The 57,671-nt window shown below is 49.3% G+C and carries 59 protein-coding genes and 4 tRNA genes (1 of these 63 running past the window's edge); 26 read left to right on the top strand and 37 right to left on the bottom strand.

The features are described from left to right. A protein-coding gene (locus TK45_RS02200; protein ID WP_131256989.1) for a hypothetical protein crosses the window boundary here: on the top strand, positions 1-82 show its final stretch. It extends 476 nt beyond the left edge of the window; only the last 82 of its 558 coding nucleotides appear in the window; the start codon falls outside the window, past its left edge; the stop codon is at positions 80-82. 188 nt (positions 83-270) lie between these two features. On the opposite strand, the gene TK45_RS02195 is transcribed toward TK45_RS02200, so the two are convergent. From TK45_RS02195 to TK45_RS02185, 3 genes are all read right to left on the bottom strand, one after another. Continuing rightward, positions 271-867, bottom strand: coding sequence for a hypothetical protein (locus tag TK45_RS02195; protein ID WP_131256988.1), 597 nt, complete (start codon positions 865-867; stop codon positions 271-273). Positions 868-933: 66 nt separating this feature from the next. Beyond that, on the bottom strand, positions 934-1,770 hold the full coding sequence (locus TK45_RS02190; RefSeq protein ID WP_131256987.1) for an SGNH/GDSL hydrolase family protein: 837 nt from the start codon (positions 1,768-1,770) through the stop codon (positions 934-936). Positions 1,771-1,859: 89 nt separating this feature from the next. Continuing rightward, a complete protein-coding gene (locus tag TK45_RS02185; RefSeq protein WP_254426518.1) occupies positions 1,860-2,672 on the bottom strand; it encodes a DUF2797 domain-containing protein in 813 nt (270 codons plus the stop codon). Positions 2,673-2,866: 194 nt separating this feature from the next. Between TK45_RS02185 and cdd the strand changes: the two genes are divergently transcribed. Continuing rightward, positions 2,867-3,262, top strand: a complete 396-nt coding sequence (cdd, locus tag TK45_RS02180) for a cytidine deaminase (RefSeq protein ID WP_217350798.1) — start codon at positions 2,867-2,869, stop codon at positions 3,260-3,262. Here the strand turns inward: cdd and TK45_RS02175 are convergent. Further along, positions 3,252-4,157 carry a TIGR00730 family Rossman fold protein gene (locus TK45_RS02175; protein WP_254426517.1) on the bottom strand — a complete coding sequence of 302 codons (906 nt, stop codon included), beginning with the start codon at positions 4,155-4,157 and terminating at the stop codon, positions 3,252-3,254. The two genes, cdd and TK45_RS02175, sit on opposite strands and share 11 nt — an antisense overlap. After that, positions 4,135-5,772, bottom strand: coding sequence for a Na/Pi cotransporter family protein (locus TK45_RS02170; RefSeq protein WP_131256984.1), 1,638 nt, complete (start codon positions 5,770-5,772; stop codon positions 4,135-4,137). The genes TK45_RS02175 and TK45_RS02170 overlap by 23 nt, the downstream gene beginning before the upstream one ends. Positions 5,773-5,899: 127 nt before the next feature. Here TK45_RS02170 and TK45_RS02165 point away from each other — a divergent pair, with 127 nt between their 5' ends. Together TK45_RS02165 and TK45_RS02160 are read left to right on the top strand one after the other, a co-directional pair. Then, complete coding sequence (locus TK45_RS02165; RefSeq protein WP_131256983.1) at positions 5,900-6,595, top strand: SOS response-associated peptidase family protein; 696 nt, start codon at positions 5,900-5,902, stop codon at positions 6,593-6,595. Between the two features lie 71 nt (positions 6,596-6,666). Then, on the top strand, positions 6,667-8,253 hold the full coding sequence (locus tag TK45_RS02160) for a cation:proton antiporter family protein (RefSeq protein ID WP_131256982.1): 1,587 nt from the start codon (positions 6,667-6,669) through the stop codon (positions 8,251-8,253). Positions 8,254-8,259: 6 nt separating this feature from the next. Here TK45_RS02160 and TK45_RS02155 read toward each other — a convergent pair whose 3' ends face one another. Next, on the bottom strand, positions 8,260-8,652 hold the full coding sequence (locus TK45_RS02155; RefSeq protein ID WP_131256981.1) for a hypothetical protein: 393 nt from the start codon (positions 8,650-8,652) through the stop codon (positions 8,260-8,262). Positions 8,653-8,937: 285 nt separating this feature from the next. Here TK45_RS02155 and ccoN point away from each other — a divergent pair, with 285 nt between their 5' ends. The 10 genes from ccoN to uspE all read left to right on the top strand — a co-directional run bounded on the left by ccoN (position 8,938) and on the right by uspE (position 17,663). Beyond that, positions 8,938-10,365: a cytochrome-c oxidase, cbb3-type subunit I gene (gene ccoN / locus TK45_RS02150; RefSeq protein ID WP_131256980.1), complete on the top strand. Its 1,428-nt coding sequence runs from the start codon at positions 8,938-8,940 to the stop codon at positions 10,363-10,365. Positions 10,366-10,376: 11 nt separating this feature from the next. Then, entirely contained in the window at positions 10,377-10,982 is a 606-nt protein-coding gene (gene ccoO, locus TK45_RS02145) for a cytochrome-c oxidase, cbb3-type subunit II (RefSeq protein ID WP_131256979.1), read from the top strand. A gap of 5 nt (positions 10,983-10,987) precedes the next feature. Then, complete coding sequence (locus TK45_RS02140) at positions 10,988-11,176, top strand: cbb3-type cytochrome c oxidase subunit 3 (protein WP_131256978.1); 189 nt, start codon at positions 10,988-10,990, stop codon at positions 11,174-11,176. Next, positions 11,169-12,137 carry a cytochrome-c oxidase, cbb3-type subunit III gene (ccoP, locus tag TK45_RS02135; protein ID WP_131256977.1) on the top strand — a complete coding sequence of 323 codons (969 nt, stop codon included), beginning with the start codon at positions 11,169-11,171 and terminating at the stop codon, positions 12,135-12,137. The genes TK45_RS02140 and ccoP overlap by 8 nt, the downstream gene beginning before the upstream one ends. Before the next feature lie 62 nt (positions 12,138-12,199). Then, positions 12,200-12,685 carry a FixH family protein gene (locus TK45_RS02130; RefSeq protein ID WP_131256976.1) on the top strand — a complete coding sequence of 162 codons (486 nt, stop codon included), beginning with the start codon at positions 12,200-12,202 and terminating at the stop codon, positions 12,683-12,685. Next, a complete protein-coding gene (locus TK45_RS02125; RefSeq protein ID WP_131256975.1) occupies positions 12,685-15,045 on the top strand; it encodes a heavy metal translocating P-type ATPase in 2,361 nt (786 codons plus the stop codon). The genes TK45_RS02130 and TK45_RS02125 overlap by 1 nt, the downstream gene beginning before the upstream one ends. Positions 15,046-15,047: 2 nt before the next feature. After that, complete coding sequence (gene ccoS / locus TK45_RS02120) at positions 15,048-15,233, top strand: cbb3-type cytochrome oxidase assembly protein CcoS (RefSeq protein WP_131256974.1); 186 nt, start codon at positions 15,048-15,050, stop codon at positions 15,231-15,233. Next, the gene (locus TK45_RS02115) at positions 15,214-15,885 is read left to right on the top strand and encodes a sulfite exporter TauE/SafE family protein (RefSeq protein ID WP_131256973.1); all 672 of its coding nucleotides are present in this window, start codon (positions 15,214-15,216) and stop codon (positions 15,883-15,885) included. The genes ccoS and TK45_RS02115 overlap by 20 nt, the downstream gene beginning before the upstream one ends. 30 nt (positions 15,886-15,915) lie before the next feature. Continuing rightward, a complete protein-coding gene (gene fnr / locus TK45_RS02110; protein ID WP_131256972.1) occupies positions 15,916-16,635 on the top strand; it encodes a fumarate/nitrate reduction transcriptional regulator Fnr in 720 nt (239 codons plus the stop codon). A gap of 98 nt (positions 16,636-16,733) precedes the next feature. Then, a complete protein-coding gene (gene uspE / locus TK45_RS02105) occupies positions 16,734-17,663 on the top strand; it encodes a universal stress protein UspE (RefSeq protein WP_131256971.1) in 930 nt (309 codons plus the stop codon). A 27-nt stretch (positions 17,664-17,690) separates the two neighbouring features. Here uspE and TK45_RS16190 read toward each other — a convergent pair whose 3' ends face one another. Beyond that, positions 17,691-17,843: a hypothetical protein gene (locus tag TK45_RS16190; protein WP_165490677.1), complete on the bottom strand. Its 153-nt coding sequence runs from the start codon at positions 17,841-17,843 to the stop codon at positions 17,691-17,693. A 140-nt stretch (positions 17,844-17,983) separates the two neighbouring features. On the opposite strand from TK45_RS16190, the gene ttcA reads away from it, so the two are divergent. After that, on the top strand, positions 17,984-18,892 hold the full coding sequence (gene ttcA, locus TK45_RS02100) for a tRNA 2-thiocytidine(32) synthetase TtcA (RefSeq protein ID WP_131256970.1): 909 nt from the start codon (positions 17,984-17,986) through the stop codon (positions 18,890-18,892). On the opposite strand, the gene TK45_RS02095 is transcribed toward ttcA, so the two are convergent. Genes TK45_RS02095 through cobB form a run of 4 tightly spaced genes read right to left on the bottom strand, consistent with a single transcriptional unit; the run spans position 18,889 to position 21,722 of the window. Beyond that, on the bottom strand, positions 18,889-19,530 hold the full coding sequence (locus TK45_RS02095) for a DUF2987 domain-containing protein (protein ID WP_131256969.1): 642 nt from the start codon (positions 19,528-19,530) through the stop codon (positions 18,889-18,891). The genes ttcA and TK45_RS02095 overlap by 4 nt on opposite strands. Next, on the bottom strand, positions 19,527-20,360 hold the full coding sequence (locus TK45_RS02090) for a glucosaminidase domain-containing protein (RefSeq protein ID WP_131256968.1): 834 nt from the start codon (positions 20,358-20,360) through the stop codon (positions 19,527-19,529). Before TK45_RS02090 ends, TK45_RS02095 begins: the two co-directional genes overlap by 4 nt. A gap of 29 nt (positions 20,361-20,389) precedes the next feature. Then, complete coding sequence (locus tag TK45_RS02085) at positions 20,390-21,013, bottom strand: LysE family translocator (RefSeq protein WP_174719764.1); 624 nt, start codon at positions 21,011-21,013, stop codon at positions 20,390-20,392. A gap of 1 nt (position 21,014) precedes the next feature. After that, complete coding sequence (gene cobB, locus TK45_RS02080) at positions 21,015-21,722, bottom strand: Sir2 family NAD+-dependent deacetylase (RefSeq protein WP_131256967.1); 708 nt, start codon at positions 21,720-21,722, stop codon at positions 21,015-21,017. Between the two features lie 157 nt (positions 21,723-21,879). On the opposite strand from cobB, the gene TK45_RS02075 reads away from it, so the two are divergent. Beyond that, a complete protein-coding gene (locus TK45_RS02075) occupies positions 21,880-22,596 on the top strand; it encodes a SapC family protein (protein ID WP_165490676.1) in 717 nt (238 codons plus the stop codon). A 66-nt stretch (positions 22,597-22,662) separates the two neighbouring features. Here TK45_RS02075 and TK45_RS02070 read toward each other — a convergent pair whose 3' ends face one another. Beyond that, positions 22,663-23,394 (bottom strand): RNA methyltransferase, encoded by a 732-nt coding sequence (locus TK45_RS02070; RefSeq protein WP_131256965.1) that lies wholly within the window; start codon positions 23,392-23,394, stop codon positions 22,663-22,665. A 13-nt stretch (positions 23,395-23,407) separates the two neighbouring features. Continuing rightward, entirely contained in the window at positions 23,408-23,731 is a 324-nt protein-coding gene (gene fdxA, locus TK45_RS02065) for a ferredoxin FdxA (RefSeq protein WP_131256964.1), read from the bottom strand. Between the two features lie 160 nt (positions 23,732-23,891). Here fdxA and TK45_RS02060 point away from each other — a divergent pair, with 160 nt between their 5' ends. Continuing rightward, the gene (locus TK45_RS02060; protein ID WP_131256963.1) at positions 23,892-25,508 is read left to right on the top strand and encodes an NAD(P)/FAD-dependent oxidoreductase; all 1,617 of its coding nucleotides are present in this window, start codon (positions 23,892-23,894) and stop codon (positions 25,506-25,508) included. Positions 25,509-25,556: 48 nt separating this feature from the next. Here TK45_RS02060 and ylqF read toward each other — a convergent pair whose 3' ends face one another. Then, positions 25,557-26,555 (bottom strand): ribosome biogenesis GTPase YlqF, encoded by a 999-nt coding sequence (gene ylqF, locus TK45_RS02055; protein ID WP_131256962.1) that lies wholly within the window; start codon positions 26,553-26,555, stop codon positions 25,557-25,559. A gap of 153 nt (positions 26,556-26,708) precedes the next feature. Between ylqF and TK45_RS02050 the strand changes: the two genes are divergently transcribed. Continuing rightward, positions 26,709-27,524 carry an ABC transporter substrate-binding protein gene (locus TK45_RS02050; protein ID WP_131256961.1) on the top strand — a complete coding sequence of 272 codons (816 nt, stop codon included), beginning with the start codon at positions 26,709-26,711 and terminating at the stop codon, positions 27,522-27,524. Positions 27,525-27,600: 76 nt separating this feature from the next. Here TK45_RS02050 and TK45_RS02045 read toward each other — a convergent pair. The 8 genes from TK45_RS02045 to TK45_RS02005 all read right to left on the bottom strand — a co-directional run bounded on the left by TK45_RS02045 (position 27,601) and on the right by TK45_RS02005 (position 32,864). Next, a tRNA-Leu gene (locus TK45_RS02045) sits at positions 27,601-27,687 on the bottom strand. Positions 27,688-27,716: 29 nt separating this feature from the next. Continuing rightward, a tRNA-Cys gene (locus tag TK45_RS02040) sits at positions 27,717-27,790 on the bottom strand. Between the two features lie 229 nt (positions 27,791-28,019). After that, positions 28,020-28,095, bottom strand: a tRNA-Gly gene (locus tag TK45_RS02035). Between the two features lie 158 nt (positions 28,096-28,253). Next, positions 28,254-28,832: a CDP-diacylglycerol--glycerol-3-phosphate 3-phosphatidyltransferase gene (gene pgsA / locus TK45_RS02030; protein ID WP_131256960.1), complete on the bottom strand. Its 579-nt coding sequence runs from the start codon at positions 28,830-28,832 to the stop codon at positions 28,254-28,256. A 12-nt stretch (positions 28,833-28,844) separates the two neighbouring features. Then, entirely contained in the window at positions 28,845-30,671 is a 1,827-nt protein-coding gene (uvrC, locus tag TK45_RS02025; RefSeq protein ID WP_131256959.1) for an excinuclease ABC subunit UvrC, read from the bottom strand. Continuing rightward, positions 30,672-31,316: a UvrY/SirA/GacA family response regulator transcription factor gene (gene uvrY / locus TK45_RS02020; protein ID WP_131256958.1), complete on the bottom strand. Its 645-nt coding sequence runs from the start codon at positions 31,314-31,316 to the stop codon at positions 30,672-30,674. 536 nt (positions 31,317-31,852) lie between these two features. Then, positions 31,853-32,422, bottom strand: a complete 570-nt coding sequence (locus TK45_RS02010; RefSeq protein ID WP_131256956.1) for a hypothetical protein — start codon at positions 32,420-32,422, stop codon at positions 31,853-31,855. A gap of 350 nt (positions 32,423-32,772) precedes the next feature. Beyond that, positions 32,773-32,864: transfer RNA gene (locus TK45_RS02005), tRNA-Ser, on the bottom strand. Positions 32,865-33,092: 228 nt separating this feature from the next. Between TK45_RS02005 and TK45_RS02000 the strand changes: the two genes are divergently transcribed. Genes TK45_RS02000 through TK45_RS01980 form a run of 5 tightly spaced genes read left to right on the top strand, consistent with a single transcriptional unit; the run spans position 33,093 to position 35,172 of the window. After that, entirely contained in the window at positions 33,093-33,758 is a 666-nt protein-coding gene (locus TK45_RS02000) for a Bax inhibitor-1/YccA family protein (RefSeq protein ID WP_131256955.1), read from the top strand. Between the two features lie 38 nt (positions 33,759-33,796). Further along, positions 33,797-34,186, top strand: coding sequence for a sulfurtransferase complex subunit TusD (gene tusD / locus TK45_RS01995; protein ID WP_131256954.1), 390 nt, complete (start codon positions 33,797-33,799; stop codon positions 34,184-34,186). Beyond that, positions 34,186-34,545 (top strand): sulfurtransferase complex subunit TusC, encoded by a 360-nt coding sequence (gene tusC, locus TK45_RS01990; protein WP_131256953.1) that lies wholly within the window; start codon positions 34,186-34,188, stop codon positions 34,543-34,545. The genes tusD and tusC overlap by 1 nt, the downstream gene beginning before the upstream one ends. Further along, positions 34,545-34,829 (top strand): sulfurtransferase complex subunit TusB, encoded by a 285-nt coding sequence (tusB, locus tag TK45_RS01985; protein ID WP_131256952.1) that lies wholly within the window; start codon positions 34,545-34,547, stop codon positions 34,827-34,829. Before tusC ends, tusB begins: the two co-directional genes overlap by 1 nt. 4 nt (positions 34,830-34,833) lie before the next feature. Next, on the top strand, positions 34,834-35,172 hold the full coding sequence (locus TK45_RS01980; protein WP_131256951.1) for a TusE/DsrC/DsvC family sulfur relay protein: 339 nt from the start codon (positions 34,834-34,836) through the stop codon (positions 35,170-35,172). A 39-nt stretch (positions 35,173-35,211) separates the two neighbouring features. Here TK45_RS01980 and serS read toward each other — a convergent pair whose 3' ends face one another. From serS to lrp, 6 genes are all read right to left on the bottom strand, one after another. Next, positions 35,212-36,501 (bottom strand): serine--tRNA ligase, encoded by a 1,290-nt coding sequence (gene serS, locus TK45_RS01975; RefSeq protein WP_131256950.1) that lies wholly within the window; start codon positions 36,499-36,501, stop codon positions 35,212-35,214. A gap of 27 nt (positions 36,502-36,528) precedes the next feature. After that, positions 36,529-36,912, bottom strand: coding sequence for a fluoride efflux transporter CrcB (gene crcB / locus TK45_RS01970; RefSeq protein ID WP_131256949.1), 384 nt, complete (start codon positions 36,910-36,912; stop codon positions 36,529-36,531). Further along, positions 36,902-38,236, bottom strand: a complete 1,335-nt coding sequence (locus TK45_RS01965; RefSeq protein WP_131257055.1) for a replication-associated recombination protein A — start codon at positions 38,234-38,236, stop codon at positions 36,902-36,904. The genes crcB and TK45_RS01965 overlap by 11 nt, the downstream gene beginning before the upstream one ends. Beyond that, positions 38,217-38,834, bottom strand: a complete 618-nt coding sequence (gene lolA / locus TK45_RS01960; protein ID WP_131256948.1) for an outer membrane lipoprotein chaperone LolA — start codon at positions 38,832-38,834, stop codon at positions 38,217-38,219. The genes TK45_RS01965 and lolA overlap by 20 nt, the downstream gene beginning before the upstream one ends. Before the next feature lie 20 nt (positions 38,835-38,854). Beyond that, the gene (locus tag TK45_RS01955) at positions 38,855-41,212 is read right to left on the bottom strand and encodes a DNA translocase FtsK (protein WP_131256947.1); all 2,358 of its coding nucleotides are present in this window, start codon (positions 41,210-41,212) and stop codon (positions 38,855-38,857) included. 87 nt (positions 41,213-41,299) lie between these two features. Beyond that, positions 41,300-41,788 (bottom strand): leucine-responsive transcriptional regulator Lrp, encoded by a 489-nt coding sequence (lrp, locus tag TK45_RS01950; protein ID WP_131256946.1) that lies wholly within the window; start codon positions 41,786-41,788, stop codon positions 41,300-41,302. 133 nt (positions 41,789-41,921) lie between these two features. Between lrp and ald the strand changes: the two genes are divergently transcribed. Beyond that, a complete protein-coding gene (ald, locus tag TK45_RS01945) occupies positions 41,922-43,052 on the top strand; it encodes an alanine dehydrogenase (protein WP_131256945.1) in 1,131 nt (376 codons plus the stop codon). 43 nt (positions 43,053-43,095) lie between these two features. On the opposite strand, the gene TK45_RS01940 is transcribed toward ald, so the two are convergent. The 5 genes from TK45_RS01940 to TK45_RS01920 all read right to left on the bottom strand — a co-directional run bounded on the left by TK45_RS01940 (position 43,096) and on the right by TK45_RS01920 (position 49,645). Next, complete coding sequence (locus TK45_RS01940) at positions 43,096-43,998, bottom strand: DMT family transporter (protein WP_131256944.1); 903 nt, start codon at positions 43,996-43,998, stop codon at positions 43,096-43,098. Between the two features lie 92 nt (positions 43,999-44,090). Further along, a complete protein-coding gene (locus TK45_RS01935) occupies positions 44,091-44,336 on the bottom strand; it encodes an EF-hand domain-containing protein (RefSeq protein ID WP_131256943.1) in 246 nt (81 codons plus the stop codon). A gap of 143 nt (positions 44,337-44,479) precedes the next feature. After that, complete coding sequence (locus tag TK45_RS01930) at positions 44,480-45,475, bottom strand: rhodanese-related sulfurtransferase (protein ID WP_131256942.1); 996 nt, start codon at positions 45,473-45,475, stop codon at positions 44,480-44,482. Positions 45,476-45,593: 118 nt separating this feature from the next. Further along, on the bottom strand, positions 45,594-47,333 hold the full coding sequence (gene dld, locus TK45_RS01925) for a D-lactate dehydrogenase (protein WP_254426516.1): 1,740 nt from the start codon (positions 47,331-47,333) through the stop codon (positions 45,594-45,596). Further along, positions 47,282-49,645, bottom strand: a complete 2,364-nt coding sequence (locus TK45_RS01920; RefSeq protein WP_131256941.1) for a zinc-dependent metalloprotease — start codon at positions 49,643-49,645, stop codon at positions 47,282-47,284. The genes dld and TK45_RS01920 overlap by 52 nt, the downstream gene beginning before the upstream one ends. Before the next feature lie 98 nt (positions 49,646-49,743). Here TK45_RS01920 and TK45_RS01915 point away from each other — a divergent pair, with 98 nt between their 5' ends. Beyond that, positions 49,744-50,487 carry a sulfite exporter TauE/SafE family protein gene (locus TK45_RS01915; protein ID WP_254426515.1) on the top strand — a complete coding sequence of 248 codons (744 nt, stop codon included), beginning with the start codon at positions 49,744-49,746 and terminating at the stop codon, positions 50,485-50,487. 114 nt (positions 50,488-50,601) lie between these two features. Further along, positions 50,602-51,432 carry a hypothetical protein gene (locus TK45_RS01910; protein ID WP_131256940.1) on the top strand — a complete coding sequence of 277 codons (831 nt, stop codon included), beginning with the start codon at positions 50,602-50,604 and terminating at the stop codon, positions 51,430-51,432. Here TK45_RS01910 and TK45_RS01905 read toward each other — a convergent pair. From TK45_RS01905 to TK45_RS16185, 4 genes are all read right to left on the bottom strand, one after another. Further along, complete coding sequence (locus tag TK45_RS01905) at positions 51,421-53,547, bottom strand: tetratricopeptide repeat protein (RefSeq protein ID WP_165490675.1); 2,127 nt, start codon at positions 53,545-53,547, stop codon at positions 51,421-51,423. The two genes, TK45_RS01910 and TK45_RS01905, sit on opposite strands and share 12 nt — an antisense overlap. A gap of 125 nt (positions 53,548-53,672) precedes the next feature. Then, positions 53,673-56,342 (bottom strand): M14 family metallopeptidase, encoded by a 2,670-nt coding sequence (locus TK45_RS01900; RefSeq protein ID WP_254426514.1) that lies wholly within the window; start codon positions 56,340-56,342, stop codon positions 53,673-53,675. A 140-nt stretch (positions 56,343-56,482) separates the two neighbouring features. Beyond that, on the bottom strand, positions 56,483-57,259 hold the full coding sequence (locus tag TK45_RS01895) for a TatD family hydrolase (protein WP_131256938.1): 777 nt from the start codon (positions 57,257-57,259) through the stop codon (positions 56,483-56,485). A gap of 12 nt (positions 57,260-57,271) precedes the next feature. Continuing rightward, positions 57,272-57,671: hypothetical protein (locus tag TK45_RS16185; RefSeq protein ID WP_217350797.1), on the bottom strand; the 400-nt coding region annotated here is incomplete at its 5' end.

Genomic DNA, 57,671 nt, shown 5'->3' with positions numbered 1-57,671 from the left:
TACAGAACCGCTTTCGGCACAGCATATTGATGACAATGCATGTGTGGTAAAAGTGAACTTAGCTACAAATAAAAATTTATAGTTGCGCGACAAAATGACAATGACACGCAGCAAGAGCCATACGATGGCGCTTAGTTCGAGAAAATCTCACGTAGACAGAAAATCTCGTTTTGTTTGACAATCTACACACAACCAACCTCATTACTCATCCCACAACACTTAACTGCGTATAATGTATATTATGTTAAATGATAAATGTATTTGGAAAGACTAGCTTTCCCAGGTTTGCATAAACTCCTCCATCGCGCTTTGCATGTCTGCGTTCTCACGCTTTTTGGCCGGCTGTGTTTTGCAATCATTCCAGCCGGCTTTGTATGCTACTTCCTGCTGCAGTTTGATAAACGTGATTAAGTTGCCCTGTTGCTCGGTGCGTAGTTTTATAAGTTTTGGGAGTTCTTTCTGACTTAATGCAGTTGGCATATTTTGTATCTGCAACTTCGCAGTCTGTAAATCTTCTTCCGGGCTTAACAGGTATTCCAGCACCAAATCGTAGCTGTCTTCATGTAAGCCCGCATGTTCAGCAAATCGTTTTAATTTCGCTAACGTGGCTTGTTCTATTGTGATAAAGGTTTGATGTGACTGGCTGCGCTGTTTGAATTTTCTGAATCTGGCACTCAGCCTTTTTAATCCATGCGGCGTCAAAAACTGACCAAGCTGCGCCATATCGGTTTTACGACAATCACCCGATAATATTGGAAATGCCTGGGTGGGATCAGCAATATCCTGTTGTTTGATTTCGCCGGGTATAAGATACCCATCTATAAATGCACGCCACAGCGCTTTATCTTTGTTATTTGTCTGCGTCATTGTATTGGTATTTAAATATTATTAAAGTGTGACGTGTCACACTTTAATAACTGTTCGATGCCGACGTCAATCCTGCTGTGCTATCCAGTTTTCAATTTGCGGTTTTAGGCACTGTTCTACCAACTTACGGAAACCATCACTGTTGGGATGAATTTCATCATGCCAGTTATCGATGTCATCCTGCCATTGCTGCAGTTCCGGTAAAACGCCCTGCGTATCAAACAAATGAAAATTAGCGTACTGCTGCGTGAGCTCGAGCATCTTGCTGCGAAATTCACCTAGCAAGATTTTCATAATCTTGCGCTGCATGGCAGGCTCAGTAATTCCTTTACCATTCATCGCGGGCCATACCCAGGGTCCAGCAACTTTAACGATGACTGCCAGAGTCGCTTTATTGCGTGGATAGATAAAATCATAGCAATGCGTGGCAACTTTTAAATCAGGATTAGCGCTTTGGCAGTAATCCAACACAATGCGATATTGGTCTACCAACAACTGCATAATTTCGTTACACACACCTTGATTAATATAGGCGTTGGGCTCATTACCACTGGCCGATTTCAACAGGCGTTCGATGTTGGTCTGCCCATCCACTTTTTTCAGTAATATGTCATTGCCGCCGGCACTTAAAATCAATAAATCGAATTTATAATTACGATTACCAATGGCTTTTTTTAACCGGCGCCATTGTGGCCCTTGAATCAGTTCATCCATTAAATCACCGGAATGACTGATATTGCATAAATTGATTTTATCTTTCAGCGCTAAGGCCAATGACCAGCCAAGATTTGACGTGAAAACCGGAATATCTGCCCAGCTATCGCCTTCAAGTAAAATGTTGTAACCCTTGGGGTTTTGCCATTGATTCGTGGTGTAGGCTGGTAATGTGCGGGCGTAGCTCATTGTGCTTCCTTGCTGGAATGTAGATTATTATCAGCCTAGTTGACAACGAGTACGCATGCTGAGAATTTGGGCTCTTTTATGCCAGATTTTTAATCATCCAGTTCGATAGTCAGTTCATAGCCTGAATACTTACGCATATTTATCACGCGGTCGCCATCTAGCAGCCAGTACTGGCCTTTTATACCCAGTAAAGTGCCACTGAACTGTCCGTCTTTGTCCAGATTGATTGACTTGATTTTATCCGGATACTGCAAGACCGGATAAGCAATGTCATGCACGGTGTCTTCTACCATTTGCACCGCCTGCAGGCCTTTCTGCTGTTGCAACGTTGCTAATTCCGGTGCGATTTTGTCCAGCAACTGTTGTTTCAGCGCAATTAAATCCTGACCGTCGGGCTGGCCTTTCAACATTGTGCGCCAGTTAGTTTTATCCGCGATAAACGCTTTACACAGGGTTTCCACCTCGCCGCTGAGTAACCTGTCAGCGACCCGTAACATTACAATCGCCTGACTGGCGCCCTGATCAATCCAGCGACTGGAGATACCCTCGCCCACATGACGGGTAATGCCCACCTTGACGTCCCCGGTATTGGCAATATAAACGAAATGGTCAGTCAGACAGTGTTCTTCACCCCATGCAGGTTCGCGGCACGTTCCCTGAAAATAGTGGCAAAGTTCTGGTTTTATGATGCAAGAATCACATTGCGCTAAAGTACTCATACAAGGGAAGCAATACCCCTGGCTAAAGCTCTTTTTGGTTTTACGTCCGCAATGCACACAATGAATATTGCCGCTGTGACTGACATTGATTGTATGCCCGATAAGTGGGTTCATGTGCACCTGTTGCTCACCGATGGGCAGCACATAATTAACCTTGCCAGTGGGGTCGGCGCTGACGCGCATTTTTCTGATATTTCCGCTAAACGAAGACACATTATATCCGTTTTTAATCTCTGATTAGCCTAATGGTGCAGTAAGCGGCACAAGGTTTCAATCGCCAATACTGGACAGGTACCCTGCTTTCGTTATACATTCCCGCGTCCATAAAATTTACTGCCGATTCCGATTAACAATAAATGGCAGAAAAAGGACACTGTGTGACAAAACACGAGATCATTCAAAAGCTTAAAGCTACCTTACAGCATTCCTACTCTACCTATTCCAACGTGCAGGTCGCCGCTGCTATCGAGTACGAACTCGACGGTAAATCGGTGTTTGAATTTGGCGTCAACGTTGAAAACGCTTCCTATGGGCTGACAAATTGCGCCGAGCGCACCGCCATTTATGCGGCCGTGACGAAAGGTATGCGCGGTATTAAACGGGTCTACATCATTTCCAATCTTGCAGAGCCGATCATGCCCTGCGGTGCATGCCGTCAGGTATTGATGGAATTCAGTCAGGCTGACACACCTGTCACCTGCTTTAGCGCCGACGGTGAGCGCGACATAGCGTTAACCATGGGCGAATTGCTGCCCCATCACTTTAGCCTTTGACGTCGTCCAGTAAGGCCTGGTGAATCAGTTGCCAGGCCTCTTCGGCACTCTCTACAAAACGAAACGTTTGCATATCCTCTGCGCTGATCATTCCCTCTTCGACCAGTAAATCGAAATTAATCAGGCTACGCCAGTATTGCTGATTAAACAGTAGGATCGGGAATTTTTGAATTTTACCGGTTTGCACTAACGTCAACGTCTCAAACAACTCATCCAACGTGCCAAAGCCACCCGGAAATACCACTAAAGCGCGTGCTCTTAACAAAAAGTGCATTTTTCGCATCGCGAAATAATGGAAACGGAAACACAGTTCCGGGCTGATATAAGGATTTGGATGCTGCTCGTGCGGCAATATGATATTCAGGCCAATGGATTTGCCGCCGGCTTCGAATGCCCCGCGATTGGCAGCTTCCATAATGCCCGGGCCACCACCTGTCGTAATACACACATCGGCATAATCAGCGCGGTGTGACTGTTCAGTGATTAAACGGGCCAATAGCCTGGCATGCTGATAATAATCACTGCGTTTTACGGCCTGTTTGGCTAATGCATGTTGCTTTTTTAGTGCATCGCATTGAGGCTGTTTCTGCATGGCAGCTTCAACTTGCTCTAGCTCCGCGGTGGCCTGCTCAGGGCTAAGGGTTCTGGCGCTACCAAAAATCACCACCGTTTGCTGAATATCGTTGTCCTGCAAAGTGAGTTCAGTTTTAGATAATTCCATCAGCAAGCGAACCGGACGCATTTCATCGCGCAGGACAAAATCCAAATCGTCATAGGCTAATCGATAGGCGCTGCTGCGACTTTGCTCAGTAGCATCCGGATCAAGTCTGGCGTGGGCTAAGTCTTCACTGGCGTTATGAAACTGGTGACATTTAGGTTGTTGGGGTTTCAACACTGGCTTGTTCCTGTTGAGTAAGATCTGGCGCCTCTGCGACCTGCGCCGCACGTAATTTGGCGAAGTTAATTAGCTTATCCTTGAGGCGCTGTGAATAGGTTACAAAGTTAGTCAATGCACCCGCATCGGCACGCTCCGGGTTGGCCATTAATACCAACAGCGCGCGATTCACTTCATCCAGATGCTGTTGCAGCGCTTTACCTTCCTGTTTACTGTCAAAATCTGTGTGGCTATCGATAGACTTAGCCAGGTTATCAAACAGTTCCAGGGTGTGGCTGGATAACGCCCGAACATTAAGCAATATGTCGCTTTTAAGCTCAATGAAATGCTCCTGCATCACCTTCTTGGTATTGAAAAGGTCATTGATGCTGTCATGGATCTGGAACAGATAATCAAAGCGATTAATCAGGTGAATAAGCTGAGTAGAATCATTAGGATCATTGACCTGAACGGCTACCCGTGAAAAATAGCTCAGGTATTCCTTTTGCACGAAGTCGATGTACTGAATGCGCTTTTCTGCTGCATCAAAAATCCCCTGATAATTGGTTTCCAGGCTCAGGGTCACGCTGTTGTAGTTTTCCTGTAGAAAACTCAGCAACGCGGTTTCGTTGTTTAGTAGCGCGGCGCGAATATCGTCAAAGGTATGTTGCTCGTTGTAAACGGGTAACTCCAGGCGAACAAAGTCCATTTTACCCTCGCCCATTAGCCAGTCGACTAAACGGGTAAAAGGGTTAACAAAAGCAATAAACACCATACTGGTTGCCAGGTTAAATATCAGATGGATGGTTGCCAGTGCGATGGCGGCGTCACCATCATATTGGTTTAAGGCGTTACCAAACAGCAACAGCAGTGGGAAGAAGATTAATACCCCACCCACATTAAACAAGAAATGACTTAACGCCGTTTTTTTGGCGGCGATATCCATATTAAACACGGCAATAAAGGCAGTAGCAGTCGTGCCAATGTTGGCCCCCATTATCAGCGGTACCGCATTTTCCAACGACAACAACCCCTGTTGCGTAAAGACGATAGCCAGGCCGGTTGTCACCGAACTGGATTGCACAATGGCCGTAAACACACAGCCCACCAACAGAGCCAGCGCAGGATTTTGCGGTTGGGTTAACACCTCAACTAATTGCGGGTTATTTTGCAGCGGTGCCAGACTCGACGAGATCAGGTTCAAACTAAAAAACACAAAGCCAAAGTAAAAAATGGTTTTACCGAAGATTGCGAAGCGGTTGCGGCTCAGGGTCAGTAAAAAACCGATAATGATAAAAATAGGTGCAAAGTCCGTCAGTTTAAATGCCACCAATTGCGCGGTAATGGTTGTACCGATATTGGAGCCGAAAATAATCCCCACACTGTTTTGAAAGGACAAGACCCCTGCATTTACCAACGAGATAGTGATAACCGACGTGGCAGAACTGGACTGAATAAACATAGTCACCACGGCACCAATGACCAGCCCGATAATCGGCATTTTGGTGGCATGGCTCAGGGATTTACGAAAACGCTCACCGGAGATACGCTCGATTTCACGGCTAAAGTTTTCCAGACCAAACACAAACAGGATCACCGCCGTCATGCCTGCCATAATAATGTGCAAATTTTCCATCTGAATCCCCCGGATAGCCATCCGTATCGCGTTAGTGATGCCTGATGAAACTATCTGATTTTTATATTTTTTTTCAAAGTGTAGGATACGCTCAGGGATTCAGGCATGGCAATGAGGTAAATCAATAATGTGTGGCAGACTCAACGTTAGTGATGATCCTTTTGTGCGGGGGCTGTATCAGGCACTGGGGTTCGCGGAGGATATTCATTTTCTGCATAGCCGCTTTATTCGTGCTGCCGCCCCGGTCAGTATTGTACGCAGCGACAGACAGCATGGTCGCGTCCTGCAAACTGCATTGTGGTGGTTACTGCTGGATAAGACAGAACAAGGCTTCAAACCGGGTAAGTACACATCGTTCAACAGTCGTTACGATAAAATCACGCAACCAGGCTCAGCCAGTTACCTGCCTTTTAAGCAAAGCCGTTGTGTGTTTGTTGTAAGAGGCTTTGGGGAAACCCAGGTGATGCCGGATAAGCGCACTTTGTATCATGATTTTATTGGTGACCAATGTGGATTGTTGCTTGGCGGTGTATGCCGCAGCTGGCGACACCCGAATACAGGCGAAGAGCAGTGGTCCTGTAGCGTGATCACTTTACCGCCCCACCCTAAGCTCGCCCCCTACCACAGTAAGTCGATGCCATTGATTTTACCGCAGCAGGGAGACTGGCTGGAGGCCTGGTTGGATCCGACCCTGACCAACATTCAACCCTTATTACCCTTGCTAACGCCGGCTTTGGCGAATAACTTAACCGCAGTACCGATCGATAAGCCGGGCAGTTTTACCCCTGTAGGAGAACCCTTCAGCATACCGGCAGATGCTTGAGATAAATCACAGAGCATTTAAAAATACAACGTATAATCAATTAGTTGATTAGTTCTTAATAAGGAGTGGTAGTGGATTTTTTCTGGTTAGTCGTGACGTTCGCATTTGGCTTTATTGTCCGGCTGACAGGTCTGCCGCCCTTAATTGGTTTTCTGCTGGCCGGTTTTGGCCTGAACTTTCTCGGCGTTGACGCCCCCGCGTTTTTAAACGTGCTAGCAAATCTTGGCATTACCCTGATGTTGTTTACGATTGGGCTTAAATTGCACGTGCCAGACCTGTTAAAACGGGAAATCTGGTTGGGTGCCGTAGCCAATATGCTGTTATGGACAGTGGTATTTGTTGCGTTGATTTTAGTGCTGGGACTGACCGGCCTGGTGTATCTTGCGCAGATCAGCATGCCTACCGCGGCCCTACTGGGTTTCGCACTAAGTTTTAGTAGCACGGTATGCGTGGTGAAACTGTTAGAAGAAAGTGGAGAGACCAAAACACGCCATGGCAAACTGGCCATCGGTATGTTGATTATGCAGGACGTGGTCGCAGTGATTTTCCTGGTCATCGCGACGGGGAAAATCCCCTCTTTATGGGCGATTGGCTTATTTGCACTGTATTTTGCCCGTCCGCTATTAGGGCGTTTGCTGGAAATGGCCGGGCACGGTGAATTATTGCCCTTATCCGGCTTTTTTCTGGCATTGGGCAGTTACGAATTGTTTGAAGCCGTCGGCGTAAAAGGTGATTTAGGTGCGTTGATTGTTGGCATGTTGCTTAGTACCCACGGTAAAGCAACGGAGCTGACTAAATCCCTGATGTCATTTAAAGATCTATTCCTGATTGGTTTTTTCCTGTCTATTGGTTTTGTTGCGTTGCCAGATCAGCAAATGGTCATCACCGGGGCACTGGTGGCCTTGCTGTTACCTATTAAGTTCATCCTGTTTTTTGGTGTATTGGCGCTATTGCAATTGCGTGCGCGCACCGCGTTTTTGTCCGGCCTGGTGATGAGTAATTACAGTGAGTTTGGCTTAATCGTTGCCGCCCTGTGCGTCAGTTTGGGGATCCTCAGCAAGGAATGGCTGGTGATTACTGCGCTGGCGGTGTGTTTTTCCTTTATCGTTACCAGTGTGCTCTACCCGCAGGCCCACCGCCTGTTTACCCGTTACAAAGATCTGCTGCGCCGTTATGAAAGCGAACATCGTCTGCGTGAAGATGTGTTCCATCAACCGAAGGATGCCGAAGTATTAATCGTGGGCATCGGCCGGGTGGGTCGTGGTGCCTATGATGCATTAAGCGGCGCACTCGGTGGCAAAGTATGGGCCATGGATGCGGATCGGGACAGAATCATGAAACTGCGAAAGGCAGGCAAGTCGGTCATGTTGGGTGACGCGGAAGATGCCGAGTTTTGGGAATATATGGATCTCAGCCAGATAAAACTGGTGATGCTGGCCCTACCTTCGATTGGCGATATGGTGAATATTTACCAGCAACTGAAAAAGGCCGGTTTTACTGGCCAGGTGGTAGCTATCGCCCGTTATGAGGATGATCGTAAGCAATTATTGGATGCAGGCCTGAATAAAGTCTTTAACTTTTATACTGAGGCCGGCACCGGCTTTGCTGAAGAGAGCTTGCAACTACTGTTGACCCAGCGTCAGGGCAGTTTTTTCTGATCACATTTAGCGTTCGGTGATGAAATGTACCATCAAAGGGTAACGCGTACCGTTTTGAGTAGAAATTTCCAGCAATAGTTGCCACTGCATTCGCGCTTCACTGCAGCTACCGAGAAAAAATACGCCGCTGTTTTGTCCATCGGTTATTAGTGGAATACGGCCCATATACATATTCACACCTTCAATTGCGCCACTTTGCAGTTGCCAACCTGAGGGTAAATGCGCTTTGAGTCGGATTTCCTCCTCCAATTGCACAGGGAAAGGCTCGAAAGTTAAGCGGATAACCTGATTTTCAATTAAAAACTCACACGAGGCCGAATTTAATTCGCACACCTCACTGGCAGGATTTATTTGCCCGGTTTTAGAAAGTTGTAAAGATAACGTTAAAATAATGGCCAATAACCCGCATAAAACGGCCACTTTTGTATATTTGCTGAACACTTTAAAAAATCTCTCCACACCATGTGTTTTCTGGGATCTTCGTTTTTTTATTGATACCGATCAAGCATTTAGCCGGATGACTTTCAATTTGATTTTATCAACCGTATCATGCACGCGTACACAGTACCAATGTGGTTATTTTTTGCTCGAAAAGGGCTTCCCTCTCTGGCGAATTTAATCAACTCACCTATGTTTTACATGGGTCATAAACAATAACTTTCAAAAGCTGGAAGAAACTTAAAAATGAGTGAAATCAGTCAGGCACAATCGCAATACAACTACAAAGTAGTGCGACAGTTCGCCATTATGACGGTAGTCTGGGGAATTGTTGGCATGAGCGCCGGCGTGTTTATCGCTGCTCAGTTGATCTGGCCAGAGCTTAGCTTTGACTTGCCATGGTTAACCTACTCTCGCCTGCGTCCATTGCACACCAACGCGGTAATCTTTGCCTTCGGTGGCTGCGCATTGTTCGCTACGTCTTATTACATCGTGCAACGCACGTCGCAAGCCCGTCTGTTCAGTGACAAACTGGCCGCCTTTACCTTCTGGGGTTGGCAGGCTGTTATTGTTCTTGCTGCAGTTACCCTGCCTCTGGGTATCACTTCAAGCAAAGAATATGCTGAACTGGAATGGCCAATCGATATCTTAATCGCCTTGGTGTGGATTGCGTACGCTATCGTGTTCTTCGGTACCGTTATCAAACGTAAAGTGTCACACATATACGTGGCTAACTGGTTCCTGGGCGCCTTCATCATTACTGTAGCAGTGCTGCACATTGGTAACAGCATGGCTATTCCGGTATCTATGACCAAGTCATACTCGCTGTATGCCGGTGCGGTAGATGCGATGATGCAATGGTGGTACGGCCACAACGCAGTAGGTTTCTTCCTCACTGCCGGCTTCCTGGGCATGATGTACTACTTCGTTCCGAAACAAGCAGAGCGTCCGGTATTCTCTTATCGTTTGTCGGTTGTACACTTCTGGGCACTGGTTTCCCTGTATATCTGGGCTGGTCCGCACCACTTGCACTATACCGCGCTGCCAGACTGGACTCAGTCTCTGGGTATGGTGATGTCGGTCATTCTGTTCGTGCCTTCATGGGGCGGTATGATCAACGGTATCATGACTCTGTCTGGTGCATGGCATAAACTGCGTCGCGACCCTGTTCTGCGTTTCCTGATTGTTTCTCTGTCTTTCTACGGTATGTCGACCTTCGAAGGTCCGATGATGGCGATTAAGACCGTTAACGCGCTGTCTCACTACACCGACTGGACCGTAGGTCACGTACACTCTGGTGCGTTAGGTTGGGTAGCGATGGTGTCTATCGGCTCTCTGTATCACCTGATTCCTGTTCTGTTCGGCAAAGCTCGTATGTATAGCTACACACTGGTTAACATTCACTTCTGGCTGGCGACTATCGGCGTAGTATTGTACATCGTGGCCATGTGGATCAGCGGTGTTATGCAGGGCATGATGTGGCGTTCAATCAACGCTGACGGCACCCTGACCTACAGCTTCGTGGAATCTTTAGAAGCGTCGTATCCTTTCTACTTCGTACGTTTCCTGGGTGGATTGTGCGTGGTAGCCGGTATGTTAATCATGGCTTATAACGTGTACCGCACTGTGCGTGGCACCGAAGAGCACATGTATTTAGAAACCAAGCCGGCTTAAGGAGTGACGTCATGGTAAATATCCACGAGAAAATCGAAAAAAATACTGGATTGTTGATTGTTATGGTCATCATCGCGATTAGCTTTGGTGCCCTGGCAGAAATCTTTCCACTGTTTTACCAAAAAGAGATGACCACCCCGGTTAAAGGTCTGAAACCCTACACTGCCCTGCAGTTAGAGGGTCGTGACATTTATATCCGTGAAGGCTGTGTCGGTTGTCACTCGCAGATGATTCGCCCATTCCGTGCTGAAACTGAACGTTATGGTCACTATTCCGTAGCTGGCGAGTCTGTATGGGAGCATCCGTTCCTGTGGGGCTCTAAGCGTACCGGTCCGGATCTGGCGCGTGTTGGCGGTCGTTACAGTGATGAATGGCATCGCGTTCACCTGACCAACCCACGTACAGTGGTTCCTCAGTCAAATATGCCAAGTTTCCCTTGGTTGAATGAGAACAAACTGGACGGTGCGTTGACCGCGAAGAAAATGGAAGTGTTCCGTGGTTTCGGTGTGCCATACACCGATGAAGATATCGCGGGCGCTCAGGCAGCGGTGAAAGGTAAAACTGAAATGGAAGCTCTGATTGCTTACCTGCAATCACTGGGCACTGCGCTGAAGTGAACCCTATGGATCACGGATTAATCGGCAGTATTTCCACCGTTTTAGTTTTTGTAACTTTTATCGCGATTGTGTGGTGGGCCTATAGCCGTCAATCAAAGAAAAACTTTGAAGAAGCGGCAAACCTAATCTTCGATGACGAAGAGCAACATAAGGCCTCTACGCAACAAACACGGGAGTCTTCTACTAATGAGTAGTTTTTGGATGATATTTGTCGGCGCGATCAGCGTTGGCACTGTAATCGGCTGCTACTTCCTGCTGCGTTGGTGTTTGTCTAACAAAACCGGTATCGCGGAAGGTGAGTCGATGGGTCACACCTTCGATGGCATTGAGGAAATAAATAACCCTCTGCCACGTTGGTGGACCATCATGTTCTACATCACTATGGTGTGGGGTTTAATTTACTTCCTGGTGTTCCCTAGCTTCTCAGCCGGGCACGAAGGCTTGTTTGGCTGGAAGAGCTCAAACCAGGGCGTATTGAGCATGGAAGAGTCGAAAGAAGCCACCAAGCAAGCGATCGCCGATGGCAAAGTCATCATGTATGACCGCGAAGTGGCCATGGCCGACGAAAAATTTGGCCCTATCTTCTCTGAGATTGCCCAGCAAACCGTTGAAGATCTGATGGCGGATGAAGAAGCGCTGAAAATCGGTAAGCGTTTGTTCCTGCAAAACTGTGCTCAATGTCACGGTTCAGATGCACGCGGTGGTAATGGCTTCCCTAACCTGACTGACAATGATTGGTTGTATGGTGGTGAATTCAACACTATCAAAACGACTCTTTTACATGGTCGTCAGGGGGCAATGCCTGCGTGGATTGATACCTTCGGTGAAGATGGCATTAAGGAACTGGTTGCTTACGTGCAAACGCTGAGTGGTCGTGAAGTAGATGCACAACTGGCCGAAGCAGGCAAAGCCAAATTCGCAGTGTGTGCTGCCTGTCACGGTATGGACGGCAAAGGTAACCATGCGATGGGTGCACCTAATCTGACGGACAACATCTGGTTGTACGGCGGCAGCGAGCGCAGCATTACTGAAACTCTGACCCATGGTCGTGCCGGTGTCATGCCTGCATGGAAAGAGATTCTGGGTGAAGAGAAAATTCACGTAATCAGTGCATACGTTTACAGCCTGTCTAACAAGCCATCAGAAGACAAATAAACCTGTAAAGTGGTATAAAAGCCTCGTTATTTAACGAGGCTTTTTTTTAAAACGAGAATGATATGCAGTCTACCTCTCCCTGGTATAAACAAGTTTGGCCCTGGGTACTGATCCTTATCCCTTTTACCTCCGTCATTATGGGTTTCGTTATTGCCTATGTGTCCACCAGTGGCAAAGATTCACTGGTTATTGACGACTATTACAAAGAAGGCCGCGCAATCAATAAGCAACTGCTCAAGATTGAACAGGCACAGCAATTGGGTATCGCAGGTAATCTGACCGTGCAGGATGGCGAAATGGTATTTGTGCTCGACGATGCAGCACAGCATGACGGCACGGCGTTAACATTAAATTTTTTCCATGCGACCTTAAAAGAGAAAGATTTCGATATACGCCTGATCCGCTCATCGGATAACCGCTATCACGCCAATTACTCGGGTGATATCAGTGGTAAATGGCGTGTGACCATGACACCGTTTAATGATGCCTGGAAAGTTCAGAGCGTATTCACCCTGCCCCGTGCTGACGCGATTCGGATTGCGCCTTAATGACCCAAAGTTGTTTTCACTGCATTCAGCCGTTGCCGGCTGATGCAGATTTCAGCGTCACAGTTTTAGGCGAACCACGTACCATGTGCTGCCCGGGCTGCGCGGCTGTGGCACAGGCAATCGTCGACGGCGGTATGGAAGATTACTATCGCTTTCGCACCGATAAGGCGGTAAAAGCTGGCGATACAGACATATTGCAAAAGTTATCCGTATTTGATGACAAACAATTGCAACAGGAATTTGTGGTCGCCGATGGCGATTGCAGTGAAATTCAACTCACCGTCGAGGGAATAACCTGTGCGGCTTGTGGGTGGTTAATTGAACGTCAGTTAGCCAAAACGGATGGCATCGTGCAAGTTGCGGTCAATGTGGCGGCACGCCGCGCCACCGTGCGCTGGACGGATAAAACCTTACCTCTGTCTGCATTACTTAAAGTATTTAGCCGTATCGGCTATCAGGCCCTGCCGTTTCAACCGGATCAGCATGAAGCATCCTACCAGCGCGAAAAGAAAAGCTATCTGAAAAAGCTAGGGCTGGCCGGTCTGATGACTATGCAATTAATGATGCTGGCCTTTGCACTGTATTTCGACTGGTTTGATCATGTCGACACCGCCACACGGCAATTTTTCCATTGGATCAGCCTGTTATTGTGCACCCCTGTGGTGTTGTATTCAGGACTGGGCTTTTACCAAAGCGCCTGGTATGCCCTAAAAGCCGGACGACTGAATATGGATGTGCCGGTTACAGTAGCAATTTTCGGCGCATTTTCAGCTAGTGCCTACGCCACTATCACTGAACACGGCCCCATTTATTTTGAGTCCATGGCCATGTTTATCTTTCTATTACTAATCAGCCGATATCTGGAACACCAATCACGCCATCGGGCTGCGCAAATTTCTGCCAACAACATGAAACATTTGCCGCTCACCGCCAATAAGATGATAGATGGCGACGTACATAGTGCACTGGCTCGTCAATTAGTTGCAGGTGATGAAATATTGGTGCGTGCTGGTGAGACGATTCCCGCCGATGGCGTGGTTAGCCAAGGCCGCAGTGAAGTCGATGAGTCCATGCTGACCGGCGAATTTGAGCCACAAAGCCGACAAGCCGGGGATAATGTATTTGGCGGCAGTATTAATCAGTCCGATGTACTTTACGTTACTGTGTCCCGCCCATTAAAACAGTCACTTATCAGCCAGATAATGCGACTACAGGAGTTGGCGATGGCAGAACGTCCTGCGATCGCCGGATTGGCAGATCAACTGGCCAGTTACTTCGTCGCCGCGGTACTGGTGATATCTGCCCTGACCTTCTGGTATTGGTACGACACTGGCGCCAGCCATGCGTTTTACATTGCGATTGCCGTATTGGTTGGTACCTGCCCTTGTGCTTTGGGTCTGGCTACTCCGAGCGCTCTGACCAGTGCAGTGGCTAACCTCAATCGCAAAGGGATTTTAATTAAGCGCGGAGACAGCCTGGAAAAGCTGACTCAGATAACTACCGTGGCGCTGGATAAAACCGGCACGCTTACGGAAGGTCAGTTTAGCCTGACGTCAATTCAAACAACGGTGGAACAACACCAAGCGTTATCATTAGCCGCAAGTCTGGAAGCGTTGTCAGAGCATCCTATCGCAAAAGCGTTTAGCAATACTGAATGTCACCAGGTGTCCGATGGTCGGGTACACATTGGTCAGGGTATTGAAGGCACCATCAACGATATGCGCTTCCGTATTGGCTCAGCAGCATTTATTGGCGCTGAGATTCCCGCCGCCTGGCAATCCGCGCGGGTATTTTTGGCCGATGAAAGCGCGTGTATCGCGGCATTTTGGTTAAGCGACACGCTGCGCGACGATGCCAGTGAATTAGTCATCGCTCTGGCAGATAAACCGATTCATTTGCTTAGTGGCGATGCTGCACCAGCAGTACAGGAACAGGCAGAAAAGTTGGGAATTGAGCATCAACACGCTCATTGCACACCAGAAGATAAACTGGCATTGATTCGCCAGATGCAATCTCAGGGACAACGAGTGCTTATGGTTGGCGACGGGATTAATGATGGACCGGTGCTTGCTGCTGCGGATGTCTCTGTCACGCTCGCTGCGGCAACTGATTTAGCGAAAAGTGCAGCGGATGTGGTATTGCTGCAACCCAAACTCATGCATATTCCACATTTATTGACCATCGCCAAGCTTTGCCGACAAAAAATACGCCAGAATATCGGTTGGGCGCTGGGATATAACCTGCTGATACTGCCATTGGCGGTTAGCGGTATACTCACCCCTTGGATGGCCGTGCTGGGCATGTCATTAAGCTCAGTGATCGTCGTAACTAACTCGCTCACATTACTGAAAAAGGATTAGCTTTGTCAGTCATTTACTTTCTAATTCCACTGGCGATCTTACTGGTCATCGTAGCTCTGGGCGCTTTTTTCTGGGCGGTAAAGACGAATCAGTTTGAAGACCTGGAACGCCATGGCAGCAGCATTCTGTTTGACGATGATTTGAAAAAGCCGGCACAACCGACTGACCATGATAAGCCTGAGTTATAGTGCTGCCCTGCTGATTGGCCTTGCTGGCAGCCTGCACTGTATCGGCATGTGCGGGGGGATTGTCAGCGCCTTTCGCATGGGAGTTGATCCGGCGCGCAGCGCCAATGGGTTTGTGCTTGCTTATCACGCCGGTCGCCTGTCCAGCTATGCCCTGGCCGGGGCACTAGCCGGTGGCCTTGGTCAGATTGTCGGCAAACAAAGCAGCGGCAGTGTCAATCTCTTGCTGCTATTAAGCGGTGTGATGCTGGTTTTGTTGGGTTTATATATCGGTAACTGGTGGCGTGGTCTGACGCATCTTGAACAATTGGGCAGTGTGTTATGGAAACGTCTCGCCCCATTGTCACGTGCCCTGTTGCCTGTAAAACACCTGCCTCAAGCCTACCTGTATGGCGTTGTCTGGGGTTGGCTGCCCTGCGGATTGGTGTACTCCACGCTCAGTTGGTCAATGGCCAGTGGCAGTAGTGTCGATGGTGCACTGGTAATGGTGTTTTTTGGTGTGGGTACTTTACCAGCACTGCTAACCGTATCGCTGTTGGGCGTGCAACTCAACGAATGGGTAAAACAGGCCCTGATCCGCAGTCTTATCGGGCTCAGTTTGGTGGCGTTTGGCCTCTTTAACGTTTTAATTTCACTGCAAATTTCGCTATATTAGCGCGTAATCGAGCAGGAACCGGAGTCCATCATGAAATCATCGGCTTGTGGAATAAGCTGTCAGCATTGCAGTATCAGCCAACTGTGTCTGCCTTACTCGTTAAATGGCACAGAGCTTTCACGTCTGGATGAGATCATTGAGCGCAAACGCCCTTATCATAAAAACGATATGGTGGCGCAGGCTGGCCAACCGCTGAAATCCCTGTTTGCGGTTCGTTCCGGATCATTTAAAAGCTATACCGTTTCGCCTGATGGCGCCGAGCAGATTATTGCTTTCCATCTGCCGGGTGATTTGATTGGATTCGATGGTATCAGTACACAATTACATCAAAGTAATAGCCAGGCACTGGAAACGTCCATGCTGTGCGAAGTTCCGTTTGATACGTTGACCCAGCTGTCCAGCACGTTTCCAAAGCTTGGCCAACAGGTGATGCGTTTGATGAGCGGTGAAATCAGCCACAATCATGACATGATGCTGCAACTTAATCAGCGCACTGCTAATGAGCGTTTAGCCTACTTTTTACAATCTTTATCGGTACGCTTCGGTGAACGCGGCTTGTCATCTCGCCAGTTCCGTTTATCCATGACCCGCGCGGAAATTGGTAACTATCTGGGTCTGACAGTTGAAACCATTTCACGCCTGTTGACCCGATTCCAGAAGGCTGGGTTAATAAAGGTTGAAGGTAAATTTATCAGCCTGCAAAGCGAGCAACTAGTTGCCGATTGCGAAAAATTATTCAGCGCAGCCTAAAAATTCATTTCTAAGTAATTGATCTGCCACAATTGTTTTTGTGGCAGCAATGGCATTCTGGCGTACACTAAATGTACAAGTTGCCAGGAAGCTGCCCCATGATCCCCTATAAGAAGTTACTTGCCGTCATTGATCCTACCCAGCAGGATCAAAAAGCCCTGTCCCGCGCTTTGGAAATTGCAGAGAAGAATCACGCCAGCGTGACTGCCCTGCTGACCATCTATGATATTTCCTATGAAATGACCGGTATGCTCTCAATAGAGGAGCGGGAAATTCTGCGCCAATCTGTCCTGAACAGTCGCAGTGAGTGGCTCGAAGAACTGATTGCTGAACGTTTTGCTGGTAGCGAAGTGGCAATGAAAGTCGTCTGGCATAACCGCCCCTATGAAAGCATTATCCACGAGGTTATTGAGGGCCACTACGACCTGGTCGTAAAAGGTACGCATCAACATAATATTCTCAAATCGGTGATTTTTACCCCCACCGATTGGCATCTGATTCGTAAGTCACCCAGCGCGGTTCTGCTGGTTAAAGAGCATGAATGGCCTCAGGGTGGGCAAATTTTAGCGGCAGTGAATCAGGGAACGGAAGATGAAGCACACCGGGATCTTAATCAGCGCATTGCCGCCACCGCCAAAGCATTCGGTAGTTCACTCAAAGCGGATATCCATCTGGTTAACGCGTTTCCAGCCACACCGGTCAATATTGCTATCGAAATCCCGGAGTTCGACCCGCACGATTACAATCAGTCCGTGCGCAGTTATCACAACACAACCATGCAGGAATTTGCCAAAGTCAGCGGTATAGCCGAGCAAAATTGTCATGTAGAGGAAGGTATGCCGGAAGATGTCATCCCAACCATGGCGAAAAAACTCGATGCAGAGCTGGTCATTATTGGCACGGTTGGGCGTACTGGTATTAGTGCAGCGCTGATAGGCAATACTGCGGAACATATAATCGATGCGCTGGATTGTGATGTTCTGACCATCAAACCTCACGACTTTCGGTCACCACTGCAACCCAAATAGAAAAAGCGGGCGTTTTGCCCGTTTTTTTTAATGTTGTGGTTTCAATAATTTAAGCCAGAAAATAGCTTCGAAAATCATACCGACGCCGACAAACAAGATAATCCCTTCGTTTATTCCCACTACGTAACTGAGAACAGCGGCCAGCAGACAGGCAAACAGTATCAGGTATCGATACATCATTCTCTCCATTTAATCTCGATAGATTAAACATAGCGCAGCGCATAAAATTTCACCAAGCCAAGGTTTGTAAAGATGTGTTTCGTCCTACACAAACCGATTCGTTCGGGTATAATCCACGCCCTTATTTACTTGGGGTAGTTATGAGCCAGTTAGACACGTTAACCGCTAAACAAAAGTACGGTTTCAATAAATTACAAAAACGTCTGCGCCGCGGTGTCGGTCAGGCCATTGCTGATTTCAATATGATTGAAGATGGCGACAAAGTAATGGTGTGTTTATCTGGTGGTAAAGACAGCTACACCCTATTAGATATTCTGTTATTTTTGCGCCAACACGCACCGATTCATTTCGATATCGTGGCAGTGAATCTGGATCAGAAACAGCCGGGCTTCCCTGAACATATTTTACCTGAATACCTTGCGCGTATTGGCGTTGATTACAAAATCGTAGAAGAAGACACCTACAGCATAGTAAAAGGTATTATCCCGGAAGGTAAAACCACCTGCTCACTTTGTAGCCGCCTGCGCCGTGGTATTTTGTATCGCACCGCCACCGAGTTAGGTGCGACGAAAATTGCTCTGGGTCATCACCGTGACGACATGCTGGAAACCCTGTTTCTAAACATGTTCCATGGTGGCAAATTAAAATCCATGCCGGCTAAGTTAGTTAGCGATGACGGTAAGCATATGGTGATCCGCCCGCTGGCGTATTGCACAGAAAAAGATATCAGCCGTTATGCCGAACTGGTCGAATTCCCGATAATTCCGTGCAACTTGTGTGGATCGCAGGAGAACCTGCAACGCAAAGCCATTAAGATGATGTTACAGGACTGGGATAAGCGTTTTCCGGGGCGTATTGAGAGCATGTTCCGTGCCACGCAAAACGTCGCACCATCTCATCTACTGGACCGCAATCTTTATGACTTTAGCGGCCTGAAGACTCAGGACACCCCGTTTGAAGGCGGCGACACAGCATTTGATCATGAGCCGATACCTGCCGCTGAGCAATCTGCAACATCAGGAGATGTGCAGATTGTGACCCTGAATTAATCTTTCATCCACACGGTAATTTGATACGGTAACTGGGAAAATTTCAGCGTTTTCCCGGTTTCAATATCGTCTTTATTCAACCATAGTGTCGTATCGTCTAGCTTCGAGCCATGACTGGTGTGCAGTCCGGTTACGTCTGGTTGTTGGCTAAAGTGCAATTGTAAGCCCTGCGGACTTGGCATCATAAACGACATAAATCCACCCATGTCGTCAAAGAAGGTATCAAATTGCGTGACCAGATTATTCAGTGACTCTGACGAATATTCACTGGACAGTGCCAGAGGGCGTGCTTGTAATTGCACGGACATATCACATTGATTAGTTGGCTCTTGCACCGAAATCCACACCTGCGCATCCGCTAGTTTCAAGGCATTTTCGGTCGGTAAGCGAAAGCGCTGGCCGTTTATCACATCTACCGGTATCTGTTGCTTTGGGGTGCTGATGACCACATTATCGATATGACACAACCCCTCACCCGCTACGTAACGGAAGCCGAAAGTAAATTCCAGTTGATCCAGTTCAGGTTTATCGAGTTTTTTCAGATGCGAATAGAAGGCTTTGTATTCCAGGTTCAAATCTGCCGCGACAAGGTTACTGCTTAACAAGGCTGTCAGCGCCAGTACAACACGTTTCTTCATTCAAAATATTCCTGATTGTGATCGATCATATCCAATAATTCCGCCACGTATTCCTCGCGACGTTGTGAATAATTTATCAGCCCCATGGCGATACCTTCTGCAGTGGGCTTATCGCCATTGGCGCGCATCTGCGCACGTAAATCACGCAGTTTGCGGTAGGCTCTGTGTGTATTGATATTGAGCAGATAGCGCTGCACTGCATGACTCAGGCTGGAAAACTTGGCTACTTCATGATCTGCGCCGGTATTGCGTTGACTAGGCACAAAACCGCAGCCTCGGCGATAGCACCAAATCCCAAAAAAATTATATCCCTGGCGGGCAAAACGCGAGGTACCCCAGGCGCTTTCATTGGCAGCCTGCACTAGTACCAGCTCTAACGGCACCACATCGACCCGTTTCAGTAAACGTTTGAGGTTATCTTCATTGAATACCGGCTGGTCGACTTTATACGCTTCCGCCAGTTCGTCTAAATGCAGTAACTCGTCATCGTTAAGGTCACGTTGCTGCTGTAATTTGTCCATCACCCCCAGCAAAAACAAACGATCCGCGCGGATAAAGTCATTCTGACGCTTGATTGCCGGACGCAGGTAATTGAAGAAAGCTTTTTTCTTCGCTGCAACATCAGTAATAGAACCAAAATCCGGTATTTTGCTGGCTTTCAGTGAGCGATTATTCAGACGTGTAGGGATGTCTAAATTTTCCATCTCCTCACCGGTATCGACCGAGGGTACCGAATGATAAAACGGTACGGCCAAGGCGGCGATTAGCAGCGCAACCACGGCGACTTTAGCGAAAACTGACCCAACCCAATTTGCTTTGTGTGTTTGCATTTCTTCTCTGCTCTGTACAACAGTCGCGTTTAACGCAGCACCAACTGAATGGCAAGTAACACCAATACCAGGCCCATTATTCTGTCTACCCAATGACCCTGATCACCAATAAAGCGCCGCACTGCCTGCGAACTTAAGCCCCATGATAGCAAACAAAACCAGGTGCCAGTAGCCAGCGCCAGATAAAAGCCATAGGCAATCTTAACCGTTTGTGGGGTATCTGCGCTGATCACGACAGCAAACAGGGATAAAAAGAACAGCGTCGCTTTAGGATTCAAACCATTGGTTAAAAACCCGACCATAAAGGCTTTGCGCGCAGACATCGGTTTGGCCTGTTGCTGGATCTTTTCAGGATGATATTGCCCCGGTTTTGCGCGCAGAGCAGACACACCGATATAAAGCAAATAGGCAGCCGCTGCATAACTGAGCAGGCTGAATAACCAAGGCGTGGATTTAATTATCAGGGCAATTCCCAACAACGAATAGGCAACGTGCAGCAAAATACCGGTACCAATGCCGATACTGGTAAGCATGGCCGCGCGCCGGCCAAACTGTACGCTATGACGTAATACAATCGCAAAATCCGGGCCCGGACTGGCAACTGCCAGCAAGTGGACAAAGGCAATAGTTAAAAATTCCTGCCAATACATCATATTAGGCTTCCAATAATCCTGTTACGTATCGCTGCACTACATCCGTGGCGGGTCCGTAGTGAGCCTCATCAAATAAACTGGCGCCCATGCCAGGCTCCAGATTCAGTTCTACACAATGGGCACCATAACGACTGGCTAAATCGACGAAGCCCGCCGCCGGGTAAACATGACCCGAGGTGCCAATGGCAATAAACAGGTCTGCTTGTTGCAATTTCTCGCTAATCTCATCCATGTACAGCGGCATTTCACCAAACCAGACTATATGCGGACGAATTGAACTTGGGATCTTACAGCAGGAACAGATATCACGACTATCAAAAGTCTCTGGCGCAATGATAACGTTACCGGACTGGATACAGCGCGCTTTTTTTAATTCGCCGTGCATATGTAAAACCTTGTGGCTACCCGCCCGCTCGTGCAGATCATCCACATTTTGTGTCACCAGCGTCACGTCACCGGAGCAATGTGCAGCCAGTTTTGCCAGCGCATAATGCGCGGCGTTAGGTTGTATCTCAGGGCTGATTAGTTGCTGACGTCTTTGATTGTAAAAGCGGTAGACCCGCTCGGGATGTTGCAAGAAGCCTTCTGGCGTGGCGACTTCCTCTACCCGATGGTTTTCCCATAAACCATCCGCATCACGAAAGGTTTTGATACCGGATTCAGCAGAGATCCCCGCACCAGTTAACACCACAATATTTTTATATTTCACAACGACGCACCTAATTCGTACACAATTCAACCAGTTGGCTTCAACGCGGCTAGTTTATTGGCTTATGTGTCAAAATTCCCTTTTTTTTGACGATTAGTTCTGATAAACATACGGCCTTGTAAATATTTCGTGAATGACGCCAGGGAGCTGTATCACTATGTCCACACAAAAGATCGTGCCATTAAATAAAAACACGCACGCAAAATTAAAAATTAAGTCCACTGCAAACTTTTCTCATGTTGCACAGCAACACCTGATCCCGGTTGTGGTGCAGGAATTTATTCCGGTTTCTTCTAGTTTCCCGATTATCTTTGTTAAAGAATCTGCAGAGTCTGAGAATTTTGTACCAGTTGCTCTGATGGGGCTGACTAAAGGTGAAAACCTGTATGTAAATTCTGAGCGTTACGATGAGATTTACGTACCGGCCGCGCTGCGAAACTATCCACTGTCTATCGCCGGTGACGAAGAGAAAGGTCAATTCTTCGTATGTATCGATGAAAGCAGTGAACTGGTAAACGAAGACGAAGGTACTGCACTGTTCAACGATGACGGTAGCGAAACTGAATACCTGCAAAAACGCCGTGATTTCACCGGTAAGTTTATCGAAAACATGCAAACTACCAAGAGCTTCATGAAGTTCCTGCAAGACAATGAATTGTTAGTGTCTAACGACTTGACGGTTAAAATCGACAGCGGTGAAACCTTCAATCTGAACGGTATTTTCCGTGTTGACGAAGAGAAGCTGGCAGGTTTAGACGAAGCCAAATTCGAAGACATGCGTAAACGTGGTGCGTTGCCAGCGATCTATGCTCACCTGAACTCGCTGCAGCAAGTTCAGCGCGTAGCCAAGCGTAAAGCAGCCGCGACTGCCTAAGGCAATCAGGCTAAAAAAAACCGGCATCTCGCCGGTTTTTTTGTATCTGTGTATCCGGCTTACCGGTTATTTAGCTAGCTGGTACACACACATATTCACTGCACTGGCCAGATTCAGTGAGTCTATCTGCCCTGCTCCCTCAATCGTAAACGGATCTGCCTGATAAGCAGCTAATGCATCGGTTGGGACACCACGGGCTTCATTGCCAAACAGGTAGCATTCATATCGGGCAAATTTGTCACTGCGTACCGACTCACCCTGCATATCCAGATAAGCAAAGCGAGTAAAGCGGCTGGCTAATGTTGCTAACGCAACATCCTGCTCAATCGGTACATGAAATGTGGCCCCCATGCTTGCCCTGACAACCTTGGGGTTAAAGGGATCAACGCTGTTGGGACTGAGTATCAGACCGGTATCGCCAAACCATGCCAGTGTGCGGATAATCGTACCAAGATTGCCCGGATCCTGTACCTCGTGCAAATACACATAGCGCCTGAGCGGTTTGGCCGCCTGTTTCGTTGCCATTGGTACACAGGCCACGATCCCCTGCGGGGTTTTGGTATCACTGAGTTGTGCCATGGTTTTGGCGTTCACCACCGTCACCGACTTGAAAAACGCCAGTTGTTTAGCAAACGCCTCATAATCCTCACTGACAAATACCTGGCAATCCTTTAAATCTGGTTGCTGCTTGGCGGCTTTAACCAGTTCAAGGATCAGGTGCTCACCTTCCAACAAATAATGACCAAATTGCTGGCGATATTTCTTCTGGTGGAGTTTTTTAATGTCGTGTAACTGCATTGATTAACGTCGCCTAGCGCTCCAACAGGGGTAATTTATTCGCGATACCATTCCATTCATCGGCATCCGCAGGCGCCGGTTTGACCGCTGTGATATTGGGCCATTGTTCACACAATTCGGCATTCAACGCCAAAAACGGAATCTGCTCCTGGCTTAAATGTGAGTCCTGGACAATCGCATCGGCCGGGCATTCAGGCTGACACAACGCGCAGTCAATACAAATGATTGGGTCGATAGCCAGAAAGTTGGGGCCTTCAAAAAATGCATCCACCGGGCAAACCGCTACACAGTCGGTATATTTGCACTTGATACAATTGTCGGTAACTACAAACGCCATAGAGAAATTACAGGGTGATAAACTGGGCGCTAAGTGTAAAGATCAACGCCCAAAACACAAGGTTCTAATATAATTTTGCCTATCTAAAGGGGCGTCGCTGATTTAAAATGCGCGAGCCCTGGCAGAGAGGCTGCCCGGCACGTTTTAAGAGTACCTGACAATGCTACGTCTGACTGATATCAAACTTCCCCTTAATCATGACGAGAATGCCCTTGAGCAAGCGATAACAGCCAAGCTCAACATTCCTAAAAGTCAGATACGTTCCTTTGAGATGTTCCGACGCGGTTACGATGCCCGTAACAATAAAGATATTCAGTTAATTTACACACTGGATATTGATGTGGAAAACGAAGAGGCACTGCTGGCTCGTTTCACAAAGGATCCTCAGGTACGACAAACTCCGGATATGCGTTACAAATTTGTCGCGCAGGCGCCAGAGACACTCACCAACCGTCCGGTTGTGGTGGGATTAGGCCCGTGTGGATTGTTTTCCGCGTTGATTCTGGCGCAAATGGGCTTTAAGCCCATCGTACTGGAACGTGGTAAAGCCGTGCGTGAACGTACTAAAGATACGTTTGGATTCTGGCGTAAACAACCGCTCAACCCTGAGTCGAATGTGCAGTTTGGTGAAGGCGGTGCCGGCACCTTCTCTGACGGAAAATTGTATTCTCAGGTAAAAGACCGCAAACATTACGGCCGTAAGGTACTCAAAGAATTCGTTGCTGCCGGTGCGCCGGAAGAGATCATGTATGTCAGTAAGCCGCATATCGGCACCTTTAAACTGGTCGGCATGGTCGAAAAAATGCGCCAACAAATCATCGAATTAGGCGGAGAGATCCGCTTCAGTACCCGTGTGGAAAAGCTGGATCTGGTTGAAACAGATGGCAAAAAGAAAATTCAGGGCCTGTTCTTAAACGACGGCGAATACCTTAAATGCGATCAGGTGATTCTGGCCATCGGTCATAGCGCGCGCGATACTTTTGCCTCTTTGTATGAGCAAGGTGTTTATATCGAGGCCAAACCCTTCTCGGTGGGTTTTCGCATCGAGCACGAACAAAGCATGATTGATCAGTGTCGCTTCGGCGATAACGCCGGCAACCCTATTTTAGGCGCCGCCGATTATAAGTTGGTTCATCACTGTAAAAATGGCCGTACTGTATACAGCTTCTGTATGTGCCCTGGCGGCACAGTGGTGGCAGCTGCCTCTGAGCCTGGCCGCGTCGTTACTAATGGAATGAGTCAATATTCTCGCCATGAACGTAACGCTAACAGTGCGATTGTCGTGGGTATTACCCCAGAACAAGATTACCCGGGGCACCCATTAGCGGGCATTGAATTCCAGCGTAAACTGGAAGAACTTGCCTATCACGCCGGTGGCGAAAATTATCACGCACCTGCGCAGTTAATTGGCGACTTTCTAAAGGGTAAGCCAAGTCAAACATTAGGTGAGGTTGAGCCCTCGTATACACCAGGGATCACGTTGACGGATTTAGCCAAAGTAGTACCGGATTATGTGGCAGAAGCAATCCGCGAAGCGATTCCGGCATTTGATCGTCAAATTCGTGGCTTTGCCAAAGCCGATGGCTTACTGACCGGAGTAGAAACCCGCACTTCTTCACCCGTGTGTATCAAACGCGGTGACGATTATCAAAGCGTCAATGTGGAAGGACTCTACCCGGCTGGTGAAGGTGCCGGGTATGCCGGCGGGATCTGGTCGGCCGGAATTGACGGTATTCGTGTGGCAGAAGCGTTGGCGCTGGCCTACCCACAAAAATAATCAAGGGAGCATCAGCGCCCTTTTTGATCGTTAACTATCCATAATTGATTAACGCTTTTTCATGCGTTGACTCTGTGCCTTGCGTTTTTCGGTACGGGTATCTTTACGGTCGTGCTTATCCGGCGTGAGCGATCCTTGCTTAAATTTCTGTTTGCGCGCGGCCTTATCTGCCGCTTTTTGAGCGGCAGCTTCTGCCATAGCAATGTGCTCATCGGCAATCATTTCGGGGGTTTCTAAGGTGATCCGCCCAAGCTTGCCGGATTGCAGTTCATTCAGCAGTACTTCGCAAATTTTATGCAAGTTTACCCGTCCACCTGCCATTAGCGCGCCCCGCTTGCGCCCTGCCGCTTCTAAAAATTCCAATTCTGTGTCCGGAATTTCATCCAGCTTAAAGCGTTCCTGCATATACTCCGGATACGCCTTAATCAGGTAATCAGCCGCGAAAAAACCCACATCATCATATTCCATTGCAGTGTTCTTAACGGCGCCAGAGGCGGCTAAACGATAAATAGACTGAGGATTTTCTACTTTTGGCCATAACACCCCGGGGGTGTCATGTAACACAATCCCGTTACCCAGATTAATGCGCTGCTGCATTTTTGTGACTGCTGGCTCGTTGCCGGTTTTCGCTATGGTGCGTCCAGCCAGAATGTTAATAAGGGTAGATTTCCCAACATTAGGAATGCCGGTAATCATGGCATTAATAGATTTTACCGACGCATCTTTAGCCGCAAACATACTGCGCACCAGTTCCATAATTTGTTTGCTGTTGGCTGGTTCGCTGCTGGTTGTAGTGATGGTTTTAACACCGCGCTCGCTTTCCAGATGGCGCTGCCAGCGTTCGGTTAATTCAGGATCGGCCAGATCGTATTTATTCAGAATTTTTAAACAGGGTTTATCACCACGAATACGGGCGATTTCCGGGTTTTCACTGGAATACGGAATACGCGCATCCAGTACTTCGATGAGCACATCGACCTGACTGAGTGATTCTTTGATTTCTTTCAGGGCTTTATGCATATGCCCCGGGAACCAGTGTAATGCCACTTTCTGCGTCCTCGGCTTTATTCAGCCCGCTATTGTAAAACAAACTCCCTACTATTGGGGGCTAAAATCCATCGGTGATAAGAAATACTTGTATTCTGTCCCCCGAATATGGCTAAACTTGCATAGGCAAACGCACTACTCCCCCGGAGCATTATGCAGCGGCGTGTTTTCACTTCCATGGTTCGCGTTAACTTTGCTGTTGCTTTGTTGTTTATTGTTAGCGCGCTGACGCCTAACTCAGCTTATTCCACACCTATTACCCGCGTGGTGATGTCCGTAGACGATTATATGCCCTACGTCAGTAGCGCAGCTCCCAAAGCCGATTATCCGGGCTATATGGTGGAAATCGCGCAACACATCTTTGCAAAACGCAACATCACTTTAACGCTGGAATCTGTGCCTTATGTGCGTGCAATACAGCTGGGCCAGGAGGGGCGTATCGATGGTATGTTTGCCGTTAACTACCCGGATCCTGTGTTTCAGGCCCCGTATATTGCTCACGGTATCGACAGAGTCTGTCTGTTCGGAAACGAAAAACAGGACACCTTAACCCGCTTATCAACGCGTACCATTGGTATGACAAATGGCTACAACATCGACGATATCCCTGAACTTAAACAAGTCGCGGAAGAACTGGCGCGCTCGACAACGGTTATCTGGCTGTCAGGTGACAATCCGGTAGTGCGTTTTTTGGATATGCTGCGTGATCGGCGTATTGACGGGTTCATTGAGCGCCAATACGTGGTTGACTGGTACAGTAAAAACTTACCTAAACGCTATGCGTATCCAAAGTTGTGTAGTGGCGATAAGCCAAGCTATATCCTGTTTTTCACCGCCTCACCCAATAGTGCAGCATTGGCTGAGATTATTCACTCTGGGGTGAAAGACCTGCGTGCATCCGGTCAATTAGGTGCAATTTTAACGAAATACGCGATTGAAGACTGGCAACAGACGGATATACAACATTAGTCGAGCCGACATGATGTAATCTAAGCACAAAGAACTGGAAAGTAATTCGTAAGATATTGTTTTTACTGGAGTTAAGTGGTGCCCGGGGCCGGACTTGAACCGGCACGCTGTTACCAGCGAGGGATTTTAAATCCCTTGTGTCTACCAATTTCACCACCCGGGCATAGGGTGTCTCAGTTGCCTGAGATAAAGTGGAGGCGGAACCCGGAGTCGAACCGAGATCCACGGATTTGCAATCCGCTGCATAGCCATTCTGCCATTCCGCCTTAGTACCAGCTTCTGTGATAAGAAGTTGGAGCGGGGAAACGTGAATCGACCGGGGTGGTGTTCCACCTCGTTACCCCAATTTTTGGAGTGATTGCAACGTTTGCCCATTTACTCAATGTGAGTAAATTGGAGCGGGAAACGAAACTCGACCGTGGTGGCGTTCCACCTCGTGACCCCGACAATACGGAGCGAATGTTCGTTTGCTCTAATTACTCTACCTGAGCAAATTGGAGCGGGAAACGAGACTCGAACTCGCGACCCCAACCTTGGCAAGGTTGTGCTCTACCAACTGAGCTATTCCCGCTTTGTGTTTCGCCAGACTGCTGCCTCAGCGAAATGTGGGGTGAATTCTACAGTCAGACTCAAGAGTGTCAACCACAATATGTGAGTTTTATGACTGTTCGAACAAATAGTGTTCAGGCTGGCTACGCTTTGTGCATAAGTGCCTGAAAATCCCCCAACTTAACCGTGTTTTTTAGGCTCAACCACCAGATATACCCATGCCGCTTTGAGGTAAACCACCATTGACCATACCGACAATACTGTAGCGATCAGCAATAAAATTTTACCCAGCGTCACCCAGTAAATCGGGAAACCCATAAAATATTCCAATTCAGACAACAGGCCAATCAGAGCAAGCATCTGTGCCATGGTTTTGGCTTTACCTACAAACGATACCTTTACGCTATCGCGCTGACCATGTTCTGCCATCCATTCCCGCAACGAGGCAACAAACACCTCCCGTGAGGTCAATAGCACCGCGGCAACCGTGATCCAGGGGTCCTGATAGGTGTGGGCAATCATCAATAACGCCGCGGACACAATAAGTTTGTCTGCAACCGGATCCAGAAATGCGCCAAAGGCGGTACTTTGCTGAAGCTTGCGCGCCAGATAACCGTCAAACCAGTCGGTCACGGCAGCAAACCAGAAGATAAACGCGCCGGCCTGATGCGCCCATTTCCAATCAAGGAAATAAACAACCACAAAAACAGGGATCAGCAGCACGCGCATACTGGTTAGAATATTAGGTATGGTCCACATACTTCAGGGTTCCTAGTGGCGCAAATGGTGGTAGATAGTTTCAGCCAGTTCGCGACTGATCCCCGGCACTTTGCAAAGGTCGTCGATACTGGCTTTCATCACTTCCTGTAACCCACCCATAAATTTTAATAAGTTTTGTCTTTTCTTCGCGCCAATACCGGGAATCGACTCCAGCTTTGACGTGGTTTTGACTTTTTGGCGACGATTGCGGTGCCCTGCTATGGCAAATCGGTGGGCTTCGTCACGAATATGCTGAATCAGGTGCAACGCCGGATCATCGGCTTCCAGCGGTATAGTATCATGATTACCCGCCATGATAAGTGTCTCAAGGCCGGGTTTACGACTGGTGCCTTTCGCAACCCCAATTAACACCGGTTGACGAGCGCCCTGCCAGCTGGCAAAAAAGTCTTCTGCCTGGGCTAATTGGCCTTTGCCGCCATCAATAAACAGGATATCCGGGATTTTTTCCGGGTCTGCGTCTGGTTTATAACGGCGGCGCAGTGCTTGCGCCATTGCAGCGTAATCATCACCCGGCGTAATGCCTTCGATGTTATAGCGACGATAATCCTGTTTATACGGCCCTTCACGATTAAATACCACACAGGACGCCACCGTCTGTTGCCCCATCGTATGGCTGATATCAAAACATTCCATGCGTTTTATGGGCTGCTGACTATCAAGTACCTGCTCTAGCGCAGTGAAACGCGCCAGTACCGATTTGTGGTGGCTAATCTGGCTATCCAGTGCGTTTTGGGCGTTGATATTGGCCAGATCCAGATAGCGCTTTTTCTCTTCTCGCGCACCTTTAAAAAACTGAATTTTATGGCCGGCCTGGTCACTGAGTAACTGTTCAATCTCAGCCTGATCTTCAAGCGCAATAGGGATAACAATTTGCTTGGGAATCGCCCGGTCGCTGGTTAAATAGAACTGCAACAAAAATGAACGAAATACCTCGTTGGCATCCATCTCGCCCGGAACTTTGGGGAAAAAGCTTTTACTCCCCAGGAGTTTGTTATCGCGGATAAACAAGCCTTGTACGCTGGCGGTACCACTGGCGCAGGCAAAGCCAAATACATCCAGTTCTTCTTCATTGCCACTAACGCCCTGCTGTTCCTGCACTTTATTCAGTGCCTGAATCTGATCACGAAAGCGTGCTGCTTTCTCGAACTCCAGGGCATGACTGGCCTGCTCCATTTTTTCGGCCAGCTGGCCAATGATTTGCGCGTTTTTACCCTTTAAAAACAGTCGCGCCAGATTAACCTGCTCCGCGTATTCCTCTTCCGATACCAATCCTGCGACACAGGGGCCGGCACAACGCTTTAACTGATATTGCAGGCAAGGCCGGCTACGTGCCCGGTAATAATTGTCGTCGCACTGACGCACCGGAAAAATCTTTTGCATAATCGCTAGCGATTCTCTGACTGCCCAGGCACTGGGATAAGGCCCGAAATACTCCCCTTTGGCTTTGCGCGGCCCACGATGACTGGCCAAACGTGGATGTTGATGGGCCGATAAAAAGATATAGGGGTAGGATTTGTCATCCCTCAACAGCACGTTGTAGCGCGGCTTGTATTCTTTGATGTAATTATTTTCGAGGATCAGCGCTTCGGTTTCGGTGTGGGTAACCGTGACATCCATCTGTGCAATTTGCCGCACCAGAGACTGGGTTTTGATGCTATCGACATTCTTGCGGAAATAACTGGAAACGCGTTTTTTAAGGTTTTTGGCTTTACCCACATAAATAACATCACCGGCGTGGTTGTACATACGATACACACCGGGTTGTTGAGTAAGGTTTTTTAGAAAGCTGACACTGTCAAAGCCAGTGGTGTCGGTCATTTATAGCGTTTCGCTATTAATCAACTTATGTCGCAGAACCAAATGCACTAACTCTACTTCACCCTCTACACCGAGCTTTTCAAATGCGCGGTATTTGTAGGTGAGAACGGTTTTTGCACTGAGATTTAACTGCGATGCAATATCCGGCACTTTCTGGCCTTTGGAAATCATCGTCATGATTTGCAGTTCACGCTCGGACAAAGCTTCAAACGGATCAGGCGTAGACAAGTCCAGTTTACCCAGTGCGATCTGCTGCGCTAGGCCACCATCTATATATTTCTGGCCACTGACAACCTGATGTATCGCCCGGATCATTTCATCCGCACCGGCATCTTTGGTCAGATAGCCATGCGCGCCTAATTGCATTACTTTGGCTGGATAGGGATTTTCTTTTAGTACCGAAATCACGATAACTTTACAGCCATCGTTAATGCGCAGAATCTTTTTAGTGGCTTCCATTCCACCCATACCCGGCATATTCATGTCCATCAGCACGACATCTGGCTCTAACTGACGAACCAGACGGATCGCGTCTTCGCCGTTACCGGCTTCGCCAACCACTTTAAAGCCGCGCACATCATCCAGAATGCGGCGCAATCCGGTACGGATTAAATCATGATCATCGACCAGCAAAATTTTTATCATGGTGTATCTCCCACATCACCCCAATTAAACCCTGAGGCGACGTAAAACCTGACCTGAAATGTAAGCGCTTCACTCCACGCAGGCAAGTGTCGTATAACTTATCGATAGAATGACGAACTCAACCGATTCCATCCCTCTATCGTTGCCTGATAGCCCTGAGCGATATTACGTGCCTGGCAACGGTGTACCTGACAGCGAATGATCCAGCGGTCTCGGCAATCTTTATATAAAACAGGTTCGGTAGGCTTACCGCCACAGCGGCATGGAATGGGAGTTGTGTGTTGCTCTGTCATTTCTATTCTTCTTCTATTGGACAAGCATACTACTATGGAATTTTTCGTGTGGGTAGAGGGTGCAGTCTGGTTGGCCGGGAGTTAGTAGAAATTTAGAAATTACGTTAAAAATACGGTGGTGGGATGGTGGCTTCTGCTTATTACTCCAATGAAAAAAACTGCAAGAGCAAATCAGTCTTACTGGTTTAGTTTCAGGATATGTAAATATAGATTTTAAATCGGGTAATTTAGCCGCTCAAACATTTAATTTAAGAATGAATGGGCGAAGGACAAATACGCGGCCAACAAGGCGATGAATAGTGGCATCCAAAAATCGAAAGTTGGTTTACGTAAAACCGCCATACGAACCCAAGCAAGCACAGAAAACATAACCAATATAATGCGGTTTCGCTTCCAATTCAGTGAAGCAAAATTATCAACATTTGAATTGGTGTCGCCCCAATACTTCAAGATGTGATTAAAGTTTTTGTGGCGAAAAAAATAGGCGCCTGGACTGGTTTTTTGATCCCATTTTACTTTTTGTTCATCTGATAGCAGAAATCTTGCAATTGACCGCCAAGTCAGAGTTGGTTCGATTGCATTGTATTCGTCTACATACGGCTTCCTATTTGCAACCCAGTGTCGATAGGCAAACCATGCTAGTACAACCCAAAGCGCAGATTTTAAGGCCGTTGGATTGGTAAACTCTACACTGATCATCGATAACTTGATTTCGTTGCCTATTGGCTGGCCACCGCCGAGGTAATACACCACGATCATAAAAGCTAATACGGTGAGGTTCCTGCGTTCTGCGTTTCCATCCTGTATCGTCATCGCCATTCCTTGTTATTAGAATCAGATTAACACCGTTGTGATTTACAGATAATGCCGATCATATTGGGAAAAGACAATTTTGCCATGTGTACCACCGCCCAAAATAGATAGGTTCTACAAAGATACGAATTCGTTGGATTAAAGTGGTCGCTTGAGTTTTCACAATAATGAGCGAGGGATTACAAAGTACTTCCTGTACTTTGCCGCTAAGCGGCCGCACTGAAGTGCGTTCAAAAACGCTTCCGGCGTTTTTGTCGAACCCGCGGGGCTTCTCACCCTCGCTCGAAGAAGATATTTACCGGATGGCAGAAATGCGAAAGGCCGCAACAATGTGCGGCCTTTCTGAATAGTGGCGGAGAGCGAGGGATTCGAACCCCCGGAAGGTTTAACCCTTCGCCTGATTTCAAGTCAGGTGCATTCAACCGAGCTCTGCCAGCTCTCCGCTGAGGACGGGGCCAATATTAATGACCTCAGTGAACCTTGTAAAGCACTAATTTCGTATATTGTGTTCGTTTGGCGGTTGTTTAATCAATTCGACTAATAATTGACTTATTTCGACGAAATGCTGCCGGTAATCGACGGTATCTGCTTGAATTTGGGAACTAAAACCTTAAATATACAGCCAAAGCAATTGCACAGAATTACTTGTGTTTACTAATGGAGCAATACAATGAATCAAAACACCCTCTACAGTGCTAGTTCGCAGACTGCGGTGTTAGAAACCAATAAGGTATTACGTAACACCTACTCACTGCTGGCGATGACCTTAGCCTTCAGCGCGGTTGTTGCGGGTATCACTATGTCGATGAACCTGCCTTATCTGGGCCCATGGGTCACCATTATCGGGTTCTACGGCTTGCTGTTCCTGGTACACAAAACCGCTAACAGCAGCGCGGGCTTGGCAAGTGTATTCGCCCTGACCGGCTTTATGGGTTATTCCATTGGCCCAATCCTGAGCTATTACATGGCCGTGAATGGCGGCGAGATCGTGATGACTGCATTAGGTGGTACCGCACTGATCTTCTTCGCAACGTCAGGATACGTACTGACCACCAAGCGCGATATGTCGTTCTTAAGCGGCACGCTGATGATTGGCTCGATTGTGCTGATCGTCGCGGTGATTGCTAACCTGTTCCTGGCGATGCCAGCACTTTCACTGGCAATTAGCGCAATGTTTATGTTCTTCTCATCTGCGCTGATCATGTATCAAACCAGTGAAATCATTAACGGCGGCGAGCGTAACTACATTCTGGCCACCGTCAGCTTGTACGTTTCTATTTATAACCTGTTCTTAAGCCTGTTAAACTTGCTCTCAGCATTTAATAGCGACGACTAAACGACAAACGCCCCGCTAGCCGGGGCGCTTTTTTATCTATGGCAACATTTACCCTATTACTTTCCCAACCACTTAGTGACGCTAATAACGTCATCAACCTGATGGGCTTTGCTCAGGCAGCCAGAATCGCTGGACACGATATTACCAGCGTGTTTTGTTATCAGGCCGGCACCGAATTTGCCAATCAGCTACAGGTATTACCGTCCGATGAGCCAAACATTCGTAAGCAACTGAAATCCTTTTGTCAGCAACATGGCATTGCGCTGGAAGTTTGCATCAGTGCGGCCAATCGCCGGGGCGTCATCAGCGATGAAGATGCCAGCGACAATGATTTAGCCCATCACAGTCTGGATCCGGATTTTGCACTGGTTGGTTTGGGTGAGTTAGCCCAGCATTTACAGCGCAGCGATCGGGTGGTGCAATTCTGATGAGTGCCAAACTTGCAATTTTACTCAATCAACCACCGCTGAGCAGTTGGTCGAATCAGGAAGGGTTAGATTTGGCGATGCTGTGTGCCAGTTTTGGTCAGGACGTAGCCTTGTTTTTTGTCGGTGATGGCGTCTGGCAGTTGTGCCCGGATATCAATCCCCAGTCTGCCGGGCGTAAAAACTTCCACAAGAGCCTCAAGGCCATGGAATTTTACGACATTGAGCATTTATATGTGTGCGAGCAATCTTTGGCCGAGCGCGGTATCGACGGGCAAAGTCTCGGGCTGGAAATCCAGTTACTCTCTCCTGCCCGTATCAGCCAGTTACTGGCCGATCACCCACAAGTGGTGAGGTTCTGATGCTGCATATAGTAAAATCCAGCCCATTCAGCGATTTGGCCCTGGAGCAGGCACTGTCGCGCATGCTCCCTCACGACAGTCTGTTACTGATTGGTGATGGCTGCTATGCACTTAGTCTCGGTGATAAATTATTCGACGGTATGGCCGACTGCGCGCGGGTGTGGGTGCTGCAAAGCGATGCACAGATGCGCGGCATCCAAATCGAAGGCAGTGGCGCCAGCAGCGCTGATTACGCCAAATTTGTCGAACTGACCCTTGAACAATCTAACGTGATTTCCTGGTAACCCTATGCAGTATTTTGTGGAATTTAACGGCCAATCTTTTGAAACCGATAAGCTCGGTTACCTCCTTGATCACACTCAATGGTCGCCGGAGCTTGGTACATATATGGCATCGCTGGATAACATCGAACTGGATGAGCAGCGCTGGGAAGTGATTAACTTTGTTCGCCACTTTTATCTGGAATTTGAAACCAGCCCGGCAATCCGTGCGCTGGTAAAAGCGATGGAAAAAAAATATGGCCCGGAAAAAGGCAATTCCCGCTATTTGTATAAGCTGTTTCCGCTTGGCCCAGCCAAGCTGGTGAGTAAGTACGCCGGCCTACCCAAACCGAAAAAATGCCTGTAAAAAAGCCCGCAATCGCGGGCTTTTTTGATTTTGTCTGACTTACGCCAGTATGTCGGCACCGGCCATATACGAGCGCAGCACCTCTGGAATGGTCACGCTACCATCGGCATTCTGGTAGTTTTCCAGAATAGCAACCAGAGTACGTCCGACCGCCAAACCTGAGCCATTTAAGGTATGCAGTAACTCAGGCTTACGCGTCTCGGGATTACGGAAACGGGCCTGCATCCGGCGCGCCTGAAAATCTCCCATATTTGAACATGAGGAAATTTCACGGTAGGTGTTTTGCGCCGGTAACCATACTTCCAAATCGTAGGTTTTACGTGAGCCAAAGCCCATATCACCACTACACAGCAACACTTTGCGATACGGTAAGCCCAATAACTGCAATACTTTTTCGGCGTGGCCGGTAAGTTCTTCCAGCGCCGCATCTGAGTCTTCAGGCTTAACCAACTGAACTAATTCAACTTTGTCGAACTGGTGCTGGCGGATCAAACCACGGGTATCGCGGCCATAAGACCCTGCTTCACTACGGAAACATGGCGTATGCGCGGTCATCTTAATAGGCAATTGCTCGGCTTCAACGATTTCATCACGAGCAAGGTTGGTCAGCGGTACTTCAGCCGTTGGGATCAGCGACAGGCTCTGCGCCTCCTCAGTGGCTGGCTTGGTATGGAACAGATCCTCACCAAACTTTGGCAACTGGCCGGTCCCGAACAGGCTATCGTGATTGACCAGATACGGAACATACATTTCCTGATAGCCATGCTCACCTGTGTGCAGATCCAGCATAAACTGCGACAATGCACGGTGCAGACGCGCCATTTGGCCACGCATCACTACAAAGCGTGAACCGGTTAACTTGGCCGCGGCTTCAAAATCCAGACCATTGTGTAAACCCGCAGCGACATCAACGTGGTCTTTGACCTCGAAATCAAACGTCCGCGGCTCGCCGAAGCGCAATACTTCCAGGTTATCATTTTCGTCTTTGCCAACCGGCACGCTGTCGTCCTGCAGGTTAGGAATACCGGCAGAGAGTTCAGCAATAGTATCTAACAGGGTTTTGAGTTCAGCTTTAGCCGCATCCAGATCTTCACCCAGCTTACCCACTTCCGCTAACAGCGGCGCGATGTCCTGGCCGGCGGCTTTCGCCTGACCAATAGACTTAGAACGAACGTTACGTTCATTCTGCAGGGCTTCGGTGCGTACCTGTAATTCTTTACGCTGCTCTTCCAGTGCACGGAATTGCGCCACATCCAGTTTAAAGCCACGCTGCGCCAGTTTGTCGGCGGCGTAATCCAACTCTGCGCGAAGGAATTTAGGATCTAACATGTAGAAAATGTACCTTGTCGTTATCGATTATTTATGTGCAATCATTTGCATGCCTAACCAGGCGGCAAGCAGGCAGCAACCGAGATTGAGCGCAACATTCAGGCCGCTCTTCACCCAATGGCCCTGTTGCATGAGCAACAAGGTATCCATCGAGAAAGTAGAAAACGTGGTGAGTGCGCCGAGAAAGCCAATCGCCAACAGCGACCGCCACGGCCCAACCGCGACCTGCCCTTGCTCAATCAGGGCGTAAATCAGGCCGAGCAAAAATGACCCGGCAATATTGACGATTAGTGTACCAAAAGGAAAGCCCTTCCCAAACCAGGTAATCGCGATCTGATTAACGAAAAATCGCAAACAGGCTCCGCTAGCACCACCGATGGCAATATACAGGTAGGTCATGCTAGGACTCATAACGCTTGTGCTCACTTTGTTGGTCTAATCCACGTAAATAGTCCAGCTTGGCTTTAATTTGTTTTTCTAAGCCGCGTTCGCTGGGTTGGTAATAGTTTTTATGTCGTATTTCACGGGGCAAATAGACTTCACCGGCTGCAAACGCCCCCGGTTCGTCGTGGGCGTAGCGATAACCTTCACCGTGGCCCATTTCCTTGAGCAATTGGGTTGGCGCATTACGCAGATGCAGCGGCACCTCGTAATCCGGCAAACTGGCAGCATCGGCACGGGCCTGGTTAAACGCTTTATATACGGCGTTACTCTTGGCGGCTGCCGCACAGTACAGCAGGGCCTGTGCGATGGCTCGCTCGCCCTCCGCCGGCCCAACCCGCTGGAAAATATCCCAGGCATTGAGGGTAATTTGCAAAGCACGGGGATCGGCATTACCAATATCTTCACTGGCAATGGCCAACAAACGGCGCGCTACCACAAGCGGGTCACCGCCGCCTTGTAAAATACGCGCATACCAATACAGCGCTCCATCTGCCGACGAGCCGCGTACAGATTTGTGCAAGGCGGACAGCATGTCGTAAAACTTATCGCCGCCTTTATCAAACTGACTGGTTTTATCCCCTACGGCTTGTTTTACCGCATCCACATCAATGCGCTGTTCACCGGCAAAATCATGAGTAATTTCGAGAAAATTCAGTAACCTGCGCGCATCCCCGCCACTGAGGCCAATCAACATGTTGCGCGCTTCGGCATCAATCTCGATGGGCTTTTCACCCAGTCCACGCTCGGCATCGCTTAACGCGGTGTCCAAAATCCCCTGCAAATCTTCTTCACTGAGGCTTTTCAGCACGTAGACCCGGCAACGGGACAACAACGCGTTGTTTAATTCGAACGACGGATTCTCGGTGGTGGCGCCAATAAAGGTCACCGTGCCGTCTTCAATAAACGGCAAAAAGGCATCCTGTTGCGCCTTGTTAAAGCGGTGGACTTCATCCACGAACAGGATAGTTTGCCGGCCTTTTTGTTCGGCATGAAATTTGGCGTTTTCGATAGCGCTGCGGATTTCCTTCACCCCGGAGGTGACCGCAGAAATACGTTCCAGATGCGCGCGGGAATGCTTGGCCACCAGTTCCGCCAGCGTGGTTTTACCCGTACCGGGCGGCCCCCACAAAATCATCGAATGGGCGCGGCCATCGCTGATGGCCTGATACAAGGGCTTACCGGGTGCAATAATATGGCGCTGACCAAAATACTGGTCGATTTGTTGCGGGCGCATACGCGCCGCTAATGGCGCGAATTTATTTGCCTGTGGCTCAAAGCCCGGTAGCTGCATGGCGCTGATCGTCCAGTTCAAAGCCATCTGGCATAGAGAAGATAAACAACTGCTGATTTAACGGTTGGTTCACCTTGATATTGCTGAATGATAATTCACTCTGCTGTTGCTGACGGTCCAAGATACGCATTTTACTCAGTAGCGCACCATCAAAATAAAACACCAGACGCTGCACATGGCTTTGTTCATCACTGGCATCAACCTGAAACCCGCCATCTGCCAGGGTGATGGTAAATTGCTCCCAGGCTGGGTTATTCGGATCAGTCATCAGCACAATGGGATTATTATCCACTGCACCTGCCTGCTCCATGGCGGTAACTTGCTCAGCAAACGGATCCACCAACCACAAGCTGTCGCCATCGGCAATTAGCGTCGACTCGTCTGGCAAGGTCACTTCCCAGCGTAACTTATTCGGTTGGCTGACATAAAAATGGCCGGAGGTGGTTTGCAACAAATGTTGCTGGGCATCAAACACCTGCTGGCTAAACTCGGCCTGCATAGAATGAATCGCCTGTAATTTGGCTTTGAGTTCTTCTTTGGGGGTCGCCGCACTTAGCAGTGGGCTGACCAGCAATAACGCTACTAACCAGTTCTTCACTAATTTATCCTATCTTGCGCTCACACCGGTGGCGGAGCCAGTACTTCACGGGAGCCATTGTGGCCCGGTGCAGATACGACGCCACTTTGCTCCATTTGTTCCACTATGCGTGCCGCGCGGTTATAGCCGATACGGAATTGACGCTGCACCAACGACACCGACACTTTGCGGCCTTTGGTTACAAACGCCACGGCTTCATCGTACAGGGCATCTGATTCTGCATCATCGCCCTCGGCGGCTTCACCCGGCAGCAGAATATCGGCAGTGGCTTCTCCATTTAAAATTTCATCAATATATTGTGGCGCACCGCGTTTTTTCCAGTCATTCACTACCGCATGAACTTCGTGATCATCCACAAACGCGCCGTGCACACGGGTCGGCACACTGGTACCCGGTGGCATATACAGCATGTCACCCTGACCCAACAAGGCTTCGGCGCCCTGCTGATCCAAAATGGTACGCGAGTCAATTTTCGACGATACCTGGAAGGCGATTCGGGTTGGTATGTTAGCCTTGATAAGACCGGTAATGACGTCAACCGAGGGTCGCTGAGTGGCCAGCACCAGGTGAATACCCGCAGCCCGCGCTTTTTGTGCGATACGGGCAATCAGTTCTTCAACCTTTTTACCGACGATCATCATCATGTCGGCGAACTCATCTACCACCACTACGATAGCTGGCAGCTTTTCCAGATCCGGTGCTTCTTCCAGCATGCTGTCTTCTGAGCGCCACAATGGATCTTTAATTGGTTTACCGTCTGCAATGGCTTGCAGCACCTTGGCATTAAACCCTTTAAGGTTACGTACGCCCAACGCAGACATCAGGCGATAACGACGTTCCATTTCACCCACACACCAACGCAGTGCATTGGCCGCTTCTTTCATGTCGGTGACCACTTCGGCGAGCAAATGCGGGATGCCTTCATACACAGAAAGCTCAAGCATTTTCGGGTCGATCATTATCAGGCGCACATCTTCTGGCGTCGACTTGTACAGCAAGCTCAGGATCATCACGTTGACCCCTACGGACTTACCTGAGCCAGTCGTACCGGCGACCAGTAAGTGCGGCATTTTGGCCAGATCAACCACCACCGGCTTACCACCGATATCTTTACCTAACACCATGGTCAGAGATGACGGGTTATCCTGAAACGCGCTGCAACCCAGCACCTCAGACAAACGCACCATTTCACGGTGTTTATTTGGCAGTTCCAGACCGATGACCGACTTGCCCGGAATGACTTCCACTACCCGCACCGAAATCGCCGAGAGTGCGCGGGCTAAGTCTTTGGATAAGCCAGAAATTTTGGAGACTTTAACACCCGGTGCCAGGTCCAGCTCAAAACGGGTAATCACCGGCCCCGGATAGACGCCAACAACTTGTGCGTCGATATTAAAATCAGCCAGTTTTTCTTCTACCAGGCGGGATACGGCCTGTAACTCTTCTTCCGAAATCGGGTTTTCTACTTTATCGGCGCGATCCAACAGTTCCAGTGTTGGCATGGGGGATGAGGCGCGGTATGCGGCTAACTCTTCATCGCTCATATCCGGTTCAACTACCGGTTCAGGCGCTTTGGCGCGCACAATCTTGGGTTTACTGCGGGTGATGGCTGGCTCGTCTAAATCAAACGGTGGCTCATCTAATTCGTCATCAAATGACGGCTCCATACGCACCGTGGTGATATCCACCATACTGGACTCTTCGGTGACTTTGGTTGGCGCTGGCCGGGCATCGCCGATAGAGGCGGTTTTGTTGGTACGCATATCGGCCAAACGCGGGATATTCAGCGCGCCGACCGCTTTGGGCGCACAATAGGCCCACTTAGACAGTTTAATCGTCCATAAACCGGTTAAATCCACCACGCTCAGCCAACTGATCCCGGTCAGCAGCGTAAAGCCGGTGGTAAACAACACCAGCAACAGTAAATTGGAACCAGCCACATTAAACACCGGCAACAGGGTGCTGGATAACACATCACCGACGAAACCGCCGGCAGGGAAAGCAAAATCATCAATATTCAGGCTGGCGATCCCGCAGCTTCCCAGTAGCAACAAAATAATGCCAATCACACGTAAGGAAATGGTCAGGTAGTCCAGATCCAGCACGCTTTTCATTTGTTTAAACAGGAACCAGCCCAGCAAGGCTGCCAGAAAAGGAAAGACCCACGCGACGTAGCCAAAACTAAACTGCAGGATATCGGCGATCCAGGCGCCAGCTGCGCCCGCAGCATTGGTAACGGCTACACCCTGCCCTGTTTGTGACCAGCTTGGATCGGCCGGGTCAAAGGTAAAAATAGCCAGCAGCAGGAATATGGCGAAGGCACTGGTTAGAATCATGCCCACTTCCAAAATCCGTTGGAGTCCTGTTAATCGCGCCATAGAAAATTATCGTTATAGTTTTTACATCTCAAGACCGCATAAGATACCAGTTGGTGCCCGCCATGCCTACCCATCGCGACCACTGATTCAGCTGGATTTCAGGTTTATGCGAATTTTATCGTGATGTTTGTATTCATCCATAACTACATAAGAGCGGGATTCACTGATCCCCGGCAACTTAAGCAAGGTGTCACCCAGTAATTTGCGGTAGGTAGACATATCGGCCACCCGCGCTTTTAGCAGGAAATCAAAGTTACCAGAGACCAGATGGCATTCCTGTATTTCATCCAGCAAGCTGACCGCTCTGGCAAACTTATCAAAGATATCCGGTTCGCGACTGAGGGTGATTTCCACAAATACCAGCATAGAGGCGCCTAATAACTGTGGATTCAAAATCGCCCGATAACCTGTGATATAGCCTTGTTGTTCCAGACGACGCACCCGCTCCAGACAAGGAGTAGGACTTAAGCCCACCCGCTTGGATAACTCTACGTTGGATAAACGGCCATCCTGCTGTAATTCATTCAGAATATTGCGGTCAATGCGATCCAGGTGTTTTGGCGTTTTGACTAACATTTTCTTTTTAACTACCAATTAACATTTAGACAGGATTATATCCTGCCAAATTCATAAATACACAATTAATGTCTGTCAAACCTTGCGTATACTCTGCGCTTTATTCTGTACCCAACCAAATCAGGGGATAAATATGTTAATCGGTGTACCAAAAGAGATTAAAAACCATGAGTACCGCATCGGTTTGACGCCAGCGGCAGTTAAAGAATATGTGACCCACGGCCATCAGGTGATGGTGCAAACCAATGGCGGTGCGGCTATCGGTTTTACTGATGAACAGTACATCGCTGCCGGCGCGCAGATTGTCGATAGCGCTGAGAAAATCTTCGCCGAAGCAGACATGATCGTGAAGGTGAAAGAGCCACAGCCAAACGAATGTAAAATGCTGCGTAAAGGCCAGACCCTTTACACTTACCTGCACCTTGCCCCTGATCCACAACAGACCGAATTACTGATTGCCTCTGGCGCAACCTGTATCGCGTATGAAACGGTAACCGATGCCCGTGGTGGTTTACCTTTGTTAGCGCCGATGAGTGAAGTGGCAGGCCGCATGTCGATTCAAGCCGGTGCCCACTACTTAGAAAAAGCCCATGGGGGCTCTGGTACCCTGCTAGGTGGTGTGCCGGGCGTAGCGCCAGGTAAAGTGCTGGTTGTCGGTGGTGGTGTGGTAGGTACCCATGCGGCCAAAATGGCTGTAGGTCTGGGTGCAGAAGTCACTATTCTGGACCGCTCCATTCCGCGTTTACGTGAATTGGATGATATTTTCCGCGGCACAGTTAAAACCGTTTATTCAACGGTCGATGCTATCGAGCACTATTCCGAGCGTGCCGACTTAGTTGTTGGTGCAGTACTGATCCCAGGCGCGGCGGCACCAAAACTGCTGACTCGTGAACATATCCGTAACATGAAAGAAGGTTCTGTGGTGGTCGATGTGGCCATCGATCAGGGCGGCTGTTTCGAAACATCCCGTGCTACCACACACCAGGATCCGGTTTATGTGATCGATAACGTGGTGCATTACTGTGTGGCTAACATGCCAGGTGGTGTGGCGCGTACCTCAACCATGGCACTGAACAACGCCACCCTGCCATTTGGCTTGGCATTGGCCAACAAAGGTCCGAAACAAGCTATGCTGGATGACGTTCACCTGTTAAATGGTCTGAACGTGCATGAAGGTAAAGTCACTTATAAAGCCGTTGTTGACGCACTGGGCAAACAGCTGGGTCTGACCTACACCGATGCGCGCACCGCACTGGGTGCATAATTGCTGATATATCTATAAAAGGCGCCATTTGGCGCCTTTTTCGTTAGTGGATCAGGATAAGCGTGGTACCGATAACGGTCAGGGCCGCACCTGCCCACGCTCCGAAGCCGGGCGCACGTTTATATGCCAGCCATAGCAGGGGTAAAACAATCACCGGACTGACAGACGACAGCATCGCCACCAATCCCACATCACCATAGCGCAGTGCCTGCAGAATCAACGTCATGCCCAATACCATGGACAAAGCCGCATTGCCGGCGGTAAGCAAGAACACCCTGCGGTTCATGGGTAAATAGGCTTTTGCGGCCCGCACACCCACAACAAATAAAATCTGATGTAATACAAATGCCGTGGTCATACGCACGGCAGACGCAGCAACCGGGTCAACGCCCTCCTGCATAACGGGCTTTAGCATCAGGGTCGCCACCGCCTGACATAAGGCCGACAGCAAACCAAGTGCCACACCACTTTTCCAGTTTGCCGGCGTAGATTCCCAATCGTGTAACTCGGCTTTTCGCTTGCCAAATAAAATCGCGATCATGACACCGGCAATAAGCAAACCACAGCCAATAAGCGTCCAGCCCAGCAGGATTTCTCCAAACACAAAATACGCCAGTATCACCGAGAACAAACTATGCGTGGCAAACAACACACCGGCACGGCGCGGACCGAGACGATTCATTGAGGCAAACAAGGCGGTATCACCAATAAAAATGCCAATGACGCCAGAGAGCAATAATACCCAAATCGAATCAACTGCCAGGCTGTGCCAACCGCCGCTAAACAATGCAATTGTCCATAGCATCACGCTGGCACTGAGCATACGCCAGCGTGTAAAAGTAAATGCGCCAAGATGCGTGGAGGCTTTAGCGGACATCAAACTGCCAACGGCCCAGCAAGTGGCAGCGGCAAGGGCAAACAATTCGTAATTCACGGAGACAGACATCAACAAACCAGGGTTGAATTATATCGCTGAGCGATGATTTTCAGGCAAAAAAAACGGCGTATCACACGCCGTTTACAGAGTTTTTGGACAACTTAAAAGGTGAACCAGCAGGTTTGCCACCACACCAGGAATTCTTCGAAGTCGATATAGCCATCGCCATTTTCATCTAAATCGCGAAAAGCTTCTTCTACTGCGCTGGCTTTGGTTTTGGGTGCCAGCACAGTCAGTAATTCGATAAATTCCACCAAATCAATCTGGCCATTGCCATCTTTATCAAAGAAATCAAACTCTTGGCGGATTTGCTCAATATTTTCGTTACTCAATGCCTGCTCAGACATACTTCCTCTCCTTCACAAGGTTTGCGACACGTTATCCTTAAAACAACGCGCCGTCTATCTACCACAGGTCTAACCGCTTTAAATTTCGCCAGCACATATAAAAAAACCGGCCAATAAGCCGGTTTTTTCGTTAATTAAATCAACTAGATATTGGTTTTACCCATGGCGGCACGGCGTGCACGGCGATCCGCAGCTTTTTGCTGGCGGCGCAATTTCATGGTTTTACGTGCTTCAGTGCCAACGTGCTCTTCGTTGCGCTCTTTGGCCAGTTGCACCTGCTTTTCACGCTCACGGAAACGGGCAATTTGCTCGTCGGAGTGGGTGCCATGGCATTTCGGGCAGCTGACACCACTTTCAAACAGTGGCGACAATTTGTCTTCCTCTGTAATCGGCAAACGGCAGGCGTAGCACTGATCGAAGTGGCTGCGCTCTAAATCGTGGTTTACTGCCACGCGGTTATCGAACACGAAACAGTCGCCTTCCCACAGGCTTTCTTCTTTTGGCACGTCTTCCAGATATTGCAGAATGCCGCCTTCTAAGTGGTATACCTCTTCAAAACCCAGCTCTTTCATGTAGGCAGTCGATTTTTCGCAGCGAATACCACCAGTACAGAACATGGCGACTTTCTTGTGTTTCGCCGGATCCATGTTTTTCGCAACGTATTCAGGGAATTCGCGGAAAGTTTTGGTTTTCGGGTCGATGGCGTGCTTAAACGTACCGATTTCAATCTCATAATCGTTACGCGTATCGATAGTCACCACATCTGGATCGGAGATCAACGCATTCCAGTCTTTGGGCTTCACATAGGTGCCCACAGATTTACGTGGATCAATCCCTTCCACACCCAATGTCACGATCTCTTTTTTCAGCTTGACCTTAGTGCGATGAAACGGCTGAGTTTCATCGAAAGAAATTTTATAGGAAATCGGATTCATGCGCGCGTCGGCGTTTAGCCAGGCCAATAGCGCATCGATGCCTTCCCGGGTGCCGGATACGGTGCCATTGATACCTTCTAACGCAAGCAATAAAGTGCCTTTGATGCCATGTTGTTCCATGGTATCCAGCAGTGGCTGACGAATAGCTTCGAAGTCTTCTAAGGTGACGAATTTATATAAAGCACAAACAACGTACTTTGACATTGGGGGTTCTCCTGCAAAGGCGGATCGCAAATCCGCGGCATTCAAAATAAGATTGTGGACTGCGGGGATACCCCTACAGCGGGCGCGGATAATACATAATCCCGCGCCGCTGTTCAAGCTAGCAGCACTTACCCCAATGACGCTGCCGGGTGGCTTTGCCTATGCCGGGATTAAAGCTGTTGGTTGGATCCAGCGTCTGGTAAAACGCTTTTACCTCCTCGCTGGCCGGGTACAAGTGCCCAAAGTTATGTTCTGCGGGGTAACGGGCACCTCGTTCTTCAAGCAACGCCAGCAATGCCTGTTTTATTGCCTCTACGTCTTCGCCCTTTTTCACCAGATAATCCTGATGGAATACATGACAGAAAAAATGCCCGTAATACAGGGGTTGGATAAGTTTGTCGGTCAGTTGTGGCGGCAATTGCTCAAACCAGTGGTGGCAGTTTCGCGGCAGGGCAATATCCAGCGCCAGCACGTCTTCACATTCATGGCTATGCATTTGCTGATAACGAATGGCGGCGCCAGCCACGGCAAAACGATGCAATAAGGCTTTGCTGGTCTCATTGGCATTGAGGGTCAGGCATTTACCCGCTTCGCGCGCAAAGAAATCCGTCGCAAACGCGGCAAATTCGGAGATACCTTCATCCGCCATTTTTATGATCAGATGATGTTCGAATTCGCTGGCCATACTGAGCAACCGTGCCGGTAAATGCTCTGGTAATACACAACTGCCCCACTGCATGAGTTTGTCCGGCAAATTGGTCAGGCCAAGCTGATTGAACCAACCGGTAAACTTACCTTTTTGCGCAAACAAAGCTGGCATACTGTCGGTGCCCAGGCGCTCAATCGCCACAAAGGTGTCTTTGCCGTAGCGCCGTGCCAGATTAAACGCATCCCGATGAATATATTCGCCGTACACTGGCAGGGTATTAAATTGGGTTAACACCGCCTGGCGCAGACGGGTAAACACTGCGGGATCATTGCAGCCCAGATAAAAAGCCTGTTGTTTGGCGGGCTTTGCAAAGGTATCCAACCGCACTGCGAACACCGCCAGTTTACCTGCACACCCACTGGCCTCATATAAGCGACGGGGATCGGCGTTAAAACGAGCCGGGGTATCTGACTCTGTGTCGCGCAGACGCTGACAATACTCCCGATCCGACGCCATTTTGTCCGGCTCATGCACTAACGCCTGCCAATCCAGTTTACCCTGCTGTAATGCGCCCAACTGGGCGTCAGGATCACCGGCTAAAGGAATGCCCAGATGGTTAACCAGCTTTAATTCACCGTCCGCGTCAATTTGTGCATACAGCGCATAATGGGTGAACGCCGGACCACGCTGAATTAGCGCACCGCCGGAGTTATTGGCTATCCCGCCAATCACCGAGGCGCCAAGACAACTGGAGCCGATCACCGAATGTGGCTCGCGATCGTAAGGAGCCAGCGCTTTTTCCAGTTGATGCAAACTGCTGCCTGCCAACGCGATGACCGTTTGTTTATCCGGCGACAAATGCAAACCGCCCAATTTATTGGTGTTAATAATCACCACCGGGCGCTGATAATCATTGCCACTGGGTGTCGAACCTTCGGTCAGACCGGTATTGGCGGCCTGCATAATAATCACAGCCTGGTGCGCGACACACACCTGTAATACGCGCCAATATGCCTTTAACGAGGTCGGTAGTACCACTGCGTCGGCATGGCCCTCTCCAGAGCGGTAACCGCGACGATAATAACGGGTGCGGCGCTCACCGCTTAACACCTGCGTGGTACCCGCGGCTTGCTGTAATTCAAGCAATAATTGGCTCATTAAATCGGTGACCCCGGCGGCAATGGTTTGGTTTTTAACTGACTCGCCCATTCGCCACCAGCGGCAAATTGCGCCAGCCAACTTGCCATCAGACGGCCATTGCTATCACGTCTGAAGCTAAGCTTAGGCGCGATGTTAGTCAACGATGCCACGATAGCCGCCTGGATTTCCGGATTTACCTCGCTGTTACGCGCCGTTTGCAGCAATTTATCCAGCACCACTAACTGAATACGCTGTGCAATGTCATCATTGGCGACCACCAGCACATAACGGGTGATCAAGCTTTCGAGCAACTGTTGTGTTGACCAGTCGCCACTATGTTGCAGCGCGACGCGGTTTAGTCGCGCCGGCGTTAACAACCAGTCCAGCGTATAGGCCGCAGTACTTTCTGCCATCGCCAGCGGGTCAAATGCCACACCGGTGCGCGCGGCAAAACTCTCGCGATTGCGACTCTCACCGTAGGCTTTAGGTAGTAACAACCCATTCAGATGCGCTGGCAAGCGTAATAACGTCGGATCTAATGTTTGTAACAATGCCTCAAATGCGCGGCGTTGCTGCGCAGCCTCCACCGGGCGAACAGCGGGCTCGGTGGCATCACCTTTGACACTGTACTGATAGTGAATACCGCCAATTTGGCGTGCCACCGCGTCCAACTGGTAACGGTGTAATAAATAAATCGGCACCAGCGCCTGTTCCAGCTCAGACACTGACGTACCTTGCGGCAAGGTATCCAAGCTCAGTTTTTGCAGCGCAAGACGTCGCACCGCCAACAGATGCTCAAATTCCGTTACCGCATCACTGCCGTTGTCCCACAAATGACCGTCAGCATTCGCAGCGGCCATACCGCGGGCGTCGGGATCCGACATATACAACATACCCTGCTGCTGTGTTTGTTTGACCAGCGCGAGTAAGTTTTCCCCTTCTTTTTCAGGCGCGGCGTAATCCTGATAACCATAGCTAATCACGTATTTATCCCACTCGCCGATACCGACGGCATAGGCATCACTAAGATCAATGTCGCCGTTTTTAAGGGTGATTTTCGGATGGGGATAATCCATCACAGAGGCACGGTCGTTCTGACTGGCGGCGAAATTGTGGGCAATCCCCAACGTATGGCCGACTTCATGGGCAGCAAGCTGACGAATTCGTGCAAGCGCCATTGCCTGCTGAGCCTCGGTACTGGCCTGTGGCGAGTCAAACGGACTGGTCAGTCCCAAGGCAATGAGATAATCCTGCCGTACCCGCAAAGAGCCAAGCGTTACGTGGCCCTTAATGATTTCACCCGTGCGCGGATCGATCACCGAACTGCCATAACTCCAGCCACGGGTTGCACGATGCACCCATTGAATCACGTTATAGCGCACGTCCATGGGATCGGCGCCTTCCGGTAATACCCGCACTTCAAAGGCGCCATCGTAACCGGCAGCACTGAAAGCCTGATCCCACCAGGATGCCCCCTCTTGCAGGGCGGACATAACGGGTTCAGGAATACCGGGATCCAGATAGTAAACAATCGGCTCTACCGGTTTAGAGCGCTGTGCACCGGGATCCTGCTTATATAGTCGATGTCGGGGAATAACTCGTTGCTGGATGGGTTGGTCAATCGCCGTGGCATAGTCCTGCCAACTGATTTTCCAGTACCCTGAATAAGGATGAAATGCCCGAGGCTGATAACCATCGTCCGGTAAGCGAATAAAGCTATGGTGCAGGTGTACAGTCAGTGCATCCGCATCGGGCGTTACCTGCTGAATGTAGTCGCCTTTCCCCTGCCCTTTAAATGTCACCAGCGCTTCCAACTCTGTGTTGTCCACAAAGGCTTTGGTCCGTGGCAAAAACACCCCACTGCGGGACTTATCCAGGCTAAAGCTTCCTTGTCCACTGGCATTCAAACGTTTGGCAATCCCATGGATATCTGACAGCAAAAAGTCGGTGTAATCCACCAGCAATTTACCATCCTGCTCGGCTACGATGGGTAAACCTGCCAGTACCGAACTGGCAAAGGCTTCAGCAATGCTATTTTGTTCGGCAGGATTATCGCTGTCGGCGCGATATTGGGTATTCAATTGTTTGAGCAAGACGTTGGCGCCGAACCGTTCAAACTGCACCAGACGGGTGTCACCCAATTGCCCGCGATCCAAGCCGATATCGTTAGAGCCGACGCCACGCGGCAGACTGCTCTGGAACAGCATAGGATGGTCTAATTCCGGGATCTGCAAATACACCTTGCCATTGCTTTGGCTGTAATACAGTGAGGCAAAACCGCTTATTGGCTGTAAGTCTTTAGTGAATGTGGCGATATCGGGCGTAGAAGCCATCGCAATGGATTGAGCCAACAGGCTGACGGTGAAAAGAGTGGCGCGCATACAGATCCCCTGTTTTTGATTACCTTACCACTGCTGTTTCATGGTTCAATAGTCCCGTTATCAGGTATTTTCGCTTTTTCAACGACTTAGAGGCCTTTGTGAGCTTAGCAACCTTGTCGCTGCTGGATATCAGCATACTACTGGCTGTGGCATTTTTGGTGGGTATGGCCAAAGCAGGCATCAATGGGACAACATTATTCTATGTCCCGCTGTTGGCCCTGCTATTCGGCGGACGCCAATCTACCGGTCTGTTGTTACCCATCCTTATCATGGCGGACTTCTTTGCCGTGCGGCATTACCACCAGCACGCGAACTGGCATTATTTGCTCAAGTTGTTTCCTTCTGCGGCCCTGGGCGTGGTGTTAGGAACCTGGCTGGGCGATCACATCGACGATCAGCGCTTTATGCAAATCATGGCGTTGATCGTATTTGCCAGTGTTGCGCTGATGCTGTGGCTGGAGAAAAACAAGCGCCTCATCCCAGACTACACCTGGTTTGCCTTGTTAATGGGGACCTTGGGTGGATTCACCACTATGGTTGGTAATCTGGCTGGCACTGTGATGGCCGTTTACTTCCTGTCGATGCGATTACCCAAAAACGTCTTTATTGGCACCGCCGCCTGGTTTTTTCTGGTAATTAACTGGTTTAAGGTTCCATTTCACATTTGGGTGTGGGAAAGCATCGACTGGGATACGCTGCTTATCAGCGCACTGGGCCTACCTATGGTGATCCTCGGCGTGTATGTTGGCATTTGGGTAGTGAGCAAAATCTCCGATATACACTACCGGCGTTTTATCATCGCCATGACCCTGATTGCCGCGACGGGGCTGTTGCTGCGCTAAGCCAAAAATATCCTTCAGCATTCACGTGCTAAAGCGCGTTCCCTCTCCTATGCTCAGATAATTGCAGGGTGATGCTTTGCCCCTGCGCCATTAACTGCATCAGGGATGAAACCTATGAACGTCACTCGTAACCTGTCATTTAAACGCACGCTTTTGTTAACCGCATTGTTCAGTCTGGGTGTCAGCCCCAGCCTGCAGGCAAAACTCATCGCCAAGTCCAGCGGCAATTCCGACAGCGGTAATGGCGATAGTTATCAGGTATATGTGGTCAACCCAACTGAATTGACTGGTTACGCCCCCGAAAACAATCAAAACGGCATACTGGCTCAATCACAAATGCTCTACTCTGCTCCTTATTTTGCTTATGAAATCAACCCGATATTCGCCACGCCCTATGACGATTGCGGTCCCGCGGTATGGTTTTATGATGACCAGGGCAATGCGGTCTACACATCAGAAAGTGAGTGTGCCTATGAGTTTGAGGTGGGAGAAGATATCTTAATTCAGGGCCGCAGCCTGACATTCGACAGCGAGGCATTCACCACTTATTACAACGTGGGCATTCTTGACAGTAACAATATCGTCGTACAAACCCAGTCCTATCTGGTCGAGAACGGTATATTTGAGAGCCTGTTCCGTTGGGACGATATGATGTTAGATCCAGGGGAATACTCAGTATTCGTCTCACTGGAGCTGCGCGCGGATAAACTGGAAAACTACACGAAATTCGCCACTATTGACCCTATCGGTGAGATCTCTGACGACAATAATGAAACCTTCTACAGTGTGAGATGGTTAACGGACGTTAATGGCACAGGTAATCGAGCGTCACTTTTTATTGTGCCTGCGACAGCAGCGAGTTTGCCCGTCTCGGAACCCTGGCCACTCGGGCTATGGTTACTGCCACTGGGTCTGTGGGGTTTGCAGCGCCGGTTACGGCGCTGACAGATAACCCCAGCGAACTGCCAGCTGGGTAAGCTTTTGTTTTTCAGCCTGTAACGCGACTTGCATCTGCTCCAAAGCCGTTTGTACGTCTGCGCGGGGCAAAATGGACTGCAATATCGGGTCATATAACACCCAGTCGGAACGCCAACCCAATTCCAATGCCCTAATCAGTGCGTCAGCGGCTTGTTGTTCCTGTCCCTTTAAGGCGGCAATCCGTGCCTGCAGATATTGTAGTTCTGAACTGTGCTGGCTCAGATAATTCCGCGATTGCACAAAATCCTCACACTGAGATAACCAGTATTGCCGTCTTTCAGAGGGGTCAAAGGCATAGGCCATTAATATTGCCGGATTACACCAGACGGGGTCAAAATAACCCGTCTGCTCAATGCTGCTATCCAACTCACGCAGCATTTCTTTGCCACGTTCACGCTCTCCCCACATAGATTCGTACCAGGCGGCTTCAAATTTAACCAGCGGCTCGTCCGGGTAGGCGGCGACATCGGCGCGCATGGTGTTCAGGGCCAGCTCATAGTTACCTGCCGCAATCGCCAGATTAACTGCATAATCGTTAGGATCGAGCAAGGAAGCCGCAGCCTGCGCCAAACCGGCCTCTAAAAACAAATTCGCCAGACTCTCGGTGTACTGCTCACTTTGCGGCGACAGCAGTAGTGCCCGATGCCAGTATTCGGCCGAATCACTTAAACGCCCCTGCACATAAAATGCAGCCGCCATGCCCCGATAACCCATGGGTGAGTCAGGATATTGCGCAATCATGTCAGTAAAGGTGCGTTGTGCCGCATCGTATTCGCCAGCCCTATACTGCACAGTGCCCCTGTTGATCAGTACCACCGTAGATAAGGGGTCGAGAGCGTAGGCCTTTTCTAAGCTGGCGACTGCATCCGGATAACGCCCCATTTGCTTGAGTAGCAAATAACGCCAGATGTAGGCGTCCGCAAAGCTGGGGTTAAGGTTGATGGCCTTATTGTAATTTGCCAGCGCAATGTCCTGCTGCCCGCGCATTTTTTCCAGCTCACCGAGCACGGCATAACTTTCCGCCAAGGTGGGGTCGCGCATTAAAGCGTTTTCTACCTGTTGTCTGGCTAATTGATTGGCGATATCGGGATCCATATCACCAAAACTGGTTGCGCCACGCGCCAACTGGCGTAATGCCTGCGCCAGACCCACATAGGCCGGCGCATATTCTTCATCAAATGCCAATGCTTGCTCAAAGTATTTACGTGCCTGCTTGATCGACTCAACCGTGCGCTCACGCAGGGCATGCCGGCCACGCAAATACATCAGGTACGCATCCGCTGCACCTGTAGCATTGGCTGAGGTTTTATCCTCCGTGACACTATCACCAAGGGCGTTACTGATTCCGCGGGCGATTTCCATTTGTAAGCGACTGAGATCTTTTAATTGGCGCTGATACTTTTGACTCCAGCGGGTTTTGCCACTCTGTGCATCAAGTAATGTTGCAGTAACGATCAATTTACTGCCCTCTGCGCGCACACTGCCTTCCAGAATCCCATTGACGCCTAACTTCCTGCCGATTTCGTCAGGTGGCGTGGTGTTATTGCGAAATTGGCGTGTAGAGCTCAATGCAGTTAACTGTAAATGGGTTTGCTGACCGAGATTAACGATCAATTCTTCGGCCAGCCCTTCTGCCATATAGCCGAGACTCTGATCCTGACTTAAATCCCGAAATACCATGATGGCCAACGTGGTGTCTTCAATAACTGGCGCATTGTCAGGCAGCAATTGTCGTTGATGCAACGCCTGAAAACTCACAATACTCAATGCAATTGCTGCCACACTAATCAGGGATAATCCCAGCCAGTGTCGGGTTGCCAACGGTTGCGGTAATTGTTCCTCACTGACTTTGGGGGTGCGACGCAAGCCCTGCGCTGTCCAGTCAAAAAACCAGGCAATATAAAGTGCAACGGGAAAGCCTGCACACAAAATGATAATCAGTAGCGTGAGTGTCCAGGGAGGCAAAGTAAATGCTGGTACAAGAATGGAACCGACCTGCACCAATAACCAGGCTGTGACGGTATACGGTGCCATCACAGTGATTACGCCGCGGCGTCGCAATTCACTAAACAGATTTTTCACAACCATCCCTGCAGTTTTTGCTTATTGTTAAAAAGCGTAGCTGGGATTTATAGAAGTAGGAAATAAGCGATTGAAATAACGAAGAAAAATGGCATCAACTCAGGAGTGAGCAGATGCCATTGAAATTAATGTAATGCTGCGGTTTGCGCCGGTGCACGGAATAGCGCATTGGCCACCATCACATTCAGGCCATCCAGATACGCGCGGAATGTGGGCTCCTGGGTAAACGCAATGACCATGCCTTTACCCACTGGTTGCTGCATCAGGTAGGGTTTAAACGCTAACTGTTCGCGGTTTTGTTGCCATAAATAGCCACTGGCTAACAAAGTATCCGCCTGGCTAAACCACGCCAGGTTCATGCCTGAATTAAGCTTGATTGGCGTGTAGATCTCGCTGCCCGCCACGACGCCTACCACCGTTGGGTTAACCCCGGCAGTTAACCAATGCTCCTGATCCACATCGATATTGGCCAGCACGCCGGCGACATGGTCTGGTGAACGTTGGTTTTTATCTACCTCAGTCAGCAGTTGTTGTTTGGAGGTGATAGTACTGCCTTTGACCATACTACCGTCTTCGGCGCTTTGTTCGGCTTCGTCTTTGATAGCGAACTCACGCTTTACATCCAGCAAACCATTTTGCGCATCGGCAATGTAACGGGTGCCACCTGAGAAGGTAACCAGCACCCCGCCCTGTTCGACCCAACCTTTCAGTTTATCGGCACCTGCCGTACCGAACACCCCGGCATAATAGCCGTTGGGTAAAATCAGTACCTGATAGCGACTCAGATCGGCGCGCATAAGATCGTCACTACGAATTGCCGTAACCGGATAGCCCATCTGACGTTCAATCACAAAACGTGTGTTACCTGCGCTGCTGGAATACGTCGGTTCATCCCAAGCGATGGCGATATTGGGCGTCACCAGTTGCGCCATGCCATTACTGCCAAAGCTGGGGCCATCGACCACCCAGCTGGAACTGACATTATCAATCAGCGCACCGCTTTGTGCTGCCAACTCAGTCAGCGTCGCACTCAGACTCTGGCTATTTTTTCCACGCTCGATAACCAGACTACCCGCCGGGTAACGTTTTCCACCATCCAGCGTAAATGCCTTATCCGCACTTTTTACCACTAAACCGGCACGCAACGCTGCGGTAAGAAAACGTACGGCGGACATATCACCCCAGGGCACAATATAAGCCACATCATCAGTGCTAGTGGCAAACTGCCCTTCAAGTGGATCTGTTGCACTCACCTGACGGGCTTGTACCGAGGGTTTATCGTCACAGCTCGCCACATCCAGATTAAACATCTTGGGCAGTGACCAGCCGGTGACATCATAGATTTCATCACTCAGATAGCGGGCGCGGCGGCGCTCCTGCTCTTTGATAAAGCCATCGTCCATATTGACCTGCGCCGTGAACGTGGTGGTGACAAACCGGCCACGGGGTTGCGCGGTATCAATAAAATACGCGCCGGCCGGATATTTCACCCCACAAGCAGAAAAATTGTCCGTGGCCTGATGCACCACCACACCATGCTCAGCCATCAATGTTGCTAAACGGTGGTTACCAGCGCGATCGCGGGTATTGGGTAGCAGATAGACCCGCTGTTTGGATTTTTTACCCAGCGCAATGCTGTCTGTCTGGTAATCGGCAAAATCCCGCAGCAGTTTGCTGCGCATGGTTGCTGTGGCTTCCACTGTGGACAATGACGCGACCACATGACGCTGCACTGAGTCCCGATAGGTATACAATTCGCCATTTTTACGACGAAAGATTTCTCCCCTTGCTGAGCCTACCTCGTAGGTAGATGCTGACGCCCCATAAAATGTCGGCCAACTGTCACCATAGCCCGGATAAAACGCATCAAAAATCTCACGGGTGAAATAATCAAAGCCGTATTGATCAAAATGTCGGCCATGGTTGCGACCAATCTGATTCATATTGGCGATTTGCGTGGCCGTCATATGTGGATTAAATGGCTCCGCCGCCGGCGCAAAATAATATGACTCGTCACCACCCATTTCGTGCAGGTCGATCACCACCAGCGGTTTGAAATGATTCAGCGCCGCGATGCGTCCTTTACTCTCTGGTTGGGTAATGGCCAGCCAGTCGCGGTTCATATCGAAAAGATAATGATTGGTCCGCCCGCTGGGCCAGGGTTCGTTATGCTCCGCACTGTAGCGATCGGCACTGTGCTCCAGCCCGACACTGGCGTAATAGCGACTGGTGAAGCGTTCACGACCATCCGGATTTTGCAATGGGTCGATAAACACTATGCTGTTATCCAGCACGGTGTTAACCAGCGCATCATCCTTGGCCGCCAATAAATGATAGGCGGTAAACATGGCCGCATCGGTACTGCTGATTTCGTTACCGTGAACCCCGTATGCCAGCCAGGTAGAGGCCGGCAGGTTGGCCAGTAAACGCTGTTTATCATCACGTTGCTGGCGCTCTGGACTGGCCAATAACTGCATGCTGGTGGCGAACTGGTCGAGCGTGGTTATCGCTTGTTCACGTCCAATGGCGGCGTAGATTAACGAGCGCCCTTCCCAGCTTTGCGCGTATTCGAAAACTTTGATTCTGCCCGGTGCAGCCTTTTCCAGCGCCTGAAAATAATGCAGCATCTGGCTATGGTTGGAAATTCGCTCACCTGGTGCATAGCCCAGCACCTGCTCAAAGCTAGGAATACTGGTGTCGTAAGTCGTTCCTTGCCACATGGGCGGTAACGCCTGTGCCAGCACAGAGGCACTCAACCAACTGCAACACAGCGCTAGAGATTTGATCAGTTTCACACATTTTCCCTGTCATTTTTTCGTGAACGTTAGCATGCGCGAAGTCGACGCATTTGATAAGCCACTTTTATCGGGAATCACAGGGTATTTGGCGAATTATTTGCAGAAAATATTTAAACGGCCGCCGCAGCGGCCGGTTTTCAGGCAGAACGCGGGATACGATCAAACAAGGTATAGAAATTATCTGTGGTCGCTTTGGCAAGCTCAGCCAATGTCATCTGGCGTAAATCTGCAATGTATTGCGCAACCTCTTTGACATACTTTGGCTGGTTTGGTTTACCGCGGTGCGGCATCGGTGCCAGCCAGGGCGAGTCTGTTTCTACCAGTAAACGCTCAAGGGGTAAGGCTTTAGCCACCTCTTTAAGCTCCTGCGCGGCTTTAAAGGTGACAATACCGGATAGGGAGATATAAAAACCCATATCGATAGCCGCCAGCGCCATGTCGAGACTCTCGGTAAAGCAGTGCAACACTCCTTTGGTATGTGGTGCTTTATGCTCCCGCAGTAGCGCCAGCGTATCCTCACGGGCATCGCGGGTATGAATAATCAGCGGTTTATTTAACTGATTAGCCACATGGATATGGTCGATAAAGCTGCTTTGCTGCACCGCTTTGGTTTCCGCGCTGTAATAGTAATCCAGTCCGGTTTCACCGATAGCGATGACTTTTTCGCTACTGGCAGCGTCTAACAATTGCGCACGGGTGCAGGCTTCGTCCTGATGCAGCGGGTGTACCCCGCAGGATGCAGAAACATTATTAAACGGCGCAATGGCCTGCAGCATAGGGGCAAAATCATTTAACGAGACGCATACACAGAGCATATGCTCGACACCAGTGGCACTGGCCTGCGCCACCACCTCTGCCAATTCTTCTGGGGTTTTATCCAATCGGTCTAAATGACAATGGGAATCAACTAACACAACATTCCTCAATTATTGGCTAAACGCCGGCTCACTGAGCAGGCGGGTTAATAATAATGTTTTATTGACACCCGCTTGCTGAAGCTGCTTTTGGGTGTGCAGGCACAACTGATAGGCGCTCCACAGGCTATCGGTTTGACCGCTATACATCGCGTGGTTTAACCAATACTGGCTAAAGCCACAAACTAACTCTGCCTGGTCCTGCCACTGGCTGGCTAACGCCAGGGGGCTTTGCTCGAAGCGCTGTAATTGCGTAAGCGCGCCGGCAAAATCGTCATAACGCAGACGTTTTTCATCTTCACACCAGGCCTTGGCACGTAGCGGTGCATTGGCGCAAAGTGCCAGTGTTTGCTCATCACAATTGACCTGCTGGGATGCCAGCCAGGCTAAGCCTTCCGCCAGTGGCGGCGGA

The sequence above is a fragment of the Bowmanella sp. JS7-9 genome (assembly GCF_004329715.1).
Taxonomy (GTDB): domain Bacteria; phylum Pseudomonadota; class Gammaproteobacteria; order Enterobacterales; family Alteromonadaceae; genus Pseudobowmanella; species Pseudobowmanella zhangzhouensis.
This window is presented reverse-complemented; position numbering and strand designations above follow the sequence as displayed.

Bases quoted from the DNA above. Each gene is read 5' to 3' on its own strand.
- TK45_RS01980 (WP_131256951.1), top strand. From the start codon at position 34,834: ATGCAGTATTTTGTGGAATTTAACGGCCAATCTTTTGAAACCGATAAG.
- serS (WP_131256950.1), bottom strand. From the start codon at position 36,501: ATGTTAGATCCTAAATTCCTTCGCGCAGAGTTGGATTACGCCGCCGAC.
- ccoP (WP_131256977.1), top strand. From the start codon at position 11,169: ATGAGTAGTTTTTGGATGATATTTGTCGGCGCGATCAGCGTTGGCACT.
- ald (WP_131256945.1), top strand. From the start codon at position 41,922: ATGTTAATCGGTGTACCAAAAGAGATTAAAAACCATGAGTACCGCATC.
- TK45_RS16190 (WP_165490677.1), bottom strand. From the start codon at position 17,843: ATGATGTATCGATACCTGATACTGTTTGCCTGTCTGCTGGCCGCTGTT.
- TK45_RS02125 (WP_131256975.1), top strand. From the start codon at position 12,685: ATGACCCAAAGTTGTTTTCACTGCATTCAGCCGTTGCCGGCTGATGCA.
- TK45_RS02085 (WP_174719764.1), bottom strand. From the start codon at position 21,013: ATGATGTATTGGCAGGAATTTTTAACTATTGCCTTTGTCCACTTGCTG.
- TK45_RS02165 (WP_131256983.1), top strand. From the start codon at position 5,900: ATGTGTGGCAGACTCAACGTTAGTGATGATCCTTTTGTGCGGGGGCTG.
- crcB (WP_131256949.1), bottom strand. From the start codon at position 36,912: ATGAGTCCTAGCATGACCTACCTGTATATTGCCATCGGTGGTGCTAGC.
- uvrY (WP_131256958.1), bottom strand. From the start codon at position 31,316: ATGATAAAAATTTTGCTGGTCGATGATCATGATTTAATCCGTACCGGA.
- ttcA (WP_131256970.1), top strand. From the start codon at position 17,984: ATGAGCCAGTTAGACACGTTAACCGCTAAACAAAAGTACGGTTTCAAT.
- TK45_RS02190 (WP_131256987.1), bottom strand. From the start codon at position 1,770: ATGAGCTACGCCCGCACATTACCAGCCTACACCACGAATCAATGGCAA.
- pgsA (WP_131256960.1), bottom strand. From the start codon at position 28,832: ATGTGGACCATACCTAATATTCTAACCAGTATGCGCGTGCTGCTGATC.
- tusD (WP_131256954.1), top strand. From the start codon at position 33,797: ATGGCAACATTTACCCTATTACTTTCCCAACCACTTAGTGACGCTAAT.
- TK45_RS02140 (WP_131256978.1), top strand. From the start codon at position 10,988: ATGGATCACGGATTAATCGGCAGTATTTCCACCGTTTTAGTTTTTGTA.
- TK45_RS01930 (WP_131256942.1), bottom strand. From the start codon at position 45,475: ATGTCAAAGTACGTTGTTTGTGCTTTATATAAATTCGTCACCTTAGAA.
- TK45_RS02130 (WP_131256976.1), top strand. From the start codon at position 12,200: ATGCAGTCTACCTCTCCCTGGTATAAACAAGTTTGGCCCTGGGTACTG.
- fdxA (WP_131256964.1), bottom strand. From the start codon at position 23,731: ATGGCGTTTGTAGTTACCGACAATTGTATCAAGTGCAAATATACCGAC.
- TK45_RS02115 (WP_131256973.1), top strand. From the start codon at position 15,214: ATGATAAGCCTGAGTTATAGTGCTGCCCTGCTGATTGGCCTTGCTGGC.
- TK45_RS02095 (WP_131256969.1), bottom strand. From the start codon at position 19,530: ATGAAGAAACGTGTTGTACTGGCGCTGACAGCCTTGTTAAGCAGTAAC.
- fnr (WP_131256972.1), top strand. From the start codon at position 15,916: ATGAAATCATCGGCTTGTGGAATAAGCTGTCAGCATTGCAGTATCAGC.
- TK45_RS02050 (WP_131256961.1), top strand. From the start codon at position 26,709: ATGCAGCGGCGTGTTTTCACTTCCATGGTTCGCGTTAACTTTGCTGTT.
- TK45_RS01940 (WP_131256944.1), bottom strand. From the start codon at position 43,998: ATGTCTGTCTCCGTGAATTACGAATTGTTTGCCCTTGCCGCTGCCACT.
- ccoN (WP_131256980.1), top strand. From the start codon at position 8,938: ATGAGTGAAATCAGTCAGGCACAATCGCAATACAACTACAAAGTAGTG.
- tusB (WP_131256952.1), top strand. From the start codon at position 34,545: ATGCTGCATATAGTAAAATCCAGCCCATTCAGCGATTTGGCCCTGGAG.
- TK45_RS01935 (WP_131256943.1), bottom strand. From the start codon at position 44,336: ATGTCTGAGCAGGCATTGAGTAACGAAAATATTGAGCAAATCCGCCAA.
- TK45_RS02195 (WP_131256988.1), bottom strand. From the start codon at position 867: ATGACGCAGACAAATAACAAAGATAAAGCGCTGTGGCGTGCATTTATA.
- TK45_RS02185 (WP_254426518.1), bottom strand. From the start codon at position 2,672: ATGCGCGTCAGCGCCGACCCCACTGGCAAGGTTAATTATGTGCTGCCC.
- dld (WP_254426516.1), bottom strand. From the start codon at position 47,333: ATGGGCGAGTCAGTTAAAAACCAAACCATTGCCGCCGGGGTCACCGAT.
- uvrC (WP_131256959.1), bottom strand. From the start codon at position 30,671: ATGACCGACACCACTGGCTTTGACAGTGTCAGCTTTCTAAAAAACCTT.
- TK45_RS02060 (WP_131256963.1), top strand. From the start codon at position 23,892: ATGCTACGTCTGACTGATATCAAACTTCCCCTTAATCATGACGAGAAT.
- TK45_RS01920 (WP_131256941.1), bottom strand. From the start codon at position 49,645: ATGCGCGCCACTCTTTTCACCGTCAGCCTGTTGGCTCAATCCATTGCG.
- tusC (WP_131256953.1), top strand. From the start codon at position 34,186: ATGAGTGCCAAACTTGCAATTTTACTCAATCAACCACCGCTGAGCAGT.
- TK45_RS01965 (WP_131257055.1), bottom strand. From the start codon at position 38,236: ATGCAGCTACCGGGCTTTGAGCCACAGGCAAATAAATTCGCGCCATTA.
- TK45_RS02070 (WP_131256965.1), bottom strand. From the start codon at position 23,394: ATGCAGTTACACGACATTAAAAAACTCCACCAGAAGAAATATCGCCAG.
- TK45_RS02010 (WP_131256956.1), bottom strand. From the start codon at position 32,422: ATGACGATACAGGATGGAAACGCAGAACGCAGGAACCTCACCGTATTA.
- lrp (WP_131256946.1), bottom strand. From the start codon at position 41,788: ATGTTAGTCAAAACGCCAAAACACCTGGATCGCATTGACCGCAATATT.
- uspE (WP_131256971.1), top strand. From the start codon at position 16,734: ATGATCCCCTATAAGAAGTTACTTGCCGTCATTGATCCTACCCAGCAG.
- ccoO (WP_131256979.1), top strand. From the start codon at position 10,377: ATGGTAAATATCCACGAGAAAATCGAAAAAAATACTGGATTGTTGATT.
- TK45_RS01955 (WP_131256947.1), bottom strand. From the start codon at position 41,212: ATGGCGCGATTAACAGGACTCCAACGGATTTTGGAAGTGGGCATGATT.
- TK45_RS01910 (WP_131256940.1), top strand. From the start codon at position 50,602: ATGAACGTCACTCGTAACCTGTCATTTAAACGCACGCTTTTGTTAACC.
- TK45_RS02000 (WP_131256955.1), top strand. From the start codon at position 33,093: ATGAATCAAAACACCCTCTACAGTGCTAGTTCGCAGACTGCGGTGTTA.
- TK45_RS02090 (WP_131256968.1), bottom strand. From the start codon at position 20,360: ATGCAAACACACAAAGCAAATTGGGTTGGGTCAGTTTTCGCTAAAGTC.
- TK45_RS02170 (WP_131256984.1), bottom strand. From the start codon at position 5,772: ATGGAAAATTTGCACATTATTATGGCAGGCATGACGGCGGTGATCCTG.
- TK45_RS02075 (WP_165490676.1), top strand. From the start codon at position 21,880: ATGTCCACACAAAAGATCGTGCCATTAAATAAAAACACGCACGCAAAA.